Origin of the sequence: Pantoea sp. Ap-967 (genome assembly GCF_011752565.1) — a bacterium.
Lineage (GTDB): Bacteria > Pseudomonadota > Gammaproteobacteria > Pseudomonadales > Pseudomonadaceae > Aquipseudomonas.
Genome location: NZ_VWXK01000004.1, coordinates 1 through 57,671 on the forward strand (window position 1 = coordinate 1; position 57,671 = coordinate 57,671).

The 57,671-nt window shown below is 63.3% G+C and carries 38 protein-coding genes; 13 read left to right on the forward strand and 25 right to left on the reverse strand.

The window, feature by feature from the left end; translation table 11 throughout:
• Positions 1-773 precede the first annotated feature (773 nt).
• The gene (locus F3J45_RS05740; protein ID WP_167058704.1) at positions 774-983 is read right to left on the reverse strand and encodes a hypothetical protein; all 210 of its coding nucleotides are present in this window, start codon (positions 981-983) and stop codon (positions 774-776) included.
• A gap of 623 nt (positions 984-1,606) precedes the next feature.
• On the opposite strand from F3J45_RS05740, the gene F3J45_RS05745 reads away from it, so the two are divergent.
• From F3J45_RS05745 to F3J45_RS05755, 3 genes are read left to right on the forward strand one after another with little or no spacing between them, the layout of a single operon-like run.
• Positions 1,607-3,160 carry a recombinase family protein gene (locus F3J45_RS05745; RefSeq protein ID WP_167058707.1) on the forward strand — a complete coding sequence of 518 codons (1,554 nt, stop codon included), beginning with the start codon at positions 1,607-1,609 and terminating at the stop codon, positions 3,158-3,160.
• Entirely contained in the window at positions 3,160-4,056 is an 897-nt protein-coding gene (locus tag F3J45_RS05750; protein WP_167058710.1) for a ParB/RepB/Spo0J family partition protein, read from the forward strand. The genes F3J45_RS05745 and F3J45_RS05750 overlap by 1 nt, the downstream gene beginning before the upstream one ends.
• Positions 4,053-4,958 carry a plasmid partitioning protein RepB C-terminal domain-containing protein gene (locus F3J45_RS05755; RefSeq protein WP_167058713.1) on the forward strand — a complete coding sequence of 302 codons (906 nt, stop codon included), beginning with the start codon at positions 4,053-4,055 and terminating at the stop codon, positions 4,956-4,958. The genes F3J45_RS05750 and F3J45_RS05755 overlap by 4 nt, the downstream gene beginning before the upstream one ends.
• A gap of 417 nt (positions 4,959-5,375) precedes the next feature.
• On the opposite strand, the gene F3J45_RS05760 is transcribed toward F3J45_RS05755, so the two are convergent.
• From F3J45_RS05760 to F3J45_RS05775, 4 genes are all read right to left on the reverse strand, one after another.
• On the reverse strand, positions 5,376-7,805 hold the full coding sequence (locus F3J45_RS05760; protein ID WP_167058717.1) for a TonB-dependent siderophore receptor: 2,430 nt from the start codon (positions 7,803-7,805) through the stop codon (positions 5,376-5,378).
• A 117-nt stretch (positions 7,806-7,922) separates the two neighbouring features.
• Entirely contained in the window at positions 7,923-8,861 is a 939-nt protein-coding gene (locus tag F3J45_RS05765; protein WP_167058720.1) for a FecR domain-containing protein, read from the reverse strand.
• A gap of 3 nt (positions 8,862-8,864) precedes the next feature.
• Positions 8,865-9,374, reverse strand: coding sequence for a sigma-70 family RNA polymerase sigma factor (locus F3J45_RS05770; protein WP_167058723.1), 510 nt, complete (start codon positions 9,372-9,374; stop codon positions 8,865-8,867).
• A 507-nt stretch (positions 9,375-9,881) separates the two neighbouring features.
• Positions 9,882-11,216, reverse strand: a complete 1,335-nt coding sequence (locus tag F3J45_RS05775; protein WP_167058726.1) for a Fic family protein — start codon at positions 11,214-11,216, stop codon at positions 9,882-9,884.
• A 472-nt stretch (positions 11,217-11,688) separates the two neighbouring features.
• Between F3J45_RS05775 and F3J45_RS05780 the strand changes: the two genes are divergently transcribed.
• Positions 11,689-12,312, forward strand: a complete 624-nt coding sequence (locus F3J45_RS05780; RefSeq protein ID WP_205300418.1) for a trypsin-like peptidase domain-containing protein — start codon at positions 11,689-11,691, stop codon at positions 12,310-12,312.
• Between the two features lie 115 nt (positions 12,313-12,427).
• Positions 12,428-12,907, forward strand: a complete 480-nt coding sequence (locus F3J45_RS05785; protein ID WP_167058729.1) for a GNAT family N-acetyltransferase — start codon at positions 12,428-12,430, stop codon at positions 12,905-12,907.
• Here the strand turns inward: F3J45_RS05785 and F3J45_RS05790 are convergent.
• From F3J45_RS05790 to F3J45_RS05810, 5 genes are all read right to left on the reverse strand, one after another.
• Entirely contained in the window at positions 12,904-13,200 is a 297-nt protein-coding gene (locus tag F3J45_RS05790; RefSeq protein ID WP_167058733.1) for an addiction module antidote protein, read from the reverse strand. The two genes, F3J45_RS05785 and F3J45_RS05790, sit on opposite strands and share 4 nt — an antisense overlap.
• Positions 13,201-13,459: 259 nt before the next feature.
• A complete protein-coding gene (gene phnE, locus F3J45_RS05795) occupies positions 13,460-14,227 on the reverse strand; it encodes a phosphonate ABC transporter, permease protein PhnE (RefSeq protein WP_167058736.1) in 768 nt (255 codons plus the stop codon).
• Positions 14,224-15,051: an ABC transporter permease gene (locus F3J45_RS05800; RefSeq protein WP_167058740.1), complete on the reverse strand. Its 828-nt coding sequence runs from the start codon at positions 15,049-15,051 to the stop codon at positions 14,224-14,226. Before F3J45_RS05800 ends, phnE begins: the two co-directional genes overlap by 4 nt.
• Positions 15,045-15,842 (reverse strand): ATP-binding cassette domain-containing protein, encoded by a 798-nt coding sequence (locus tag F3J45_RS05805; protein WP_167058742.1) that lies wholly within the window; start codon positions 15,840-15,842, stop codon positions 15,045-15,047. Before F3J45_RS05805 ends, F3J45_RS05800 begins: the two co-directional genes overlap by 7 nt.
• Positions 15,839-16,693 (reverse strand): putative selenate ABC transporter substrate-binding protein, encoded by an 855-nt coding sequence (locus F3J45_RS05810; protein WP_167058745.1) that lies wholly within the window; start codon positions 16,691-16,693, stop codon positions 15,839-15,841. Before F3J45_RS05810 ends, F3J45_RS05805 begins: the two co-directional genes overlap by 4 nt.
• A gap of 127 nt (positions 16,694-16,820) precedes the next feature.
• Here F3J45_RS05810 and selD point away from each other — a divergent pair, with 127 nt between their 5' ends.
• Positions 16,821-17,855, forward strand: a complete 1,035-nt coding sequence (gene selD / locus F3J45_RS05815) for a selenide, water dikinase SelD (protein WP_167058748.1) — start codon at positions 16,821-16,823, stop codon at positions 17,853-17,855.
• 129 nt (positions 17,856-17,984) lie between these two features.
• Here the strand turns inward: selD and F3J45_RS05820 are convergent, their stop codons facing one another.
• The 6 genes from F3J45_RS05820 to F3J45_RS05845 all read right to left on the reverse strand — a co-directional run bounded on the left by F3J45_RS05820 (position 17,985) and on the right by F3J45_RS05845 (position 23,624).
• Positions 17,985-20,489, reverse strand: a complete 2,505-nt coding sequence (locus tag F3J45_RS05820; protein WP_167058751.1) for a TonB-dependent receptor — start codon at positions 20,487-20,489, stop codon at positions 17,985-17,987.
• Between the two features lie 82 nt (positions 20,490-20,571).
• On the reverse strand, positions 20,572-21,534 hold the full coding sequence (locus F3J45_RS05825; RefSeq protein WP_167058754.1) for a FecR domain-containing protein: 963 nt from the start codon (positions 21,532-21,534) through the stop codon (positions 20,572-20,574).
• Positions 21,531-22,052: a sigma-70 family RNA polymerase sigma factor gene (locus tag F3J45_RS05830; RefSeq protein ID WP_167058757.1), complete on the reverse strand. Its 522-nt coding sequence runs from the start codon at positions 22,050-22,052 to the stop codon at positions 21,531-21,533. The genes F3J45_RS05825 and F3J45_RS05830 overlap by 4 nt, the downstream gene beginning before the upstream one ends.
• Positions 22,053-22,117: 65 nt before the next feature.
• Positions 22,118-22,495, reverse strand: coding sequence for a lysozyme inhibitor LprI family protein (locus F3J45_RS05835; protein ID WP_167058760.1), 378 nt, complete (start codon positions 22,493-22,495; stop codon positions 22,118-22,120).
• An 11-nt stretch (positions 22,496-22,506) separates the two neighbouring features.
• A complete protein-coding gene (locus F3J45_RS05840) occupies positions 22,507-23,064 on the reverse strand; it encodes a hypothetical protein (RefSeq protein ID WP_167058763.1) in 558 nt (185 codons plus the stop codon).
• Positions 23,061-23,624, reverse strand: a complete 564-nt coding sequence (locus F3J45_RS05845; RefSeq protein ID WP_167058766.1) for a GNAT family N-acetyltransferase — start codon at positions 23,622-23,624, stop codon at positions 23,061-23,063. Before F3J45_RS05845 ends, F3J45_RS05840 begins: the two co-directional genes overlap by 4 nt.
• A gap of 379 nt (positions 23,625-24,003) precedes the next feature.
• Here F3J45_RS05845 and F3J45_RS05850 point away from each other — a divergent pair, with 379 nt between their 5' ends.
• Positions 24,004-24,459 carry a transposase gene (locus F3J45_RS05850; RefSeq protein WP_167058769.1) on the forward strand — a complete coding sequence of 152 codons (456 nt, stop codon included), beginning with the start codon at positions 24,004-24,006 and terminating at the stop codon, positions 24,457-24,459.
• 27 nt (positions 24,460-24,486) lie between these two features.
• Here the strand turns inward: F3J45_RS05850 and F3J45_RS05855 are convergent, their stop codons facing one another.
• The 9 genes from F3J45_RS05855 to hmpA form a co-directional block, all read right to left on the reverse strand.
• Entirely contained in the window at positions 24,487-24,870 is a 384-nt protein-coding gene (locus F3J45_RS05855) for a YkgJ family cysteine cluster protein (RefSeq protein WP_167058772.1), read from the reverse strand.
• A gap of 151 nt (positions 24,871-25,021) precedes the next feature.
• On the reverse strand, positions 25,022-26,230 hold the full coding sequence (gene alaC, locus F3J45_RS05860; protein WP_167058775.1) for an alanine transaminase: 1,209 nt from the start codon (positions 26,228-26,230) through the stop codon (positions 25,022-25,024).
• Between the two features lie 275 nt (positions 26,231-26,505).
• Entirely contained in the window at positions 26,506-27,393 is an 888-nt protein-coding gene (cyoE, locus tag F3J45_RS05865) for a heme o synthase (protein WP_167058778.1), read from the reverse strand.
• Positions 27,394-27,404: 11 nt separating this feature from the next.
• A complete protein-coding gene (gene cyoD, locus F3J45_RS05870; protein WP_167058781.1) occupies positions 27,405-27,737 on the reverse strand; it encodes a cytochrome o ubiquinol oxidase subunit IV in 333 nt (110 codons plus the stop codon).
• Positions 27,737-28,360: a cytochrome o ubiquinol oxidase subunit III gene (gene cyoC, locus F3J45_RS05875; protein WP_167058784.1), complete on the reverse strand. Its 624-nt coding sequence runs from the start codon at positions 28,358-28,360 to the stop codon at positions 27,737-27,739. Before cyoC ends, cyoD begins: the two co-directional genes overlap by 1 nt.
• A gap of 3 nt (positions 28,361-28,363) precedes the next feature.
• Complete coding sequence (gene cyoB / locus F3J45_RS05880) at positions 28,364-30,382, reverse strand: cytochrome o ubiquinol oxidase subunit I (RefSeq protein ID WP_167058787.1); 2,019 nt, start codon at positions 30,380-30,382, stop codon at positions 28,364-28,366.
• Positions 30,383-30,385: 3 nt separating this feature from the next.
• Complete coding sequence (gene cyoA / locus F3J45_RS05885; RefSeq protein WP_167058790.1) at positions 30,386-31,321, reverse strand: ubiquinol oxidase subunit II; 936 nt, start codon at positions 31,319-31,321, stop codon at positions 30,386-30,388.
• A gap of 559 nt (positions 31,322-31,880) precedes the next feature.
• A complete protein-coding gene (locus F3J45_RS05890; RefSeq protein WP_167058793.1) occupies positions 31,881-32,387 on the reverse strand; it encodes a disulfide bond formation protein B in 507 nt (168 codons plus the stop codon).
• Positions 32,388-32,808: 421 nt separating this feature from the next.
• Positions 32,809-33,987 carry an NO-inducible flavohemoprotein gene (hmpA, locus tag F3J45_RS05895; protein WP_167058796.1) on the reverse strand — a complete coding sequence of 393 codons (1,179 nt, stop codon included), beginning with the start codon at positions 33,985-33,987 and terminating at the stop codon, positions 32,809-32,811.
• Positions 33,988-34,141: 154 nt separating this feature from the next.
• Here hmpA and norR point away from each other — a divergent pair, with 154 nt between their 5' ends.
• The 6 genes from norR (at position 34,142) to F3J45_RS05925 (ending at position 57,652) form a co-directional block, all read left to right on the forward strand.
• Positions 34,142-35,695: a nitric oxide reductase transcriptional regulator NorR gene (norR, locus tag F3J45_RS05900; RefSeq protein WP_167058799.1), complete on the forward strand. Its 1,554-nt coding sequence runs from the start codon at positions 34,142-34,144 to the stop codon at positions 35,693-35,695.
• 195 nt (positions 35,696-35,890) lie between these two features.
• Complete coding sequence (locus tag F3J45_RS05905; protein WP_167058802.1) at positions 35,891-51,727, forward strand: BapA/Bap/LapF family large adhesin; 15,837 nt, start codon at positions 35,891-35,893, stop codon at positions 51,725-51,727.
• Positions 51,728-51,790: 63 nt separating this feature from the next.
• Complete coding sequence (locus F3J45_RS05910) at positions 51,791-53,224, forward strand: TolC family outer membrane protein (protein WP_167058805.1); 1,434 nt, start codon at positions 51,791-51,793, stop codon at positions 53,222-53,224.
• Positions 53,221-55,389, forward strand: a complete 2,169-nt coding sequence (locus F3J45_RS05915; protein ID WP_167058808.1) for a type I secretion system permease/ATPase — start codon at positions 53,221-53,223, stop codon at positions 55,387-55,389. The genes F3J45_RS05910 and F3J45_RS05915 overlap by 4 nt, the downstream gene beginning before the upstream one ends.
• Complete coding sequence (locus F3J45_RS05920; protein WP_167058811.1) at positions 55,386-56,570, forward strand: HlyD family type I secretion periplasmic adaptor subunit; 1,185 nt, start codon at positions 55,386-55,388, stop codon at positions 56,568-56,570. Before F3J45_RS05915 ends, F3J45_RS05920 begins: the two co-directional genes overlap by 4 nt.
• 182 nt (positions 56,571-56,752) lie before the next feature.
• Positions 56,753-57,652, forward strand: coding sequence for a chemotaxis protein (locus tag F3J45_RS05925; RefSeq protein WP_167058814.1), 900 nt, complete (start codon positions 56,753-56,755; stop codon positions 57,650-57,652).
• Positions 57,653-57,671: the final 19 nt, after the last annotated feature.

A 57,671-nucleotide genomic window follows, 5' to 3' on the forward strand; every position in this document is an offset into this window, starting at 1 on the left:
GAATGGGAGCCATTGGAAAGTCATCCGCATATTACTGTTCAGACTATGGTTTGGACGAGGCAGTGACCTCACCCCTAAAAGGGTTGCAGCTAGGCCATCGCAATGTGACTTCCCTGGACGCTTACGGTGGGTCGCTCTCACTGACGAATCGCCAACTGGATAGCCAAGCCCGCAAACAAATTAGCCTTGAGCTAGGGCATGGACGAATCGATGTGGTAGCGGCCTACATAGGAGGCGTACGTGGCTAAGTCATTTGACATGTCAATCTTCCTTGAAGGGGTTCTAAGCGGCGCTCCGGCCACTCGTAATAGGCATATCAGGCAGGCAATAGCTATCCAAGCAGCGATTTACGATCGATGGGGGAGAGAAAATCCGTGGAATTGGAAGCGAAAGCATGTCGTGTGGATCTTGGCTCATCACTTAACGCGTCACTCAGCGCCTACCCGCTATTACTACCTACTAACGATACGCTTGATTGAACAACGCATGGAGAGGACTTGGCTGACTTGAAATAGAAAGTGATGTGAAGCCCCCGCTCTTCGACGGCCTGCTCAATGCACAGGACCACCAGGTAGCCCAAAAGCTCGAAGCTGATAGTCTGTGACAGACTGGAACATTGACTCTGCGATCTGCCTCAATCGCTCCACCTCCACGACAGGTGCTCCAGCATCCTTGGCTTCCTGCCAGCGACGCATGGCTTCTACAGCGTCACTGTACGCGGGATGATCTGGATACAGGATTACAGGTGGATTAGGCATTTAGCATCATGCTCCTTAGTGGAACGGTTCCGACAGCCCGCCAGCTTTAAAAAGCTGGTAGTCCACGACTGTCTGAAAAAGCGAATCAGCCATAAGGCGCAATTTATCAACTTCATCCTCAGGAGCTCCACGCTCGACGGCTTTGCGATGAGCTCTGATTGCTCCTAACGCCTGCTGCAGAAGCGGTTCGCCAGCTAACGCCATGCCTTCTATGGTTCGTTTCATGTCCCGCACCCACCTTAATCGTCAAGATCCTAAGTACACACCAAGACCTTCCAACTATCAAAGGCGATATCAAGCCTCAGTGCAAGGCCACTAGGCGTCTTGGGATAGCTGCCCGTAACTGCTTGACGTACCTACCACCTACCATCTCAACCCTCATGACTTGATGGGTGCGAGCTAGGCCCAAGGCATGCATCAATCAGCTCAGCAGTGTCAAGCAAGCGCTGCCTCAAGGCAGGTAGCAGGACTCCCGCAACCATGGATTTCCTTTGCGCCAACTCAAGCACGGTATGAAGGACCCTATCAGAGTGCCTCATGATCTCTATCAAATGCAGCCCGCTAGGGCCATTGTTACCAGCCAGCCAATTTTTTGCAGTTCTCTCACTCGCACTAGTCCAGTTTCGCAGCGTTTTGATAGCACGATGCGATGCTCCGAGCTCATCCAAAAGCGCGGATGCTAAAGCGTGAGCATAGACATCTGTGCTAAGAGGAAATGAAATGCCCATTTTCGCGATCATTTTTCCACCTCCACTTCCTAAATTTGTTATTCGATGATTGCAGAAAGGCATACCGAAAGCCTGCCATTTCTGTACCGGTGCGGCAGAAACCACCAGATAGGTCCGCCAATGCGACAAGTCACATCGTTTAGCGCAGAAGCTAATAAAAAGGCGGCAGCTTATGTCCGGATGTCGACGGAGCATCAGCAATATTCTACAGAAAACCAATTGGACACCATCAAAATTTATGCGCAGACACATAATCTTAACATTGTGAAAATTTACACGGACTCCGGGAAAAGTGGACTTAGCCTTGAAGGACGCGAAGCGCTTCAGCACTTGCTATCGGACGTAGAATTTAACAATAATGATTTTTCGACTGTTCTCGTTTATGACGTAAGCCGATGGGGGCGTTTTCAAGACCCCGATGTCAGTGCAAGCTATGAAGTACGCTGCCGGCAGGCCGGAGTGCGAGTAGAGTACTGCGCGGAACAATTTGTCAATGATGGCTCTCCTGTATCCAGCATAATAAAAAGCGTTAAGCGAATGATGGCTGGAGAATACAGCCGAGAGCTGTCTGTAAAAGTATTTGCCGGACAGTCTCGTTTAATTCAACTAGGTTACCGGCAAGGTGGCACTGCAGGATATGGCTTGCGTCGGCAATTGATAGACCAAACAGGAAAACCCAAAGCAACTCTAAGTCACAAGGAGTACAAAAGCCTTCAAACTGACAGGGTAGTTCTTGCTCCCGGCCCGGCCCCTGAGCAAGAAATAATTCTAGAAATATACAACTCATTCATAAAAAAAGCGCTAACAGAAAAAGAAATTGCCGATAAACTAAACAAACGCGGCATACTTACCGACTTAAATAGGCCTTGGACACGCGGAGTAGTTCATCAAATACTAGTCAACGAAAAATACATAGGGAACAATGTATGGAACCATACATCAGCAAAGCTTAAAATGCCGCGTACGGCAAACCCTACGAATGAATGGATCAGGGCAGACGCCGCATTTCCAGCGATAGTTGATCACTCCCTGTTCATTGCTGCCCAAGCTATCATCCAAGCTCGCGCACGGCTTTGGTCCAATGAGGAAATGCTCTCAAGCTTAAAGGAGTTATTTCAACAAAGAGGTTGCCTATCAGGTCTTATTATAGATGAACAGGAAGACCTTCCCTCAAGTAGCTGCTATAGAAAACGCTTCGGAAGCCTTGTTGATAGTTACCGACTAATCGGGTACGAACCAGCAAGAGATTATGGATACATAGAGGCCAATCGACATCTACGCGAACGATTCCCTGCAATCCTTTCTGATACCCTACAACAAATTGAGGCTGTAGGTGGTCGAATTTCCGTAGATCCAAATACACAACTGATACTGGTGAACGAGGAGTTTACTGTTTCCGTTGTGCTCTGTCGCTGCCAACAGGTAGCTACCGGGCGCAGGCGATGGCAGGTGCGCTTTGACTTTAGTCTCTTCCCTGACATTACCGTTGCTGTCCGCATGCTACCCGGCGAAACAGAAATTCTAGATTACTACCTTTTCCCAATGATTGATTTGGTTGCCCCTAATCTTAGACTTGGCGACTCGAATCCGCGCGAACTGGAACTATATCGTTTTGAAAGTCTGGAAATCTTGTCCACGCTAAGCAAACGATTCAGCTTGTTGAGCGCGGCATAATGAACGCCCCTCAAGAGACGCCATTGACGCTGCACGTCGCACGAGCCTCAGCGATTGAAAAAATCCCCGTTGAGTCAATAAGAATTATAAACCCACGACAACGAAACAAGAAGGTTTTTGCAAGACTGGTAGAGAACATTGCGAATTTAGGCTTAAAAAGACCAATAACTGTAGTTCGAACCGAATCAGGCTATGACCTTGTGTGCGGCCAGGGGCGATTCGAGGCTTTCAAAGTGCTCGGAGAACGAAACATACCTTGCATCATCATAACAGCCAGCGAAGCTGACAGGTATTTGATCAGTCTAGTTGAGAATTTAGCCAGAAGAAAGCATTCAAATCGCGACCTCTTGGCCGCAATAAGCTCACTACATGAACGAGGTTACTCCACCAAGCAAATCTCACAAAAAACCTGTCTAGACCCTCACTACATCGGCGGAATTCTAATTCTATTACGACAGGGAGAAGAACGGCTAATTAGCGCGGTGGAAAAAGGCTGGCTACCAATCAAGATTGCTATAACAGTTGCACGCTCTGACGACACTGTAATTCAGGCCGCAATGCTTGAGGCCTACGAAAATGGCCTTTTAAAAGGCGAGCAACTAATGAAAGTCCGTCGTTTGATTGACAATCGACGCGCCACCGGAAAATGTTTCAACCATCAGAAAAGACCCGAAAAAATAACTACTTCCCGCCAACTCTTAAATGCTTATCAGTCGGAGGTTCGCCGGCAAAGACTCATGGTAAAAAAAGCTGACATCGGCGAGCAACGCCTGCTGTTTGTAGTCACTGCACTGAGAAAGCTCCTCTCAGACGAATATTTCTGCTCTTTACTGAAAAGTGAAGGGATTGAAGACATGCCACAAGTCTTAGCAGTACGAGTTAAGGGGGAAGCATGAGCGATGTAAAAAATGCGTTCGATAGCAGATTAATAACTGTTTCCATATCCCAGTTGCTACCATCTAGAATGGTGCAAGCAAACGCTCTTAGCACTTCCAAATACCTCTCAATCCTGGCATCCATTCGAGAACTTGGAATTATTGAACCGCTCGCTGTTCACCATGAGCCAGTAAGCTCAAACGGACAACCACCAAAATATTTAATTCTTGATGGCCACCTACGACTATCTGCATTAAAGCAACTTGGAGCAGAACACGCACTTTGCTTACTCTCAACAGACGATGAAGGTTTCACATACAATAGGCAGATAAATAGACTGACGCCAATCCAAGAAAGCAAGATGATCATCCAGGCAATCGAGAGAGGAGTGTCAGCCGAAAGAATTGCCGAAGTCCTCAATGTAAACATTGATCGTATTAGACTGCGTCAAAATCTTTTAAAAGGCATAGCACCCGAAGTAATAGATCTACTGAAAACGCGAATGGTTGGGCAACCCGTGTTCCAAATACTGCGAAAAATGAAGCCGATGCGCCAAATTGAGGTCGCCGAGATGATGATTTCGGCAAATTGCTATACGGGCCGTTATGCACAAATGGTGTTAACTGCTACTAGGCCTGAGGATTTAACGGATTCTAAAAACTCAACTGAAGGAGTATCCGCCGAAAATATTCTAAAAATGGAGAGGGAAATGGAGAGGCTGTATCACGACTACCGATTGGTTGAAGATACATTGGGCGAAACCATGCTAGTGCTGGTTGTAGCCAAAGGTTACTTGTCGAGACTCCTGCGCAACGAAGCAATATCTGCTTACCTACAGCGCTTCGAACCTGATTTAGAGCGTGAGCTGGTAGGCATAATGGATGTTGTAACGGCTGACGCTAGAAGCTTGGAACGTGAGTAATCAGAGCAAAATCTGAGAAACTCAAATCTCTTATAACAAACCGCTATTTTTTTCTGACTAATCAAATATAAGCCATGTCAACCATGGTTCCGTTTGTCGGAAGATCTGCCATACAGTGCCAAGAAAAATCATTAAACGCCAAAAAAATCAAAAAGCATGCCAAACGTTAAATTATCCGTACACATTTTTATATACCTCAAAAATATCTCAATTAATTCAAATAGATAATTTAAACCATGAGTTCCCCTCGGGGCACCATCTGCTGTACATAGACGTCCAACGACGGCTAAGCAACACCCCTAAAGCCCGCTAACTGCGGGCTTTTTGGTTTCTGGGATTCCGTCCCCGCCTCTTGCCCGTCAATCGCTCCGCGAGTACCTGCCGAGACGAGCGCTCGCCTCAGCAGGCCAGGAGGCTTTACCAGGAATATTTCACACTGGTCAGCAACGTACGCCGCATGCCCGGGTAGCACTCGTAGGAGTCGTCACAGGTGGCGACGTACTTTGTGTCCAGCAGGTTCTGCGCGTTCACCGAGAGGGTCACGTTGTTGTTCAGCGGGTAGCTGGCACCAGCATCGAACAGCGTGTAGTTGTCGATGTGGTAGGTGTTGGCGTTGTCGCCATACAGCACGCCGGTGTAACGCGCGCCGGCACCCAGGCTCAGGCCGTTGAGCGGGCTGTCGTGGAAGGTGTAGTTGAGCCAGGCCGAGGCCATGTGCTTGGGCACGTTGGCCGGACGCTTGCCCTCGTCGCCGTTGTTGCTCTTGGTGATTTCGGCGTGGGTGTAGGTGTACGAGGCCAGCAGGTCCCAGTTCTGGTCCAGGCGCGCCTTGATTTCCGCCTCGATACCCCGCGACTGCTGCTCGCCGGAGGCCACCGAGAAGCCCGTCGTCACGCCGTTCACGATCTCGTTCGTGGTGACGTTGGTCTTGGTCAGGTCGTAGGCCGCCAAGGTCATCAGGATCGCATCGCTTGGCTGGTACTTCACGCCGACTTCCCATTGATGGGCCTTGCTCGGCTCGAAGGCGCTGCCGCTTCGGTCGGTGCCGGTGTTGGGGTTGAACGACTCGGCGTAGCTGACGTAAGGCGCCAGGCCAAAGTCAGTCAGGTAGGTCAGGCCCAGTCGGCCGGTGAAGGCGTTGTCCTTTTGATTGGTCGACGCGCCGACGTGATTGTCGAGATCGTTGCGCACGTAGTCGTAACGGCCGCCCGCGGTGAGAATCCAGTGATCATCAAACTTGATCTGGTCCTGCAGATAACCGCCGACCTGCTGGATGGTCTGGTTGTAGTCGATCGAACTCAGGCTGTTGGCCGCCGAAGGGCGGGCGATGCTCATGCCGTACTGCGGGTTGTAGATGTTCAGCGTCGGCGCCCGGGTGCGCCAGCGGGTGACGTCGGCATCCTGCCAGGTGTAGTCCACGCCCATCAGCAGCTTGTGGGTCAGCGGCCCGGTGCTGAAGTCGGCCTGCAACTGGTTGTCCAGGTTGAAGGTGTCCATGTGCTGATCGAAGCGGTCGGCGATGCGGGTGACGTTGCCGGTGTCGAGGTTGACGGCGGCGGGCAAAAGGTTCTGGAAAATCAGGTCGACCTGGCCGTAGCGTGCGTTCTGGCGAAACTCCCACGTGTCGTTGAAGCGGTGGCGGAACTCGTAGCCCAGGGTGTACTGGTCCTGATCGAAATGGTTGAAGCTGTGGTCGCCCATCAGGATGTTGGTGGTGTGGCCGCTCGGCGTGCTGTAGGCAAACAGCGAGCCGCCGTTGTGGTCACGCAAGAAGTCCGTGAGGATCGTCAGGCTGGTGTCTTCGTCCGGCGACCAGGTCAGTGACGGCGCGATGTACAGGCGGTTGTCCTGCAGCTCGTGGCCGTCCGCATAGTCCACTTGGGTGTCGGCATCGCGAGCCAGGCCCACCACGCGATACAGCAGGCTCTGGTCGTCGCTCAACGCGCCGCCCACATCGAACTGCCCCTGCAGACGGTTGTGGTTCCCGCCACTCAATTGCACTTCATTGACGTGATCGGCCTCAGGCTTTTTGCTGACCCGGTTGACGATGCCACCCGCATCACCCTGGCCGAACAAGGTCGACGAAGGGCCACGCACCACGTCAATTCGATCGAACGCGTAAGGCTCGCTGCGGAAGAACGCGTAGCTGTTGTTCTGCTGACGCAGGCCGTTGAGGTAGTCGCTGCTGGCCTGGCCGTTGAAGCCGCGCAGGTACAGCCAGTCGAAGCCTTTGGGGTCCAGGCCGTAGGCTTCGACCTTCACGCCTGGCACGTAGCGCAGTGCATCGGTCACGGTCTGCGCGCCCTGGGCCTGCATCTGCTGGCGGGTAATCACGGAAATCGACTGGGGCGTCTCGATGATCGGCGTGTCGGTCTTGCTGCCCGAGCTGCTGCGGGTGGCGACGTAGCCCTCGGCAGGCCCCGCCGCCGACTCGACGGTTTTCCCCGACACACTGGTTGGGCTCAGCTGCACTGCAGCATCTGCCAGCGGCACCAGCGAGTAGCTACCGTTGCCCAGCAATACCGCTTGCAGCTTGCTGCCGGCCAGCAACTGACGCAGGCCTGCGTCTACCGCATAACGGCCATGCAGCCCTGGCGAGCGCTGGCCTTGTGCAGCCTGTGGGTCGTAGGAAATGTTCACCCCCGACACCGCAGAAAACTGCTCCAACGCTGCACCCACCGAACCTGCAGGAATGTCGAAGCGCATGTCGGCAGCAGCCTGGGCCCAGGCAGATGGTGCGAGGGTCAGCACCACCACGGGCGCGCCCAGCGCGATGCTCATGACCCCATGGCGCACTGCGCGCCTCAAGCTGTCAGGTCTGTTGATGGTTGGCTTGCGTGCAGACATACGTTTTCCCTTCGCCCCTTGGCAGTCAGTGATGGCGTCAAATCGCGCCTCTGTTACCAAGTCGCACGAGAATTCAAATCGACAACACCCACGCCAAAAATATTTTGCGATGCCCCCTCACACGGGCTCCACGCGGGTCCAGTACGGGGTGAAATGGCGAATGCGTACCGGCAAGGTCGAAGACAGGTTGTCCAGCAAGGCATCGATATCGGCCAAGTGGAAAGCGCCGGAAATGCGCAGGTTCGCCACCGCCTGCGCACAGCCGAGATAGCCTGGCCGGTAGCGCTGCAACTCGCCGATCATGTCTTGAAGGCGCCAGTCGTCGACCACCAGCATGCCGCGGGTCCACGCATCGACCTGCTGATTGGCCGGTTGCAGCGCACCCACTTCGCGCTGGCCAAACAGCACCTGCTGCCCCGCTTCCACCCGCACCGCCGAGAGCTGGTTCGCCGGGCGCACTTCGACCGCATGTTGCAGCACGCAGACCCTCGTCTGGTCATCGCCACTGCACACCACAAAGCGCGTGCCCAGCGCCCGAATGCTGCCCTGCGGCGTGTGCACGACAAAGGGCCGCGCCTGCGCATCGCGCGCGGTTTCCACAAGGATTTCCCCACGCAGCAACTGCAGTTCGCGAAGCGTTGGGCTGTAGCGAATGTTCACCGCCGTGGCCGTGTTCAAGTGCAACTGGCTGCCATCGTCCAGCTGCAAGCGCCGGTGTTCGCCCTTGGCGGTGTGCGCATCGGCCATCAGCGATGGCAGTGGCGTCATGCGCCACGACACCGCGCCGGTTCCACCTGCCGCCACCAGCACCGAGAGCACCTTCAGCACCTCGCGCCGCTTGACCCGCGCGCTGCGCAACATCGGTCGCGCAAGGCCAGGGTCGACCCGCTCGAAGCGCTCCTGCAAACGCGCAAGCCGGTCCCATGCCTGACGATGGCAAGGGTCGGCATTGAGCCAATGCCGGTGGGCCTCGTGAGTGGACTCGTCCGACTCATCGCAGCGCAACTCCACGTACCAGCGCGCCGCCGCCTCAAGGGTCGCGTGATCCAGCGCCATGCCCTACGCCTCGGCCGCCAGCAGGCAATGGGTCAGCGCCCGCACCGCGTGTTTCTTGACCGTATTGACCGAGACATTCAACTGCTTACCGATCTCCACGTAACTCAAGCCATCGAGCTGCGCCAACAGAAAAATCTCTCGCGTGCGCGCCCCGAGCCCGTCGAGCATACGGTCGATTTCCAGCAGCGTTTCGATGATCATAAGACGCGCTTCCGGCGAAACGTCCAGCGCCTCGGGCCGCGCTGCCAACGTCTCCAGATAGGCCTGTTCCAAGGCCCGACGCCGAAACCTGTCGATCATCAGGCTGCGCGCCACACTGCTCAGATACGCCCGCGGCTCCCGCAATTCCGGTGCCTTGCGCTGCAGCAACACGCGAATGAACGTGTCCTGCGCCAGATCCTGCGCATGATCAAAACACCCCAACCGCTTGCGCAGCCAGGCGCACAACCAGGGGTGGTGTTCGGCGTACAGGGACTGAACGGCCTGATGCTGCAAGGGGTCAACGGAGGGCATTGCTCAATACCTGAGACGGTGGCATATGAAAATGAATCTCACTTTCATAACAATACGGAAATTTGTTAAGCCAGGGAAGAATGCTGGCCTTGTAACCTGCCCTCATTTCGTCGCCAAAGGGGCTGCGGAGGTTCACCGTGACATCGTCTGCGCCTATCAGATCGAGCGCCGCCCGCGCGGCGCATCGCGAGCTGCGCTCGCTCCTACGTCTATTTCGGGCCAGTTATTCCTGTGAGGCTTGCGCGCGACGGCTTTGGCGCATGACGCGATATTGCGTCGCACCAACAAGACGGTCGCGCGACTGGCACAGGCGTTACTGGCCCGAAACAAACGTAGGAGCGAGCGCAGCTCGCGAAGCGCCGCGCGGGCGGCGCTCGATCTCATAGGCGCTGAAAAATTCACGGCGAACACTTCCGAACACCGCGCTAAACCCCAGGTATGGATCCTCCACAATGGGTCGACTGCAGCCTAATTGTGCCTGTTATTAATCCGCCCAAACCCCAGGCATCAACGGTCGCCAGGCCGACCTGCATCAATCCACGCCTTCACCTGCTTCATGCTCAACCGATAGCGAGCGCAGTTATGCAACGCCAGGAGCTTCAGTTCACTGCGCAACAACGGCTCAAACTGCTCCTTTTCTTCTGCTGACAGATCCAGCCCGCCCACCACCTGCCGCACCGTCAGACGCTCGCGCACCACCGCATTGATCGCCTCGTTCAACCACTCCCGATAGTGAAGACGAACAGGGTCAGGCACCCCCATGGCTTCGATCATCACGCCATACTTACTGATGGAGCGGCGATAAACCCAAACGAACAGATCAGCCGCCATGGCCATGTCCCGCTGCTCGTAAACACCCATCATGGCCAGGGCGTAGTCCTGCGGGTCGACATCCAGGAACGACAGCGGCGAGCAGTTGTAGAGCATCAGCGGGATGTTTGCTGCCAACCGGCTCGTGCGCTTGTTACCGTCTTCGAACGGTTGCAGGTATGCCAGGTTTATCCACAGGAAGAAGGCCGCTTCGATCGGATTCTTGATCTGCCTCGCCTTATCCAGCACCCGCTCGAACATTTCTTCCAGCAACGAAGGTAGCTGGGTTGGAAAATAGGTTGTACCGCTGATGTTGACGACAGTCTGGCGAATGCTGCCAAGCGCAGCCCCATCTGCCAGCAAGTCCTGCATCAGCAAGGCGTGCAGATTGCTGATCACTGCCGAGTTGAGGCCATATTCAGGTACCGCATCGACCATGAATTCGATTGCAGCCTTGTGATTGAGCAGCATGACCGCGTCCAGATCGCCGTCCGTGACACCACTTTTGAAGAGCCTTTCTGTATCGAGCAGGGAGTAACGGTTACCCTCCAAGCGCGACGATGACCAGGACAGGTCGATCAGCAGGGGTTTCAGCACCTTGCGGGCATAAGTGCCTGCTGGCTGCTGGCCGCGCATCTGCCCCTCGACTTCGAGTGCGGCAGCCTGGTTACGGGGCAGCCATGCGCTGTGATTCGGTTGGTAGTTATCTACCAATTCCCGCTGGTAGGTCACCACCTCGCGCATTGCCAAAGGCTGAAGCAGCGAGGCGCGCAGAGAGCGGCTTTGCGGTGACCAGGGGATCTCGGCGAAGCCATTTGATTGCGTAGTGGTGCCAGCAGACGGCGGAACAGCGACCTGTCGATAGCGTGTGGTACGGCCATCTTTCTCGCGCTCGACCTTGCCCGAATCCAGCAAGAGTTCCAGATGGCGCTTGACTGTCGACCAGCTCGCGTCGAGGCGTTCGGCCAATTCGCGAGAACTGAGGGCCTGACCACGGCGCAACTCGGTCAGAATCTTGTTGGGTAAAGTCATGGTATCTCCGGATCCAGCTCAATATAGCTCAATGCAGCTCAATGCAGCTCAATGCAGCTCAATGCAGCTCAATGCAGCTCAATAGAGCTCAACCCAGCCCAGTCATCCCAACAAGCGTTGGCGGAAAGCAGGCGATGAAGTGGATGGCACGGGCTTCGCCCGTGTTCGCGGGCAAGCTCGCTCCCACAGTTCAATTGCGCGAGCAGGACAGTTGCTCCCACATAGGAATCGCAACCTGCCATTTTTGACGCCAACTCCCCCGCCACCGCCCTCTGCTCCCATCCACGCATTCAATTGGCCTGCCCACCAATAGTGGCAATAAGCTGTCGCTCGTCAGGTATATACATAAAGTATTGCCAGAATGATGGCTCTTCGCCATATTTGCGCTCCCTTTCACACCACCGCTGCGTGAACCATGACTAAAACCGCGCCCTGGATGGCAGCAATGATGCTGCTCAGCGGGTGCAATGGAATGCCCACCGCAACTGAATCAAACCCTGCCTACGACCAGGCTTTCGTGGTCACCTCCGGTGCCCCCCTGCCGATGCTGCTGATGGCCAGCGCCATTCAGTGGAACGAAGACTACGCCGTCACCGCCAAGCACACCCCATTCCTGCGCAACGTGGTGCATGAAGGGCTGGGTGACGTGGTGTTCTTCAAGCACAAAGCCAGCAAGGTGCCACAGTGGCGCCAGTTCGTTCCGGGTGAGGCGGTGACGGCGGTGGGCTTCAACAGCTTCATGATGCCGATGCAGGGCAAGGGCCATACCCTGGCGTCCCTGGTGCGCCTCGATGGCACGCCGGGCAGCGTGTTCTATTCGGTGCACGATGGCCCGATCGTCAAGGGCATGTCCGGTGGGCCGTTGTTCGGCGAAGACGGCAAGGTGCTGGGCATCAACGTCGCCTACATCGCCAAGGACAGCATCGACGCCCGCAGCCGCCCGGACCTGGCCGGCACCCAGCGGGTCAGCGTGTTCATGTCGTACAGCGAAATCGACAAGGAATGGCGCCGCTTCCAGTACCTGGCGCACAAGGGCAAGGCCCATGGCAAGCCAGCTGCAATCAAGGGCTACGTGGCGGTGGCGAGCAAACCCTGACGGAAACGACAGGCTACGGCGCGGCGGGCGGGGCGGTGTGCTATCAATTAATCCACGCCATCACACCTGCCGGTTGCGCGGGTGCCGCCAACCCCCAATGGAAGAAGGATCTGCCATGCACCTCACCCACCGCCCCGTTCAGCCCGGCGACATTCCCGTGATCTGCTGCTTCCCCCAGGGCCCGGACGAGCTGTTCTACATGTTCCCCAAGGCCACCTACCCGCTCACCCCCTTGCAACTGAGCGACGCCATCGCCCAGCGCAGCGCCTCCATCGTAGTCGAAGGCCAGGGCCTGGTGCTGGGCTTTGCCAACTTCTACAAGGCCGAACACGGCGGTGTGTGCGCCCTTGGCAACCTGGTGGTGGCCCCTGCCGCACGCGGGCATGGCGTCGCCCGCTACCTGGTGCAGTGCATGATCAACCTGGCCCGCGAGCAGTTCGCCGCACGGGAGTTGTGGGTGTCGTGCTTCAACCACAACACCGCAGGGTTGCTGCTTTATCCACAGCTGGGGTTCGTGCCGTTTGGCGTTGAAGAACGCCAGACATGGGATGGCACCCGCGTGGCGCTGGTGCAAATGAAGCAGGTATTGGGCTAGCGGGAGGTGGCATGAGGCTGTACGAGAAGGTCTACACCCAAGGCACGAATGACTTTCAGAACGGTGTCGAACCGAGGCTTTGCGCCCGGGCTCAAGGCTTTGTACAGGCTTTCCCTGCCCAGGCCGCTGTCGCTGGCGATCTGGGTCATCCCTCGCGCACGTGCGATATGGCCCAATGCCCGGATGATTTCTTCGGTATCCCCGTCCGATAGCACTTGGCTAAGGTACTCGCTGATTGCCTCATCGCTGTTCAGCAAGGCTGCCATATCGAACGGAATTAGCTTTTCACTCATTTCATATCCTCCAACAGCTTTCTGGCTTCAGGTTCCAGCCTGGCTCGCCTCAAAGGAAATGGGAATTCAGAGCGATCTTTAAACGTGGTCAGAATTGTCTCTGTGCTTCCGCTATAAAATCCTTTGCAACATTCCCCCTCGAAGCTTCAATCCCCTCCGACCTCAGAGTGTTCACGCCCTGGGTTTCGAGGTTTCCCGTGTGAAAGACGCCATCGCACGCAAATACTCGTGTGGAGGGGATGTGGTGAGGTCGCGCAGGTCAGACGCGCACATAGCGCTGGCGCAGTACATCACTCAGCGCATCCACCAGCAATACCAGCACCAGCATGGCCAGGATCACCGTGCTGGCCTGGGCCTCCTGGAACAGGCTGAGGGTGGTGTAGAGCATCTGCCCCAGCCCACCAGCACCCACAAGGCCCAGCACGCTGGCCATGCGGATGTTGTTCTCCCAGCGGTACAAGCTATAGGCCAGCCATTGCGGCCACAGGTTCGGCAAGGTGCCATAGCAGAACGCCGCCAACTGCCCGCCACCTTGCAGGCGAATCGCCGCCACGGGTTCCACCGGCGCATTCTCCAGCGCCTCGGCGAACAAGCGCCCCAGCACCCCCGAGGTATGCAGGGCCAACGCCAGCGTACCGGCGTTCGGCCCCAGCCCCGCCGCCAGCACGGTCAACGCCGCCCACACCAGCTCCGGAATGGCCCGCAGGGCATTGAGCAGCAGCCGCGACAGCGCTTGCAGCAGCCCGCCGAAACGCCCCGCAGCCGGCAACGCCAGCAGCGTCCCCAGCAGCATGGCCAACAATGTGCCCAGCCCCGACATGGCCAGCGTTTCCAACGTACCCCCGGCCACCGCCTGCAAGTGCTCGGCAGAAAAGTCCGGGTGCAGGAAGCGCGCGGCATATTCGCCCATCTGCCCCAGGCCGCCGTCCCCCACCAGCGAGTGCAGGTCCAGTTGCAAGTAGCCGAACGCGCCCACCACCGCCGCCACAATGGCCGCGATCACCAGCAGGTTGAGCACCCGGTTCATGCCAGCCGCCCGCGCAACAAGCGGCTCAGCCCATCAGCCAGCAGCACCAGCCCCAGAAACGCCAGCAGCATGCTTGCCACCTCGCCACCGGCGAACATGCGCATGGACAGGTCGATCTGCTGGCCCAGGCCACCGGCCCCGACGAAGCCCATCACCACCGAAGCGCGCACCGCGCACTCCCAGCGGTACACGGTGTAGGACACCACCTCTGCCGAAGCACTGGGCAGAATGCCGTAGCAGAACGCGGCCAGCCGCCCGCTGCCGGCTTGCAACAAGGCATGCGCCGGGCGCTGGTCGACCGACTCGAAAATCTCGGCGTAAACCTTGCCGAGCATGCCGCTGTAGGTGATGGCGATGGCCAGCACCCCAGCGGTTGGCCCCAGGCCAACGGCACGCACGAACAGCAATGCCCAGACGATCTCCGGCACGCTGCGCAGGAAGATCAGCACGCCACGCACCGGCAGGCGCAGCAGCCGCGACCACACCCCGGCATGGCCACCCCGGGAGGCCGCACGCAGCGACAACGCCCGGCTGGCCAGCAGGCTGGCCGGAACCGCCAGCAACAGCGCCAGGGCCATGCCAGCGGTGGCGACCGCCAGGGTTTGCAAGGTGGCTTCGTACAGCAGCTTGAGGAATTCATCGCCATGGGCCGGTGGCCAGAACGCGCCGGTGAAGCTGGCGATCTGCTGACGGTTGTGCGCCTGCAGCAGCACCCACGGGTTCAGTTCGCTCAAGCGCAGCCCAGGCCACAACACCGCCAGCGCCAGCAGGGCCAACAGCAGGCGCGGCCAGGCGGCAGGGTCGCGGGCACCGGCCTTCAGCATCGCGGAATCTGCACTGTCACCGCAGCCCTCTGGCTTGCGGTTGGCGAGGCCAGCTGCTCGTTGGCGTACAAGCCCGCGAGCAACGCCTCGGTCACCGCCTGGGCCGGGCAGTCGAACACCACATCGCCTTCACGGATGCCGATGATTCGGGGGAAATGCGCCAAGGCCAGTTCAACAGCATGCAGGCTGGCCACCAGAGTGACGCCATTGGCTTGGGCATGGCGGTTGAGCAACGCCAGGCTGTGCTCGGCCAGCACCGGGTCCATCGCCGACACCGGCTCATCGGCCAACAGCAAGTCCGGGCGCTGGTACAGCACCCGGGCAATACCCACGCGCTGCAACTGCCCGCCCGACAGTTGCCCGCACTGCACGAACAGCTTTTCGGCCAACCCCAACTCGGCCAACACCTGACGCGCACCAGGCACATCGGTCGGGTGCAGCAGGTTGAACAACCCGCGCAATAGGCCCCACTGCCCCAAGCGCCCTGCCAGTACCGCCGTTACCACGCGCTGGCGTGGCGGCAGCGGCGGCGCCTGGTGCACCAGGCCAATTCGCGCACGCAGGCGCTGGCGTGCCCGGGCCGACAGCGCCCAAGGCTGCTCGCCCAACACCTCCAACTGGCCGCTGCTCGGTTGCAACGCCGTGGCCATCAACTGCAGCAGGCTGGACTTGCCCGCCCCGGAGGGGCCGATGATCGCCACCCGCTCACCCTTGCCGATGCGCAGGCTCACCGCGCCGAGCGCACGCACCTGGCCATGGCGCAGGCCCGCGCCCTGCACATGCAGTGTCACTTGAGCAGGCCGGCCTCACGCGCGGCTTGTTCGGTGCCCACATAGTTTTCCGGCCGCGTCTCGATGAAGCGGCTGGCCGCCTGCAGGTCGAGGATGGCCCTCTGCTCCGGGTTGGCCGGGTCCAGGTCGAGGAAGGCTTGCTTGATCTTGGCCTTGAGCGCCGGGTCCATGTTGCCGCGCACCGTCCAGTTGTAGTCGTAGTAGGCCGGCGTGGTGGCGAACACTTTCACCTTGCTGGTATCGACCTTGCCAGCATCGACCAGCTTCTGCCACACGCTGGCATTGAGCACCCCACCGTCGACCTTGCCCGCCTGCACCCAGGCCACGGTGGCATCGTGGGCGCCGGAATAGGCCACACGGCTGAAGTAGCTCTCAGGCTTGATGTTGTCTTCCTTGAGCATGAAGTAGCGCGGCATCAGGCTGCCGGAGGTGGAGGAGATGGAGCCGAAGGCGAACGACTTGCCCTTGAGGTCGGCCAGGCTCTTCACCTCGGGGTTGGCGGTGATGAACTTGGAGGTGAACTGGGCGTCCTGCTCGCGCTGCACCAGTGGCGTGGCGCTGGGGTCTTTGAGGTGCACCTGAACGAAGGTGAAGCCACCCAGCCAGGCCAGGTCCAGGCGGTTGCTGGCCAGCGCCTCGACCACCGCCGGGTAGTCGGCCACCGGCACGAACTTCACCTCCATGCCCAGCTGCTGCGACAGGTACTTGCCCAGTGGCTCGAACTTGCGCAGCAGTTCGGTCGGCGCCTCATCGGGAATGGCACTGACCCGCAAGGTTTCTGCAGCCTGGGCAACAACGGCGCAGCACGACAGCACAAGGCCGGCGGCCAGCGCCAGGGAGCGATTGAGCATGGCAATTCTCCGGGGCGGTTGCAGACGAAGCCGGCGGTGGTGCCGACGCAGGGAAGTATAAGAGGCCCGGGCGCGATGGCCAGTTTTGCTAAACTCGCGCAACGACTCACCCCTTCGCGAGGTGCTTATGAGCGAGCCGATCCGCCTGACCCAGTACAGCCACGGTGCCGGATGTGGCTGCAAGATCTCTCCCAAGGTGCTGGACGTGATCCTCGCCGAGAGCGGCGCCCAGGCCCTGGACCCGAAGCTATGGGTGGGCAATGCCTCACGTGACGATGCGGCGGTGTACGCACTGGACGACGAGCGCGGGGTGGTGTCGACCACCGACTTCTTCATGCCCATCGTCGATGACCCTTACGACTTCGGCCGCATCGCCGCCACCAACGCCATCAGCGATATCTACGCCATGGGCGGCGACCCATTGATGGCCATTGCCATCCTCGGCTGGCCGATCAATGTGCTGGCCCCGGAAGTGGCCCGTGAAGTGATTCGCGGTGGCCGCGCCGCGTGCGCCGAAGCGGGCATCCCCCTGGCCGGCGGCCATTCCATCGACGCCCCGGAACCGATCTTCGGCCTGGCCGTCACCGGTGTGGTCAGCAAGCGCCACCTCAAGCGCAACGACACTGCAACCGCCGGTTGCCGCCTGTACCTGACCAAGCCGCTGGGCATCGGCATTCTCACCACGGCCGAGAAGAAGGCCAGGCTGCGTGAGCAGGACCAGGGGGTAGCGCGGGACTGGATGTGTAGGCTGAACACACCGGGTAGCCGTTTCGGCAAGCTCGACGGGGTCAAGGCGATGACCGACGTCACCGGCTTCGGCCTGCTTGGCCACTTGGTGGAGCTGGCCGAGGGCAGCGGCCTGACCGCGCACTTGGATTATGCCGCCGTGCCGCGTCTGCCGAGCGTGGAGCATTACCTGGCCGAAGGCTGCATTCCCGGCGGCACCCTGCGCAACTACGACAGTTACGGGCACAAGCTCGGCGCGCTGAGCGAGGCGCAGAAACATCTGCTGTGCGACCCGCAGACCAGCGGCGGGCTGCTGGTGGCCGTGGCCCCGGAGGGGGAAGCGGAGTTCTTGGCTGTGGCGGTTGAACTGGGCCTGAAGCTGGCGCCGATTGGCCGGTTGGTGGGGCGACAGGCGCACGCGGTGGAGGTTGCCTGAAGCGCGCCGCCTGGGCGGCGCATCGCGAGCTTTGCTCGCTCCTACGGGGGGCCAGGCCGACCCTGCGCAGATCTCGTAGGAGCGAGCGCAGCTCGCGATGCGCCGCGCAGCGGCGCTTGTCCCCTGCCCTCAATAAGTCCCGCGCAAGGTCACCATGAAGTTACGCGGCTCGCCATAATAGTTGCCATAGGTCGAAGTCCCGACCGTCTCGTAATACTTCTTGTCGAACAGGTTGTTGCCGTTGAGCGTCACGTTCCAGTGATCGTCCACCCGGTAGTCAAGCAACGCATTCCAGATCGCATAGCCGCTCTGTTGGTAGTCGAACGCCACCGTCTGCCCGCCAGTGACCGCCGTACCACTGGTGTAGGTCGCGCTCTGCACCTGCACGCCGCCGCCCACCTTGAAATCGCTGAGCACGCCAGGCAGGCGGTAGGTGGTGTAGAGCTTGAACAGGTGCTTGGGCGTCACCGTGCTCAGGGGCGAGTCGGCCGTGCGGTTGCGGTTGAGGTTGAAGGTGTAGCCCCCCACCAGCATCCAGTCCGGCAGCAGCTCGCCGGACATCTCCACATCCACACCCTTGCTCACCACCTTGCCAGTGGAGACGTAGCAGCAACTGCCCGAGAAGCCAGCACTGGTGAAGGCGTAGGCCGGGTCCTGCACCGCCTCGTTTTCGCGGGTGGTGTAGTACAGCGCCACACTGGTGTTCACCGCCCCATTGAACAGCTCACCCTTCAGGCCCGTCTCGTAGGTTTTGCCGGTCATCGGCTCCAGCGCGGTGCTCGAACCTTCCGGGCCGGCCAGGCGGCTCGATTGCGGCTTGAAGATTTCCGCATAGCTGGCGTAGGCCGACCATTGATCGTCCAGGTCGTAGACCAACCCGGCGAACGGCGTGACCTTGGTGCCGATGCGCTGCTCGGGGCTGGAAACGCTCGCTGGCGTGGTCAGCGCATTGGTGTAGGTTTGCCAGAAGTGGAAACGCTGGGCGCGCGCGCCGAGAATTACGTGCAGCGGCTCGGCCAGTTGCAGGCGCAGGCTGCCGTACAGGCCATATTGGCGCTGCGAGTTGGGGCTGTAGTCGCGCAGGTACGGCTGCGCATTGCCCGGGTTTTCGAACGCTGTGCTGCCTGGGTCGAACAGGTTGGCCGGCGCGCCCGAAGCGGCAAACGGCGCCGTGCCCTGCCAACGGCTGTCGATACGCTGGTAGTCGGCACCGAACACCACTTCATGATCCAGGCCAAATGCCTGGAAGTGGCCGGAAACGTTACCGTCGTACAACTGCTGTTCGTTTTCCTGGCGAACCCGGGTGCCGTACCAGGTCGCCCCGGTGCCGGTGGCGGCATTGACCGCGTTCAGGGTGGTGGCGCTCTTGAACAGGCCCAGGTCCCAGGTGTTGGTGTAGCTCAGGTTGAGCTTCCAGTCGTCGTTGAAGCGGTGGTCGACCTTGGCGAAGTATTCGCGCGCCGTGGCGTCGAGGTAAGCCCATTTCTGCGTCAGGCCCGTGTGCCGTGGCAAGTTCAGGTCGGCACCGTTGCTGTAGCGCGGCAGCGAGTTGTTGGTGCCGGTTTCGTGGGCCTTGTTGTAACGCGCGCCAAAGGTAAGCAGGGTGTCGTCGGTAACATCTGCTTCGAGCACACCGTAGGCCAGGGGCCGTTCGGTGGCGCGGTTGTCATAGAAGTACTGGCGGTCGGTATTGGCCAGCACCAACCGCCCACGCAGGCGGCCATCCCAACCCAGCGGCCCGGACAAGTCGATTTCCTGGCGATAGTTGTCCCAGGTGCCGGCCGAGAGGGTCAGCTTGAGCTGGTTGAAGGCGGTGGGCCGCTTGCGCACCAGGTTGATGATGCCACCTGGGTCGCCGGTGCCACCGTACAAGGCCGAGGTGCCGCGCAGCACCTCGACGTGGTCGAATTCGGCCATGTCGAAGATGTTCGACGAGTAGAACGAGCCCATGGCAGTACCGAGCGACTGGGGGGCGGCGCCGTCGATCTGCAGGTTCTGGATGCTGAACCCGCGCGAGAAGAAGTCCTGGGTACGGAAAGTGGTGCTCTGGGTGACGATGCCTGGGGTCACCTTCATCACCTGGTTGATGTCGGTCAGTTGCTGGTCTTCCATCAACTGGCGGGTCACCGTCGACACCGACTGCGGCGTCTGGCGCAGGCTGGTGGGGCTCTTGGAGCCCACGCTGATCAGCCCCGGGGCGTAGGAGCCTGTGTTCTCGGTACTTTCGCCCATGCCCTGCCCCGCCACGGTGGTGGCGCTCAGCTCCACGACTTCGCCACCGGCTGCAGCCTGCGGCTCGGCCACCAGGCGGTAGCCATTGCCGCTGCGCTCGCTGCGGTAGCCACTGCCGGCCAGCAGCACGGCAAAGCCGCTGTCGACCGAATACAGCCCTTGCAGGCCCGCGCTGTGCTGGCCGGCCAAGGCTTCGGACGGAAATGCCAGCGGCACGCCGGCCTGCTGGGCGAACTGGCCGAGCACCTGGGCCAGGTTGCCCGCCGGTACATCGAAGTTGCGGCGGGCAGCTTCCTCGGCCACGGCGGGCAGGGCCAGGGCTGGCAGCACCAGGCCGGCGCAGGCCAGGCGCAGGCACAGCGCCAGCGGGCTGAGGGAGGGTTGGCCTGTGAATCGGCGCATGATCGAACGGCTCCTTTGCTTGTCTTTTAGGGTGTTGGCCTCTTGTTTGACGGGCCATGCCAAAAAAGCGGAACCGTGAATTTCACTGCACTTGGGGCAGGCGCTCGACCGTGGTCCACCAACGCCCCACGCCGCCAATGCGAATTGGCAACGCTTCGGCCAACAAGCGCAGGGCGCGCTCGCTGTCATCCAACGGCAGTACCGCCGACACCTTCAGCCCCTGCATCGCCTGGCGGTCGAAGCGCAACACGCCTCGACGTTGCGCGGCCAGTGCATCGAGCACTTGGTCCAGCGGCACGCCGTCGGCCACCAGCTGGTGGTGTTGCCAGGCCTGCTCGACCCGTTGCGGGTCAACCGCCGGTAACGGCCCGAGGCCATCGCGGGCAACCCAGGCCCGCTCACCGCGCCCGGCCACCAACTGGTCGCCAGACACCGCACTACGGGCCTCGACCCGCGATTCGAGCATGGTCAGCTCACTGCGCCCAGTGCTACGGCTGACCACAAAGCGAGTGCCCAGGGCGCGGAAACTGCCCTCTTCTGTCAGCACCAACAATGGCCGCGCCGCGTCATGGGCCACTTCGATCAGAATTTGCCCCTGGCGCAAGCGGATACGCCGCTCGCTGGCGGTGAACTGCACATCGACCACGGCGTTGCCGGCCAGGGTAAGGTGCGAGCCATCGGCCAGCACTTCGCTGCGCCACTCGCCAGGTTCCGTGTGCAAGTCGGCGAACCAGGTGGGCGGGGTGACACCGGTGAACGGCAGCGCGCCCAGTACCGACGCCGCCAGCACCAGGCCGATGACAGCGCGGCGGCTGAGCGATGGCGGGCGGGCGCCCTGCGCCGCCACCTTGAGCGCTGCCGCCACCGGCTGGCGCTGCGGGCGCAGGGCCTGCAACTGGCTGACCACGCCCTGCATGCGCTGCAGGGTGGCCTGATGGCGGGGGTCGGCATTCAGCCAAGCCTGGAATTCAACCTGCTCCTCGGCATCCAGGTCACCCTCGCCCAGGCGCAGCACCCACTCGGCTGCTTGTTCCTCGATGCTCACGGTTCGGCGTAATCCATCGAGCGATGGCAGTGCACCAGGGCCTGTGCCAGGTATTTGCGCACCATGCGTGTGGATATCTGCAGGCGTTCGGCGATCTGCGGTTGGCTCAACTCGTCCAGGTAATAACTGACGAAGGCCTCGCGGGCCTTGGGCTGCAGGCCCTCCAGCAGAAAGGCGATCTGCTCCAGGGCCTGCAGGGTGATATGAACCTGCTCGGGCGACTGGTGCCCTTCCAGGGCCTCGGCGGCCAGCGCCAGTTCAGCCAGGTAAGCCTGTTCGATCTGCTGGCGCCGCGCCCGGTCGATCAACAACCGCCGCGCCGTGGTGCTCAGGAAGGCACGCGGTTCACGCATGCTCAGCAGCGCATCGCGCGAGGCGAGGATACGCACGAAGGTGTCCTGTGCCAGGTCGGCGGCATTGTGCGGGCAACGCAACTTTCGCCGCAGCCAGCCGAACAGCCAGCCGTGGTGCTCGCTGTACAACTGGTCAAGCGGGTACGGGGTGTCGGCAGAAGGCATGGTGCACCGCGGCGTAAGTGAGAATTGTTACCGGATAGTAGCTATTCGCCGTCTCACTATGCAACCTACTGCCCGGGGCTGAGTACTCGCTCCAGCTCCGCCGCCCGCTCGCGGGTCTGGTCCAGCACGCACATGCCACCTTCCAATTGCGCCAGGGTCCCGCCGCTGGCCTGCACATGGAACTTGCAATTGGCATCGCGATACGCGATCCATTGGCGCTGCACATCGCGCAGACTCTTTTGCGGTGCCGCGCCCAGCTTCGCCATCAGTTGTTTGTAAACCCGGTTCAGGCGGTCGTCCTGCAGCTTGGTTTCGGCCTGGATGCACGCGCTCATGGCCACTGTACTGGAGGCCTTGTCCATGCACTGGGCATACGCCGGCGAGTTGTCGTCGGCCAACGCGAGCGGCGCGCAAAAGGCCAGGGCCATCAGGTAATGTTTCATCGCTCATCCCTCTAAAGCGTTTGTACAGGCTCAGGCGGCATCAGCACCCTGCCCGGTTCGAATTGCAATGCTGGCATTTGGGTCGCCGCATAGGCGGTAACCGCCAGCCCCGCAACCAGCGCGACATCCAGCCAGTTCCACGCCGGTACATCGGCACTGCTGCGGGCGCGCCAGCACTGCCAGGCCTGGCCTGCGCAGAACACCACAATCGCCGCCAGCCACAGGTAGAAGCCTGCGCCGAAGCCGATGCGGTGGGTGAATTCGTAGCTGATATTGTCCGGCAGCCGCTCGATACCGAAGCTGCTGGCGGCCAGGTACAAGGCGGCCAGGCCAAGCAGCAGGGCCAACCTGCGCAGGCGCCGATGGCAGAGGATGGCCACCGCCAACAGCGGGTTGGCAAACCACTGGAACATGCCGAAGGGGATGCCCCACGGGCCGTATAGGAACATCTGCAGCGCTGGCATATGGCGCCCAGCAGTCATCACGGCGCCGTCGAAGGCCAGGCTGAGCAGGTACAGCGCCAGGCTGAGCGTGAGGTAGAAGGCCGGTAAACGGGCGCCCAGGCTCATGCGACAGGGGGCTCCAGCAGCAGGCCATACAGGCCCGAGTCGGACAACTCGCCGGCCACGCACCAGCGTGCGCGCAGCGTGCCTTCAAGCACGAAGCCCTGGCGTTCGAGGGTACGGGCCGAGCCTTGGTTGCGTGGGTCGATCTCGCCTTCCAGGCGGCGCATGTGCAAGGTGTGGGCGAGGTAGTCGATGAAGCAGGTCAGCGCTTCGTCCATGTAGCCACGGCCTTGCACGGCGCTGGCCAGGCAGTAGCCGATCTCCCCGCGGCGGGAGATGTCATCGATATTGAACAGCTGGACCATGCCGATGAGTTCGCCGTTGTCGCGGCGATACATGCCCAGCTTGAGCTGGTCGCCATTGGCGTAGGCTTCGCGGTCGGCGGCCAGGGCGCTTTCGGCTTCGGCCAGGTTTTGCCAGGGTGCGTGGTGCCAGTAACGCATGACCTCGGGGTCGGCCATGATCGCCAGCCATTGCGCGGCGTCGGCATGGCGCATGGGGCGCAATTGCAGGCGCGGGCTGTCGAGGCAGAGGTCAGTGGGGAAACTGCGGGGTGGGGTCACGCCGGATCTCCTGTCCATTGCTGGGGAGATGACAGTTTAACGTCATGTGGAGACCGTGGGGGTATGTCTTGAGGGGTGTGTTGATGCGCACATCGAGCGCCGCCCACGCGGCGCATCGCAGGCAAGCCTGCTCCTACAAAGGGCCGCGCGCGGTGGCCACATGAGCACTGGCCCGAAACAGATGTAGGAGCAGGCTTGCCTGCGATGCGCCGCGCGGGCGGCGCTCGATCTCTCAGGCGCTGAAGATATTGTGGCAGGCACCTGGTGGCCCTGACGCAATCTCCCTGCCCACCGCCCGAAACACCACGAACCAAATCCCCCAAACCACCCTACTCCAACCGCTATAGCCTAAAGAACAAACCATCACGAGGAAGGGAACATGGATCGTCCCCACGCAAGGCACCTGCGATTAGGCCGTTTTTCAGAAACCAGCCGACTGTACCTGCTCACCAGCATCACTCAGTCGAGAAGACGAATTTTCCGGGATTTACGGTCGGCCCGACTGTTGGTGGGCGCATTGCGCCAAGCGCAAGAAGAAGGCGCGGTCAGATCACTTGCCTGGGTAGTGATGCCCGATCATTTCCACTGGCTGATCGAGCTCGGCCCAATCAGCCTGATGCGGCTTATGCGCAGAGTGAAATCACGCAGCACCATGATGATAAACCACCACAACCATCAATCTGGACAGCTCTGGCAAAGGGGCTTCCATGACCACGCCTTGCGCAAAGACGAGGATGTGCAAGCGGTAGCGCGGTACATCATCATGAACCCCGTGCGAGCCGGGCTGGTTACAAGTGTCAGGCATTATTCACATTGGGACGCACTATGGCTGTGATGCCGCCGCGAACACGTAACCGCCAGATCAGGCCACCTCTGCCCCATCATCCGGCCAATGCGGCTCATTGGCCTCCGGCGGGGTCAGCGGTGGCAGCCCGTAGGCCGCTCGTGCATCGTCGCAGCTGGGGTTGTGCACCCCACCCTCCCACGACGCGTCGAACTCGCGGCAGGGGCTGGAGCGGTTGGCGTAGATGGTGCACGCCACCTCCTGGCCAATCTCACCCTGCAGGCTGACGCAGCGGCAAGGCTTGGCATCGGTGCCGATCATCGCGACCCGCGTCGGGTTGATCTGCACCACCAGGTCATCCGGCACCACACCGCCGGCAGACTGGCATTCACCCCAAAAGAAGGACACACGGAAAAACCCGCAGCAGGCGCCGCAGTCAAGGCAAGGGTTATATTCGGACATGATGGCACGGAGGGAAGGTTGTTGTTATCGGGGCTGGGCCCGCGCGCCATTTGTAATCGAAGCCAGCTCGGCTGAGAAGAGGGGTACAGCAAAAATAGTTGGCCGCTGATCGGCATTAGCCGGGCCCACCGCAGCAGGCCCGGGTAATGCATTACTTGCGGCTCAGGCCATCGGCCCGGAACATCTGGCGGATGCCGCGAATCGCCTGGCGAATGCGGTCTGGGTTTTCGATCAGGGCGAAGCGCACATGGTCGTCGCCATAGTCGCCGAAGCCGATGCCCGGCGACACACACACCTTGGCCTCGGCCAGCAGCTTCTTGGCGAACTCCAGCGAACCCAGGTGGGCGTACTGCTCAGGAATCTTCGCCCAGACGTACATCGACGCCTTGGGGTTCTCGACCATCCAGCCCAGCTCGTGCAGGCCCTTGACCAGCAGGTTACGGCGCTGGCGGTACTGCTCGGCGATATCGCGCACACACTGCTGGTCGCCCTCCAGCGCAGCGATGGCCGCCACCTGCAGCGGGGTGAAGGTGCCGTAGTCGTGGTAGCTCTTGATCCGCGCCAGGGCGCTGACCAGCTCAGGGTTGCCGACCATGAAGCCAATCCGCCAGCCGGCCATGTTGTAGCTCTTGGACAAGGTGAAGAACTCCACCGCAATGTCCTTGGCGCCCGGCACCTGCATGATCGACGGGGCCTTCCAGCCGTCGTAGACGATGTCGGCATAGGCCAGGTCGTGTACCACCAGCACATCGTACTGCTTGGCCAGGGCCACCACGCGCTCGAAGAAGTCCAGCTCCACGCACTGGGCGGTGGGGTTGGACGGGAAGCCGAGGATCATCATCTTGGGCTTTGGAATCGACTCGCGAATCGCCCGCTCAAGCTCGTTGAAGAAGTCCACGCCCGGCACCAACGGCACGGAACGCACCTGGGCACCGGCAATCACCGCGCCATAGATATGGATGGGGTAACTGGGGTTGGGCACCAGCACCGTGTCGCCCTGGTCGAGGGTGGCCAGCATCAGGTGGGCCAGGCCCTCTTTCGAGCCGATGGTGACGATGGCTTCGCTTTCCGGGTCGATATCGACCGCGTAGCGTTCCTGGTACCAGTTGGAGATGGCCCGGCGCAGGCGCGGGATGCCGCGGGACGTGGAGTAGCCATGGGTGTCTTCGCGCTGGGCAACCTGCACCAGCTTCTCGACGATGTGCGGCGGGGTGGCGCCATCGGGGTTGCCCATGCTCAGGTCGATGATGTCTTCGCCACGGCGGCGGGCGGCCATCTTGAGCTCGGCGGTGATGTTGAAGACGTAGGGGGGAAGACGATCGATGCGCGCAAAACGGCGCGGCGAACCTGGATTGGCCATGGTTTCCTCTGGAGACGTAAGCGCCCGGAACCGTCCGAGCGACGCTGGCTGCTGTGTGGCGGCCTAAGTCAGAAGATAGTGCCGAAAGAGGATGTGTGTAAAGGGCAATTTCCTGTTTTGTTATGATTTTTTAGTCTTATTTTTTGAAAATCAGAGGTTTACGTTTTCAGGGCCGGCCTCTTCGCGGGCAAGCCCGCTCCCACAGGGGCTGCACAGGATAACGCCCATAAAAAAACCCGGTACATGGCCGGGTTTTCGTGAAGCAGGCACCTCGATCAGCGCGCGTAGGTCATCAGCACGTCGGCTGCGGTCTGGCTGTCCACCGACATCATCACGCTCAGGGCGGTGACGGTGAGGATGGAGAAGCCGAACACCTTGCGCGCCCACTTGCTGTCGTCCTCGGCCTTGTAGCCACCCCAGGCCATGTACAGCCAGTACAGGCCCATGGCAGCTGCCACGGCCAGGTAGCCGAGGCCGGCGTAACCGCCGAGGGTGAGCATCAGGGTGGCGAGCACGAAGGCCAGCACGTACAGCACGATCTGCTTCTTCGCAGCCAGCACGCCACGTGCCACCGGCAGAACCGGGATGTTGGCAGCGCTGTAGTCCTTGAAGCGGAAGATCGCGATGGCGAAGCTGTGCGGCATCTGCCACAGGCTGAACATCACCAGCAGGGTCACCGCAGCCAGGTCGAAGCTGTTGCTCACGGCGCAGTAGCCGATCACCGGAGGCATGGCACCGGACAGGCTGCCAACCAAGGTGCCGTGCACCGATTTGCGCTTCAGCCACAGGCTGTAGAAACCGACGTAGACGATGAAGCCTACCGCCGCGCAGAACGCCGACAGCGGGTTGGCCTGGACATACAGCAGGCTGAAGCCCGCCACCCCAAGCAGGGTGGCGTAGGCCAGCGCGAGGGTCAGCGACATGCCGCCCTGCACCATGACGCGGTTCTTGGTGCGCTCCATCTTGTGGTCGATGTCACGGTCGATGCAGTTGTTGAACACGCATCCGGACGCCACCACCAGCGAAGTACCGATCACCACCGCCAGGAACAGGGCGAAGTCCACATGGCCCTTCGAGGCAAGGAAGAAGCCGCCTGCCACGGAAAGCACGTTACCGAAAATGATCCCCGGTTTGGTGATTTGGATAAAGTGCTTAACGGACATGCAGTCTTACCTCACTTGGCCATCATTTCGAAGTGGATGCTGAACATGATCCACAGCGACAGGCCGACCAGCAGAGCGATTACCATCGCGGTGAACAGGAACGTCGACACGTTGGAACGTTGCTCTTTCGAGCGGTCCATGTGCAGGAAGTACACCAGGTGTACCACTACCTGAATCACAGCCATGGCCACGATGATCAGAACGGTCAGGTTCTTCGGCAGGCTGCCAGTCATGGCCAGGCCAAACGGGATCGCAGTCAGGATGATCGACAGGATGAAACCGATCATGTACGACTTGACGCTGCCGTGGTTACCTTCGTGATGAGTGTCGTGTGCGTTAGCCATTACAGAACTCCCAGCAGGTAGACGACGGTGAATACGCAGATCCAGACCACGTCCAGGAAGTGCCAGAACAGGCTCAGGCAGCTCATGCGGGTCTTGGCGGTCGGCGTGATGCCGTGCTTGTTGATCTGGTACATCATGATTGCCATCCAGATCAGGCCGGCGGTCACGTGCAGACCGTGGGTGCCTACCAGGGCGAAGAAGCCCGACAGGAAGCCACTGCGGGTTGGGCCGAAGCCCTCGCCGATCAGGTGATGGAATTCATAGATTTCCATCCCGATGAAGCCTGCACCGAACAGGAAGGTCACGGCCAACCAGCCCAGTACGCCTGCTTTCTTGCCAGCGAACATCTTCAGCATGGCGAAGCCGAAGGTGATCGAGGACAGCAGCAGGAACAGCGTTTCCACAGCTACGAAGTCGAGCTGGAAGATGTCGTGACCCGACGGGCCGCCGGCAAAACTGCCGGACAGCACCGCGTAGGTGGCGAAGAGCGACGCAAACAGGATGCAGTCGGTCATCAGGTACAGCCAGAAACCGAGGACGGTCATCTGGCCCGAGTCGTGGTGGTGGTCATCGTGAGCATGGTCATGACCATGCGCGCCACCGTGGATTACTTGACTGGACATTGATTACACCCGTTCAAACGATTCGACACGTGCGCCGGCAGGCAGAGCACCTGCTTGGGCCAGCGCCTTCAGACGCTCGCCTTCGATGCGCGCCACTTCTTCGGCCGGAACCATGTAGCCCTGGTCGTCACGTGCAGCGTGGCGAACGAAGACTGCGATGGTTGCCAACAGGCTCGCGCCCACCAGCCACCAGATGTGCCAGATGAAGGCGAAGCCGAACACGGTCAGGAACATACCCATGAACAGACCGGTAGCGGTGTTGTTCGGCATGTGGATCGCTTCGTACTTGCCCGGCACCTTGTAGGCAACACCGGCTTCCTTGGCTTCGTTCCAGCAGTCCAGGCCAACTTTTTCTGGCATGTGGGCGAAGTTGTAGAACGGAGGTGGCGAGGAAGTCGACCATTCCAGGGTACGGCCGCCCCATGGGTCGCCAGTCACGTCCAGGTTCTGCTCGCGGTCGCGGATCGAAACGAAGATCTGGATCAGCTGGCAGGCGATACCGAACAGGATCAGCACGGCGCCGACAACGGCTACGTACAGGTAGGGTTCCCACAGTGGGTTGTCGGAGTGGTTCAGACGACGGGTCATGCCCATGAAGCCCAGGGCGTACAGCGGCATGAACGCAACGTAGAAGCCGGAGATCCAGAACCAGAAGGCAGCTTTGCCCCACTTCTCGTTCAGCTTGAAGCCGAACGCTTTTGGCCACCAGTAGGCGAAGCCGGCGATGTAGCCGAATACCGCACCACCAATGATCACGTTGTGGAAGTGAGCGATCACGAACAGGCTGTTGTGCAGCACGAAGTCAGCACCTGGAACAGCCAGCAGAACGCCGGTCATGCCACCGATCGAGAAGGTGATCATGAAGCCCAGGGTCCACAGCATCGGTGCGGTGAAGCGCACACGGCCCTGGTACATGGTGAACAGCCAGTTGAACAGCTTCACACCGGTCGGAATGGAGATCAGCATCGTCGCCAGGCCGAAGAAGGTGTTGACGCTGGCGCCGGCACCCATGGTGAAGAAGTGGTGCAGCCATACAGCGAAGCCCAGCACGGCGATGGCGCCCGATGCGTAGATCATCGAGTGGTGGCCGAACAGACGCTTGCCGGAGAAGGTCGAAGTCACTTCCGAGAACACGCCGAAGGCCGGCAGGATCAGGATGTAAACCTCAGGGTGACCCCACGCCCAGAACAGGTTGACGTACATCATCGGGTTCCCACCAAGCTCGTTGGTGAAAATGTGGAAGTCCAGATAACGGTCAACAGTCAGCAGCGCGAGTGCAGCGGTCAGGATCGGGAACGAAGCCACGATCAGCACGTTGGCCCAGGTGCAGGTCCAGGTGAAGATCGGCATGTCCATCAGCTTCATGCCAGGTGCGCGCATCTTCATCACGGTGACGAGGAAGTTCACGCCGGTCAGTGTCGTACCCAAGCCTGAGAGCTGTAGCGCCCAGATGTAGTAGTCGACACCCACCCCAGGGCTGTACTGAATGCCCGCGAGCGGCGGGTAGGCCACCCAGCCGGTCTTGGCGAATTCACCAACACCCAGCGAGATGTTCACCAGCAGCACGCCTGCCAGCAGCAGGTAGAAGCTCAGGGAGTTCAGGAACGGGAAGGCAACGTCACGTGCACCGATCTGCAGAGGAACCGCCAGGTTCATCAGGCCGGTGAAGAACGGCATCGCCATGAAGATGATCATGATCACACCGTGGGCGGTGAAGATCTGGTCATAGTGTTCAGGCGGCAGGTAGCCTTCCGAGCCACCGGTAGCGGCGGCCAACTGGGTACGCATCATGATGGCGTCGGCAAAGCCGCGCAGCAGCATGACCATCGCGACGACGATGTACATCACCCCGATTTTCTTGTGGTCGACGGTGGTCAACCACTCGGTCCACAAGTAGGTCCACTTGCGGAAATAGGTGATAAGACCGACGACAGCGAGACCCCCGAGCGCGATCATGGCAATGGTCACCATGACTATCGGCTCGTGGAAGGGTATCGCCTCCAGGGTTAATTTACCGAACATCTCTTACTCCTCTGCACCGGCAGCTGGTTGCGCACTCGACTCGGTGGTGGCCAGATCTTTGCTGCCTGCTTCTTCGTGGCTCGGACGACCGCGGTTCATGCCTTCGTACTTGTCGACGATCAGCTGGAACTGGTCAGGCGAGGCCTCGCCATACAGCGCGACTGGGTTGTTTTCGCTTGGTTTGGCCAAGGCGTCGTAGGTGGCCTTGTCCAGTTTCAACGGCGACTGCTTGACCTCGGCGACCCACTTGTCGAAGTCTTCCTGAGAGGTCGCATTGGCCTTGAATTTCATGCCGGTGAAGCCAGCGCCGCTGTAGTTGGCGCTGATACCGTCGAACACGCCATTTTCGTTGGCGATCAGATGCAGCTTGGTGGTCATGCCCGCCATCGCGTAGATCTGGCCACCCAGGCCCGGGATGAAGAACGAGTTCATCACGGCGTCGGAGGTGACGCGGAAGTTCACCGGGACGTTAGCCGGGAAGTTGATCTGGTTGACGGTGGCAATGCCCTGCTCTGGGTAGATGAACAGCCATTTCCAGTCCAGCGCGACCACGTCGATCTGGATCGGCTTCACGTCGGAATCCAGTGGACGGTACGGGTCCAGCTTGTGGGTCGACTTGTAGGTGACGTAACCCAGGGCGATGATGATGATGATCGGGATGATCCACACCGCGGCTTCGATCTTGGTCGAGTGCGACCAGTCTGGGGTGTAGGTGGCAGCCTTGTTGGAAGCACGGTACTTCCAGGCGAATGCCACAGTCATGATGATGACCGGAATAACCACCAGCAGCATCAGGCCGGTAGCGATCAGGATCAGGTTCTTTTGCTCAATGCCCACCTGGCCCTTCGGGTCGAGCAGGGTCCAGTTGCACCCACTGAGTAAAAGCATGCCTAAAAAGGGCAATATGCCAAACAGTCTGGGGTAACGCTTTTTACTCATCTCACGACCTCTAGATCAGCTTGCTTCAATGCAATTTGTGTTTTGGTAGCCAACACTTCGTCCTGCCAAGTGAGGCATTTCGCGCCCGTACTCGCTCCTGCCGGGGGTCCGACTGCAGGACCTTGGCGCAAAGCGTGTTAGCGGTGCTTATGGTTTCGTAGGCAACAGGCCTGTACTTCAGACCAAGTCCATTTGGTGCGGGAAAACGCGGAGGGGGGTCCGCCCGGTATCGCCGTTGGGCGAAACTTGACGAAGTCAGCAAAAAGGAGCGCTGGGGCTTCCTTCAATCCTGCGACTCGCAAGCAGTGCCGAACGGAAATTGGGGGCGATTGTAGATAGGTCGCCAACCCTTGACTATGACTTATTGAGCAACAGTCTTTTACAGATTGCGCAACAATAGCACCCGGCGAATCAACTTCGCGACAGTTTGTCGCACCCCGCTTGCTAGTCCCGAAACCCGCATCCTGCAAGGCTTAGAGCTTGATCCAGGTCAAGCGGGGGAGGCTTTTTCGCTGTTCACATCCGCTGTAAAAGACCCCACCGAATTTGGGACTTATGTCTAAGGGCGGCGCCGATTGCGGTAAATGCCCAGCGGAACCAGGATCGCCGTCATCACGAACGCGACCAATGCCCACTGCGCCAGCGACAGGCCGAGAACCGGCGGGTACGGCGTGCTGCAGAAGCCGTCGACCTGGAACACCAGCGGCCAGAGCTTGGCCAGGGGCAGGTCATCGACGATCGGTTGCAGGGTATCGATGCCGCAACTGACCATGGGGTTGGCGAGTATATACACATGGTTGCCCGCCGCAATGATTCCGCCAATCGCACTGAGCACCACCAGGCCTTCGAAGAACGTCAGGCTGCGGCGCCCGGGCATGGCGGCGGCAATGAACGCGAAGAGGGCGATAAAGAGCAAGGCATAGCGTTGCAGGATGCACAGCGGGCATGGCGCCTCGCCCAGTACCACCTGCATGTACAACGCACCGCCGATCAGCGCCAGGCAGATCAGCCCCAGCAGCACCAGAAAGCGCCGTTCCCGATTCAGGCGCGAGGATTGTTCGTTCATTGCCGATTCCTTCGATGGATAGGGGGCAGCGTGTTCCGCCTGCCTGGGCGCAAGTCTACACGCAGGTATGACCAATTAGCGTGTCGGGGAAGCGGCGAGACAGCACTGCGCAGGGCTATCCGGAGAAGCTGAGACAGGCATTGCCGGGATCGGTTCAACACCGGCCGGTGAAAAAACGGCTGCCCGGATGCCGCGCAGGGCCAGGCCCCTCGACACCCGGGAGTGAAGGATACAGTGATTAAAGGAGGATTAAAGGTGAAAGGTCGCCAGGCGCCTTTCATCTTTCCTTATATATAGGCAGGAAGTGGTAGCGCTCCCTTGAGGGCCCTATCGCGAGCTGCGCTCGCTCCTACCAGGGGTGGGTGCTCCCCTCCCCCGTAGGAGCGAGCAAAGCTCGCGAAGCGTTCTCACGATAAACCCATCACTCCAAGGCCGCCGCCGGCCCGAAGAACTCGTACCGGCTCTGCTGCTCCGGCACCCCCAGCGCTTTGAGCTGGCGCTTGACCGCCGCCATGAACCCCTTAGGCCCAAGGAAATAGGCATCCACATCCCGCGCCTGCGGCAGCCACTCTGCGAGCAAGTCCTGGCTCAGCAGGCCCACAGCGGCATCTCCCTGCGCGCCCTGCCCTTCGGCATAGCAATAAAAGCGCTTGAGCTGCGGGTACCGCGCGGCCAGGCCATCAACCCAGTCGCGGAACGCATGCACCGCGCCGTTGCGCGCGCAATGAATGAAATGCACCGGCCGCTCGCCCTGCAGCGCCGCTTCCAGCATCGCCAGGGTCGGGGTAATGCCCACGCCCCCGCTGATCAGCACCAGTGGCTTGTCACTGGCGGCCAAGGTGAAATCACCCGCCGGCGGGAACAGCTGCACGGTATCGCCCACCATCAGCGCATCGTGCAGGTAGCCCGACACCTTGCCGCCCACCTCGCGCTTGACACTGATGCGGTACTGCACGCCGTCGCACAGTGCCGACAGCGAATAGTTGCGACGGTGCTCGGCACCGTCGATGAACAGCTGCAGGCCGATGTACTGCCCGGGTTCGGCCTTGAGCACTGGCTGCCCATCGACCGGGGCCAGGTAGAACGAAACGATCTCGCCACTTTCCTGCTCGCGGCGCACCAGGCGGAACTCGCGGGTGCCGCGCCAGCCTCCGGTGGCGGCTTCCTTCTGCTGGTACAGGCTTTCCTCGGCGCCAATCAGAATGTCGGCCAGCTGACCATAGGCCGCCGCCCAGGCTGCGATCACTTCAGGGGTGGCGATGTCCGTGCCCAACACTTCCTCGATGGCCCGCAGCAGGCAGCTGCCAACGATCGGGTAGTGCTCGGGCAGAATCTGCAAGGCCACATGCTTGTTGATGATCTGCCCCACCAGCCCGCCCAACTGCTCCAGTTGGTCGATATGGCGGGCGTACATCAGCACCCCGTTGGCCAGGGCTCGCGGCTGGTCGCCGCTGGCCTGGTGGGCCTGGTTGAACAGCGGGCGTACCTCGGGGTACTCGCTGAGCATCATCTTGTAGAAGTGGGTGGTCAGGGCTTCGCCGCCGGTTTCCAGCAGCGGGACGGTGGCCTTGATGATTGCACGTTGTTCGGCATTGAGCATTGCAACGACTCCTGAGCCTGAGGCTTCACATGGTTGCCGTTGATATTTCAGCAATCGTGCCAACTTTAATAACCCGTGAAATCAGGGCTTTGCCGCGATTCATGTCAAAAAGACCCACACCGGGGTATAGTCATTAAGACCAATAGGAGTCCTTATGACCGCAAAACCGCTGCTCACCGCCCTCCTCCCCCTGGTCAGCGATCTGTCCCGCGACCTGCCCGACCAGGAGCGCTACCGCCGCCTGCTGCAAGCCATGCGTGGGCTGCTGCCGTGCGACGCCGCCGCGCTGCTGCGCCTGGATGGCGAATGGCTGGTGCCGCTGGCGGTCGACGGGCTGTCGGCCGATACCCTGGGCCGGCGCTTCAAGGTGAGCGAGCACCCACGCTTCCAGGCCCTGCTCAGCCGCCCGGAACCCACTCGTTTCGCCAGCGATTCCGAGTTGCCGGACCCCTACGACGGCCTGGTCAACGCCCCCGGCGCCAACCTTGAAGTGCACGATTGCATGGGCTGCCCGCTGATGGTCGATGAGCGCCCCTGGGGCCTGGTGACCCTCGACGCGCTTACCCCCGGGCAATTCCAAAGCCTGGAGCTCGACGCCCTGCAGGCCTTCGCCAGCCTGGCCGCCGCCACCGTTACCGTGGCCGAGCGCATCGAACACCTGGCCCTGCGCGCCGAGGACGAGCACCAGCGCGCCGAGGTGTACCGCCAGGCCAGCGGCCAGGACAAGGAACTGATCGGCCAGAGCCCGGCGCACAAGCACCTGCTGGAGGAAGTGCGGCTGGTGGGCGGCAGCGACCTGACCGTGCTGATTACCGGTGAAACCGGGGTGGGCAAGGAACTGGTGGCCATGGCCCTGCACCAGGCCAGCCACCGCGCCGACAAGCCGCTGGTGAGCCTGAACTGCGCCGCCCTGCCCGACACCCTGGTGGAAAGCGAACTCTTTGGCCACGTGCGCGGCGCGTTCACCGGCGCCCACGGCGAACGCCGCGGCAAGTTCGAACTGGCCAACGGTGGCACGCTGTTCCTCGATGAAGTCGGCGAGCTGCCGCTGAGCGTGCAGGCCAAGCTGCTGCGGGTGTTGCAGAGCGGCCAACTGCAGCGCCTGGGCTCGGACCGCGAGCACCGCGTGGACGTGCGCCTGATCGCCGCCACCAACCGCGACCTGGCCGCCGAGGTGCGCAGCGGCAACTACCGCGCCGACTTCTACCACCGCCTCAGCGTGTACCCGTTGCACGTGCCGCCCTTGCGCGAACGTGGGCGTGACGTGCTGCTATTGGCAGGCTACTTCCTCGAGCAGAACCGATCGCGCCTGGGCCTGAACAGCCTGCGCCTGAGCCCTGAAGCCCAGGCCGCACTGCTGGCCTACGACTGGCCAGGCAACGTGCGCGAACTGGAACACCTGATCGGCCGCTCGGCCCTCAAGGCGCTGGGCCAGCACCCCGAGCGCCCGCGCATTCTTACCCTCACCGCCACCGACCTGGACCTGCGCCCAGCCAACCCGACCAACGGCGCCCCCTCTTCCCCGGTCAATGTGCCACTGCCATCACTGCCCGAGGGCGACCTGCGCCAGGCGACGGACGGCTACCAGCGCCAACTCATCGAGGCCTGCCTGCTCCGCCATGGCGGAAACTGGGCCGCGGCGGCACGGGAACTGGGCCTGGACCGCGCCAACCTGAGCCGTCTGGCACGCCGATTAGGGCTACGCTGAGCCCCTGAGGACTAAAGCATTACTCTTAAAGCAATCTGTTCGCATGCTGTCGTACTGCTATATCTGTTTTAAAGCCTGTCAAAGTGCCGTCATTCAGCCAGGCAAGTTACCCAAGGCTCCGATTGTCGGCCAGGTTGCACTTAAAAAAGTCTGCGACCTTCAGTGCTGTAAACCGACATCCCGCACGGAGCATACATGGATAGTATCGTTGTCGCTGATAAGCAGTCTGCCGTCGCCACCCAGAATACCTGGGGCAATTTCTCACTGAAAAACCCCAGCGTCGTGCAGATGCCGGTAGCCCCCGACCAGGTGGCCACCGTGACCCGGCGCGGCCAGGACCTGATCGTGACCCTCAAGTCGGGCGAGAAGGTCACCATCGGCAATTTCTTCGCCGCCGACCAGGCAGGCGTTGCCAGCGACATGGTGTTCGTTGGCGAAGACGGCACCCTGTGGCACGCCAACTATGATGCACAGGCCTTCACCGGCTTCACCTTCGACCAGGTGCAATCGCTGGACGAAGTGGTGGCCGGCATCGGTGCGGCCGGCAGTGCCACGCAGACCTTCGCCATTGCCGGCCTCAGCCTGCTCGGCGCTGGTGGCGTGGCTGCTGCGGCCAGCAGCAATAACAACAGCAGTAACTCCAGTGATAACGACACCACGGCCCCGGCAACCCCCATCGACCTGCTGGTTTCGCCCGACGGCCTGCGCCTGAGCGGGCGCGGTGAAGCGGGCGCCACGGTCAAGGTGTTCGATGCCGCAGGCAACCTGATCGGCACCGGCACGGTGGGTGCCGATGGCGCCTTCAACGTCAACCTGACAACGCCCCAGCTCAACGGCGGCAACCTCGGCGTAACCCTCACCGACGCCGCAGGCAACACCTCCGACGGCGGCCAGGTCACTGCCCCGGTCGCCCCGACACCGGCGCCGCCCACCGACCTTGCAACCAACGCCCAAGGCACCTTGATCACCGGCCGCGGCGAACCCGGCCTCACGGTGCAGGTGCGCGACACCGACGGCAACCTGCTCGGCACCGGCACAGTCAGCCCCGACGGCACCTTCGAGGTGCCGCTTGACCCGCCCGTGATCGACGGCCGTACCCTGCACGTGCGCATTCTCCATAGCTCCGGCGCCGCCTCCGACCCAGGCTCAGTGGATGCCGTTGACCTAGTCGCCCCCGACGCGCCCACCGCACTGACCCTGGCCGATGGCGTGTTGCTCAAAGGCCACGGCGAGCCCGGCACCAACGTGGAAGTGCGCGATGCCGACGGCAACCTGCTCGCCACGGGCACAGTCGATGCTGATGGCAACTTCAGCATCACCCTCGACCCACCCATTGCCAGCGGCATCACCCTGCAAGTGACCCTGATCGACGCCGCGGGCAATGTGTCCGACCCAGGCGCCGTCACCTCCCCTGGGGAGCAAGCCCCGGATCAGCCGGTGGACCTGGCCCTGGCCAATGGCGTCACCCTGACCGGCCGCGGCGAAGCCGGCACTACCGTGCAAGTGCGCGACGCCGCCGGTAACCTGATCGGCAGTGGCGTGGTCAATGCCGATGGCACGTTCAGCATCACCCTGGACCCAGCCCAGGCCAATGGCGAAGTGCTCGACGTACGCCTCATCGACGAGGCCGGCAACGAATCCGCGCCACTGGCCTTCACCGCACCCGACATCACCCCGCCCGACACGCCCAGCCAACTGCTGATCAGCCCGGACGGCACCCTGGTCTATGGCCGCGCCGAACCGGGCAGCACGGTGCGCGTCCTGGCCGCCGATGGCACCACGGTGCTGGGAACGGGGGTGGTCGGTGCGAACGGCCTGTTCGCCATCTCCCTGGACCCGCCTCAAACTGATGGCTCCACGCTGCAGGTAACCGCGACCGATGCCGCCGGCAACGTGTCGCAGCCCGGTACCGTGACATCCAATGACGCGCAACCACCGGCGCAGCCCACCGACCTGACGCTGGCCGATGGCATCACCTTCAGCGGTAAGGGCGAACCCAACAGCACCGTGCAAGTGCGCGACGGTGACGGCAACGTGATTGGCACCGGCGTGGTCGATGCCGATGGCAATTTCAGCATCACCCTTTCCCCGGCCCAGGCCAACGGCGAAGCCCTCGATGTGCGCCTGGTCGACGCCGCCGGCAATACCTCAGTCCCCCTGCAGTTCGACGCCCCGGACATCACCGCCCCCAACCCGGTCAGCGGCATCGCCGTGGGCCCCGGCGGCCTGGAACTGGCCGGCAGCGGTGAGGCCGGTGCGACCGTGCAGGTACGCGATGCCGATGGCAACCTGCTGGGCGAAGGCCTGGTCAGTGCCAATGGCACCTTCATCGTTGTGCTTTCCCCTGCTGCCCAGCCGGGCGAGCAACTGAGCGTGGTGCAGACCGACGCCGCTGGCAACGCCTCCACCGCTGTCGACTATGAGGTGCCTGCCACCAGCATACCCACCAGCCCAACCGACCTCGTCGTCGCGGCCGATGGCAGCAGCGTCAGCGGCAACGCCCAGGCCGGCACCCGGGTGAACGTGCGCGATGCCGACGGCACCCTGCTCGGCAGTGTGGTGGTCGGCGGCGACGGCACCTTCACCGTCGGCCTCTCCCCGTCGCAAGCCAATGGTCAATTGCTGGATGTCACCGCCGTCGATGCCGACGGAACCTCGTCGCTGCCTGCACAGGTGAGTGCGCCGGACATCACAGCGCCTGGCGTACCGGCAGATCTGGCCGTGAGCGCCAACGGTGCCATCGTCACTGGCCGTGCCGAAGTCGGCAGCACCGTGCGGGTACTGGCCGCCGATGGCACCACCGTGCTCGGCACGGCGGTGGTCGGTAGTACCGGTGTGTTCGCCATCACCCTCGTTCCCCCGCAGGTCGATGGTGAGCAACTGCAAGTTACCGCCACCGACGTTGCCGGTAATACCTCCACCGCTGGCAGCGTCACCGCCCCGGATATCGGCGGCACCGACATCACGCCACCGGATGCACCCACCGGACTGGTGATCGGCCTGGCCGGCCAACAGCTGATTGGCCGTGGCGAAGCGGGCGCCAGCGTGCAGGTGCGCGATGCCCAGGGCAACCTGATCGCCAGCGGCACGGTGGCAGGCGATGGCAATTTCCTGATTACCCTGAACCCACCGGTGAACGATGGCAGCAGCGTGCAGGTGACCCTCACCGACGCGGCTGGCAACGTCTCCCAACCGACCTCAGTCACCTCCCCCGACCTGCTGCCACCGGCACAACCCACCGACCTGGCCCTGGTCGATGGCATAACTTTCAGCGGTAAAGGCGAGCCCAACAGCATCGTGCAAGTGCGCGATGCTGGCGGCAACCTGCTCGGCAGTGGCACGGTTGGCGGCGATGGCAACTTCAGCATCACCCTCTCCCCGGCCCAGGCCAATGGCGAAGCCCTCGAAGTGCGCCTGGTCGACGCCGCCGGCAATGCCTCGATCCCCCTGCAGTTCGACGCCCCGGACATCACCGCCCCCAACCCGGTCAGCGGCATCGCCGTGGGCCCCGGCGGCCTGGAGCTGGCAGGCAGCGGTGAGGCCGGAGCGACCGTGCAGGTGCGTGATGCCGATGGCAACCTGCTGGGCGAAGGCCTGGTCAGTGCCAATGGCACCTTCATCGTTGTGCTTTCCCCAGCCGCCCAGCCGGGCGAGCAATTGAGCGTGGTGCAGACCGACGCCGCTGGCAACGCCTCCACCGCTGTCAGCTATGAGGTGCCTGCCACCAGCATACCCACCAGCCCGACCGACCTCGTCGTCGCGGCTGATGGCACCAGCGTCAGCGGTAGCGCCCAGGCCGGCACCCGTATAGACGTGCGCGGCGCCGACGGCACCTTGCTGGGCAACGTGGTGGTCGGTGGTGACGGCACCTTCACCGTGGGCCTCTCCCCAGCGCAAGCCAACGGCCAACTGCTGAACATTACCGCCGTCGATGCCGACGGCACTTCGTCGCTGCCTGCACAGGTCAATGCACCCGACATCACCGCGCCCAACGTGCCGGCCGATCTTGCCGTCAGTGCCGATGGCGCCATCGTCACTGGCCGTGCCGAAGTCGGCAGCACCGTGCGGGTACTGGCCGCCGATGGTACTACCGTGCTCGGCACGGCGGTGGTCGGCAGCACCGGCGTATTCGCCATCACCCTCGTTCCCCCGCAGGTCGATGGTGAACAGCTGCAAGTGACTGCCACCGACCTTGCCGGCAATACGTCCACCGCGGGCAATGTCACCGCCCCGGATATCGACGGCACCGACATCACGCCACCGGATGCGCCCACAGGCCTGGTGATCGGCCTGGCCGGCCAGCAACTGATTGGCCGTGGCGAAGTCGGCGCCAGCGTGCAGGTGCGCGATGCCCAGGGCAACCTGATCGCCAGCGGCACGGTGGCGGGCGATGGTAATTTCCTGATTACCCTGAACCCACCGGTGAACGATGGCAGCAGCGTGCAGGTAACCCTCACCGACGCGGCCGGCAACGTCTCCCAACCGACCTCGGTCACCTCCCCCGACTTGCTGCCACCGGCACAACCCACCGACCTGGCGCTGGTCGACGGCGTCACCTTCAGCGGTAAAGGCGAGCCCAACAGCTTCGTGCAAGTGCGCGACAGCCTGGGCAACCTGATCGGCAGCGGCCAAATCGACGCGGACGGCAACTTCAGCATCACCCTCTCCCCGGCCCAGGCCAATGGCGAAACGCTGGATGTACGCCTGGCCGACGCGGCGGGCAACACCTCCGTGCCACTGGAATACACGGCGCCCGATATCACCCCGCCCGCCGAGGTCAGCAATATCGTGGTCGCCACCGGTGGCCTGGCCTTGAGCGGGCGCGGCGAAGTGGGCGCCAGCGTGCAAGTGCGCGACGCCAATGGCAACCTGCTGGGTAGCGGCACGGTGACAGCCAACGGCAGCTTCCTGATCGTGCTCGACCCCGCCGCCCAGCCTGGCGAGCGCTTGACCCTGGTGCAAACCGATGCCGCCGGCAATGCTTCCCCGGCGCTGCAGTATGACGTGCCGCTGACCCAGGTGCCTGAGAGCCCCAGCGGGCTCAGTGTCGCCGCCGACGGCAGCAGCCTGAGCGGCACCGCGCCTGCGGGCACCCGGGTGGATGTGCGCGACCCCAATGGCACCCTGGTGGGCAGCGTGGTGGTTGGCGCCGAAGGTACCTTCAACCTGCCGCTCAGCCCGCCCCAGGCCAACGGCGAACTGCTGGACGTCACCGCCGTCGACAGCGCCGGCGGCACCTCCCTGCCCACGCAAGTCAGCGCACCCGACATCACCGCCCCAAGTACCCCCGCCGACCTTGCCGTAAGCGCCGATGGCAGCACGGTCACTGGCCGCGCGGAGCCTGGCAGCAGCGTGCGCGTGCTGGCCGCTGACGGCATCACCGTGCTGGGCAGCGCCGTGGCCGGCGTTACCGGCACGTTCAGCGTAAGCCTGTCGCCCGCCCAGATAGATGGCGAGCAACTGCAGGTCACCGCCACCGACACGGCGGGCAACACCTCCACGGCGGGCACTGTCACCGCACCGGATGTCGACGGCGGCGGTGACACCACCCCACCGCAACCGGCCACCGACCTGCTTATCAGTATCGACGGGCGCACGGTGTCTGGCCGCGGTGAAATCGGTGCCACGGTCAAGGTGCTGAACGACCAGGGCCAGGTGATCGGCACAGGCACGGTACAGCCTGACGGCGCCTTCACCTTGCAACTGGGGGTAGCGGTAACCGATGGCTCGTCGCTGCAAGTTACCCTCACCGACGCTGCGGGCAACGTGTCCACGCCCAGCCCGCTGGTCTCGCCAGACTTGCTGGCCCCGGCACAACCCATCGGGCTTAGCCTCATCGATGGCGTAACCCTGGCCGGCACCGCCGAGCCAGGCGCACGGGTGGATGTGCGTGATGCCAATGGCAACCTGATCGGCACCGGCATCGTCAGCCAGGACGGCAGCTTCAGCCTGATCCTCGACCCGGCCCAGGCCAATGGCGAGCAGTTGTCCATCACCGCCACCGACGCGGCAGGCAACACCTCTACCCCGCTGAGCTATACCGCACCGGATATCACCCCGCCGGCGATCATCAGCGATGTGGTGGTCGGTGACGGCAGCCTCACGGTATCTGGCCGCGGCGAACCCGGCGCGACCGTGGAAATCCGCGATATCAATGGCAATCTGCTTGGCAGCGGTGTGGTCGCGGCCAATGGCACGTTCCTGGTCGGCCTCGGCAACCCGGTCACGGCAGGCGAAGCCTTGGTGTTGGTGCAGACCGACGTGGCAGGCAACCCGTCGCTCGGCCTGGTGGTCATCGTACCGGCCACTGAATTGCCGGACAGCCCCAGCGGCCTGGTGGTTGCCGCCGATGGCACGTCCATTACCGGCAACGCGCCGATTGGCAGCCTGGTCGAGGTGCGTGATGCCAACGGCAACGTGATCGGCAGCGTGCAAGTTGGCAACGGCGGCACTTTCACCGTCAGCCTCACCCCAGCCCAGGCCAATGGCGAACTGCTCGACGTGGTGGCCATCGACGCCGACGGCAACAGCTCGTTGCCAACCCAGGTCAGCGCCCCGGACATCACCCCGCCGAACGAGGCCAGCGACCTGCTGGTGAGCGCTGACGGCCTGCTGCTCACCGGCCGCGGCGAACCCGGTGCCACCGTGCAAGTCAGCAATGCCCAGGGCACCCTGCTGGGCAGCGCCGTGGTGGGCGCCAATGGCCAATTCAGCGTCACCCTGGTGCCCGCGCAAACCGACGGCCAGGAACTGGACGTGGTGCTGCGCGACGCCGCCGGCAACAGCTCCATCGCCAATATCACCGCCCCGGACACCGATGGCCCGCTGCAACCTTCGGCCCTGAGCGTCGACATCACCGGCCTGCACCTTACAGGCCTGGGCCAGGTTGGCTCGACGGTCACCGTGCGCGCGGCCAATGGCAGCGTGCTGGGCGTAAGCGTGGTCGGCGCCGACGGGCACTTCGACGTCACCCTGATTGCCGCCCAGCGCAACGGTGAAAGCCTGACCGTGGAAGCCACCGACAGCCTGGGCAACAGCGCTGGGCCCGTGGCCTTCACCGCACCAGACCATACCCCGCCACAAGCGGTGGTCAGCCCGTCCATCGACGGCCTGGGGGCAACCGTTACCGGCACCGGCGAAGTGGGCGCCACGGTGACCGTGCGCGGGCCGGACGGCAGCGTTCTGGGCAGCGCGCTGGTGGCCGTCAATGGCAGCTTCACCGTTACCCTGGTTCCACCGCAAACCAACGGCCAGGTCCTGAGCGTCACCCAGACCGACGCTGCAGGCAACGTGTCTGGCGCCACCCCCCTACCGGCGCCAGATACCCAGGCACCGAATGCGCCCACCGGCCTGCTGCTGTCGGCTGACGGCGCCGTGGTCACCGGCAGCGGCGAGCCCGGCACACGGGTGCAGGTGACCGGCGTTGCCGGCGTGGTCCTGGGCACTGCCGTGGTTCAGGCCGATGGCAGTTTCAGCGTGGCCCTCATCCCCGCCCAGCTCAATGGCCAAACCCTGTCGGTTACCCTGACCGATGGCGGCGGCAATACCTCCGGCGCGGGCACCCTGCTCGCCAGTGACCTGCAAGCGCCAAGCCCGGCGCTGATCCTTGGGCTGGTCAATGGCGGCACCGTGCTCAACGGGGTGGGCGAAATCGGCACCGCCGTACAAGTGCGCAACAGCGCCGGGCAACTGCTCGGCAACGGCGTGGTCGATGCCGATGGCAACTTCAGCGTCACCCTCAGCCCAGCACAAACCAACGGCCAGGTGCTGTCGGTGGTGCTCATCGACGGTGCTGGCAACACCTCGCCGTCGGCCTCGTTCACCGCGCCTGACACCACCGCCCCGGCCCTGCCGGTTGGCCTGCAGGTAAGTGCCGACGGCACCAGCGTGCACGGCAGCGGTGAGGTCGGTGCACGGGTGGAGGTGCGCAACGCCGAAGGCGACCTCTTGGGCACCCTGGTGATACCGGTGGGCGGCAGCTTCAGCGTGCCGCTGCTGCCGGCGCAACTGGATGGCCAGACGCTTCAGGTGACCTTGATCGACGCCGCTGGCAATGCCTCCACCAGCGCCGCGGTCAACGCACCCGATATCACCCCGCCCGCATTGCCCACCGCCCTGGCGGTAAGCCTCGACGGCAGCACTGTCACCGGTAATGCGCCGGGTGCCAGTTCGGCGACCGTGACCGACCCCAATGGCAATGTGTACACGGTGTCGGTCAACAGCGATGGCAGCTTCAGCGTGCCATTGACGCCCCCGCTCACCAATGGCGAAGTCCTCAGCGTGGTGGTCAGCGACGCCGCTGGCAACCAGACCGCCCCGTCCATCGTCATTGCCCCCGACACCACCCCGCCCCTGCCCGCTGGCGACGTCACGGTCAGCCTCGACGGCGCCGTCATCAGCGGCACCGCCGAGCCCGGCACCACGGTCATCGTGCGCGATGGCAGCACACAACTGGGCATCGGCACCGTGGGGCCGGATGGCACCTTCGTGATAACGGTCATTCCGGCCCTGGTCACCGGCGACACGGTGCAGTTGGTGGTGCGCGATGGCGGTGGCAACGAAACCTCCATCAATGTCGACGGCCCGGATGGCAACGAAGCAGCCACGCCCACGGCACTGGCGCTGAGCGTCGACGGCTTCGTGCTGACCGGTGAAGGTACGGTGGGCTCGCTGATCACCGTCACCTCCGGGGGCGCCACCTTGGGCACCGGCACGGTGGGCAGCGATGGGGTGTTCCACATCTTCTTCGCCAGCGCCCTGCTCAATGCGCAAACCCTGCAAGTCAGCGCGCGCCTGGCGGTGGGTGGCAAACCGTCGGTACCGGCGATTATCGTTGCCGCCGACGCCACCGCGCCGGATGCACCGAACTTGCTGGCCCTCGACCGCACCGGCACCACCCTGACCGGCCATGGCGAAGTGGGCGCCACGGTGCGCGTAGTGGATGCCCAGGGCACCTTGCTGGGCACCGCGACGGTCGCCAGCAACGGGCTGTTCAGCGTCGTGCTGGTGCCACCCCAAGCCAACGGCCAGAACCTCACCATCACCCAGGCCGACGCCGCCGGCAACGTTTCCCTCGCGGCCACGCTGCAAGCGGCCGACATACAGGCGCCAAACGCCGCCACCGGGCTGAGCCTGAACAGCGCCGCCACCGTGGTCAGCGGCCAAGGCGAAGCCGGCGCTACGGTGACCGTGCGTGACGCCCTCGGCGTGATACTGGCCACCGGCACGGTGAACCTGAGCGGGCAGTTCCAGATTACCCTGCCCACCGCGCAGACCACCGGCAGCCCCCTGCAGGTGACCCTGACCGACGCCGCCGGCAACGTGTCCGGCACAGCGCTGCTGGCCACCCCAGACCGCACGCCACCGCTCGCCGTCAGCAACCCGGTACTCAGCGCCGACGGCAAGCAGTTGTCCGGCAGTGGTGAAGCCGGTGCCACCGTGCAGGTGCGCAACGCCGCCGGCACCGTGCTGGGAACCGCCGTGGTCGGTGCCGATGGGCGCTTCACGGTGACCTTCGACACGCCACAAATCACCGGCGCCGCGATTGGCGTCACCCAGGTGGATGCTGCGGGCAACGTGTCGCCCGCCATCAACCTGGCAACCCCGGACCTGACCGCGCCAACGCCACTGACCAACGTGGTGCTCAACAACAACGGACTCACCCTCACCGGCCTGGGCGAAGCCGGCGCCAGCGTCACCGTGCGCGGTGCCGATGGCACCATCATCGGCACCGGCCTGGTGGCAGCCAATGGCAGCTTCACCCTGGTTCTGCTGACCGCCCAGCTCAATGCCCAGCATTTGAGCGTGACCCAGACCGACGCCAGCAACAACACCTCCACCGCCGTCACCGTCATTGCCCCGGACCACACCCCGCCAGCGGCGCCGAGCGCCCTGGCCCTGTCGCTCGGCGGCCTGCAACTGAGCGGCAACGCCGAAGCCGGCAGCACGGTGACCGTGCGCGATGCCGCAGGCAACGTGCTGGGCACCGCAGTGGCCACCAGCAACGGCACCTTCCAGCTCACCCTGAACAGCGCGCAAACCAACGGCCAGGCGCTGCAGGTGACCGCCACCGATGCGGCGGGCAATGTGTCGGCTGCAGCCCCCTTCCTCGCCGCCGACATCACCCCGCCCGCCGTGGTCGCCAACCTGGCGGTATCGCCCAATGGCGCGACCCTGGCCGGTACTGGCGAGGCTGGCGCCACGGTCACCGTGCGCGCGCCGGACGGCACTGTACTGGGCACCGCGCTGGTCGGCGCCGATGGCCAGTTCAGCGTCAACTTGAGCCCTGCCGCCAGTACCGGCGAAATCCTCAGCGTCACCCAGGCCGACGCCGCGCTGAACGTTTCGCCGATCCTGACCGTGGTCGCCCCCGGCGTCACCGCCCCGGATGTGCCCGGCAACCTGGTGTTGTCGGCCAATGGCCTGGCCGTGACCGGTACCGGCACCGCGGGCGCCACGATCAAGGTCTATGGCCCCACCGGCGCCCTGCTTGGCAGCGCCGCGGTGGCCAATGACGGCACCTTTACCGTCAACCTCGGCAGTGCCCAGGCCAACGGCGAACTGCTGCATGTGAACGCCGTGGGCACCGATGGCAGTGTTTCGCTGCCGGCCACCCTGCAAGCGCCCGACACCACCGCACCACTACCGCTGAGCAACCTCGCGCTGTCCCTCGATGGCCTGGTACTGACCGGCCGCGGCGAGGCCGGCGCCACCGTTACCATCACTGGCCTCGGCGGGCTGGCCCTCGGCACTGCCGTGGTCGATGCCAGCGGCAACTTCAGCGTCAACCTGGGCGCCGCGCAGCTCAACGGCCAGTTGCTGAGCGCTGCGCAAACCGACGCCGCCGGCAACGAGTCCAACAGCGTCAACCTCACCGCACCCGACCGGATTGCACCCAACGCCCCGGCCAACCTGGCCTTCGCCGGCGGTGGCAGCCTGCTCAACGGCACCGGTGAAGCCGGCGCGCTGGTGAAGGTGGTGGCGCTCAACGGCACCGTGCTGAGCACCGGTGTGGTACTGGCCAACGGCACCTTCCAGGTGGTGTTGCTCACGCCCCAGGCCAACGGCCAGCAAGTGCAGGTGGTACTCACCGACGCCGCGGGCAACCAGTCCGCCGCCGGCGCCATCACCGCGCCAGACACCACACCACCGAACGCCCCCAGCGAACTGGCGATTTCCAGTGACGGGGTAACCATTACCGGGCGCGGTGAAGCCGGGGCCTCGGTCACGGTCACCAACCCGCTCGGCCAGCCCATCGGCACCACTATCGTCGATGCCAGCGGGCACTTCACCATCACCCTCAACCCGGCCCTGGGCAATGCCGAACTGCTCAGCTTCACCCAAACCGACGGCGCCGGTAACGTCTCTGCCGTCGCCACCCTGCTGACCCCGGACTTCACCCCACCAGACCTGCTCACCAATGTGGTCATCAGCGCCGACGGCAGCGTGATCAGCGGCTCGGGCGAACCCGGCGCAACGGTGACGGTCACCAACGCCGCCGGCGTACTGCTGGGCACTACCCTGGTACTGGCCGATGGCAGCTTCCGCGTGGTGTTGACGCCAGCGCAGATCAACCAGCAAGTGCTGGCGGTGCAGCAGGCTGACCCACCCGGCAACATCAGCGACCCCGTCACGGTCAACGCACCGGACCTGACGCCCCCGGCTGCCGCCGCCGCACTGCACCTCAATGCCGCCGGCGACCAGCTCAGCGGTACCGGTGAGGCTGGCACCACGGTGCGGGTCTACGTCGGTGTCGTCGAAATCGGCACTGCCACCGTGGCCGCCAATGGCACCTTCGTGGTCAACCTCAACGCAGCGCAACTCAATGGCCAGGTCTTGCAGGTCACCCTGCAGGATGCCAGCAACAACGTGTCGGCAATCAGCACCCTTACCGCCGTCGACATCACGCCACCGGCCACGGTGGTGGCCACGCTCAACGCCAGTGGCACCCAGGTCAGCGGTACCGGCGAGGCCGGCGCGCACGTCACGGTGATGAACAACCTGGGTAACCTGATCGGCCAGGGCACCATCGCCGCCGACGGCAGCTTCGTGGTCACGCTCACCACGGCGCAGGTCAACGGCCAGGTCCTGAGCGTCATCGCCCAGGACGCCACCGGCAACCCGTCCGTGCCACTGCAACTGACCGCACCCGACCTGACCCCACCCGTACAACCCGGCAACCTGCTGCTCACCGGTGGCCTGGTGCTCACGGGCACGGGCGAAGTCGGTAGCACCATTACCGTTCGCGCCCCGGACAACACCGTACTGGGCACCACCACGGTGCCGGCGGGCGGCGTGTTCACCATCACCTTCACAGCGTCGCAAAGCACCGGCCAGCTGCTGACCGTGGTGTCCACCGATGGCGCGGGCAACGCCTCGCTGCCGGCCACCTACCAGACCCTCGACACCGTGGCACCGACCGCAGTCACCAACCTGGCCATCAACAACACCTACAACATCCTCACCGGGCACGGCGAGGCCGGCGCCACGGTGACGGTCAGCTTCGGCGGCGTGGTCATCGGCACCGGCGTGGTCAACAGCGGCGGCAACTTCTCCATCACCCTGCAACCGGCCCCAGGCTCGGCGGCGTCGCTGGCGGTCACCCAAACCGATGCGGCCAACAACACTTCGGCGGTGGCGACCTACATCACGCCGCTGGTGCCGGCACCGGAGCCACCGGTGAACGTCGCGCTGGCCGCCAACGGCCTCACGCTCACCGGTACCGCCGCCACGGGTGCCTCGATTCGCGTGTACGACGCCGCCGGCAACTTGATCGGCAGCGGCTCGGCCAACATTGGTAACGGTGGCTTCAGCATCACCTTGAGCAGCGCCCAGCTAAACGGGCAGCATTTGTCTGTTACCGCCGTGTCGCTGCTGGGCGGTGAGTCGCAACCGGTGTTCGTGATCGCAGCCGACATCACCCCACCGGCCAACCCGGTGGTCAGCGCGCTGTCGGCCAACGGCCTGGTACTGACCGGCACCGGTGAGGCCGGCGCCACGGTGACCGTGCGCGATGCCAGCGGCAACGTGCTGGGCACAGGCCTGGTCAACGGCGGTGGCGTATTCAGCGTCAACCTGGCCAGCGCCCAGCTCAACGGCCAGGTGCTGAGCCTGACCCAAGCCGACGCGGCATCGAACGTTTCCGGCGCCACCAGCTACACCGCGCCGGATACCCAGGCCCCGCTGGCACCGAGCAACCTGGCGATCAATGGCACCGGGACCGTGCTCACTGGCGTGGGTGAAGTGGGCGCCACCGTTACCGTGACCAACCAGGGAGGAACGACACTTGGCACCGCCGTGGTTCAGGCTAACGGCACCTTCAGCGTCACCCTGCTGACCCCGCAGACCAATGGCCAGGCACTGGTGGTGCGCCAGGCCGATGCTGCCCATAACGTTTCTACCAGCACCGGCATCACAGCCCCAGACACCACGCCACCAGCCGCCCCGGTGGCCAGCGTCAACAGCAACGGCACCTCGGTCAGCGGCTCGGGCGAGGTTGGCAGCACGGTGACCGTGCGCAACAGCTCCGGGACCGTGCTTGGCACCGCCACGGTGGGCAGCAATGGCCTGTACGTGGTCAGCCTGAGCACCGCGCAGATCAACTTCCAGGCGCTGAGCGTCACCCTCACCGATGTCGCCGGTAACGTGTCGACTGCCACCGCGGTCAACGCACCGGACCTGACCCCACCGGCCAACGCCGGCAACCTGGTAATCAACGCCACCGGCACCACCCTCACCGGCACCGGCGAGGTCGGCGCCACGGTCACCGTGCGCAGCGCCAGCGGTACCGTGCTGCAAACCGGCACCGTGCAGGCCAACGGCACCTTCAGCATTACCCTGAGCCCTGCCCAGGACAACGGCCAGGTGTTGTCGGTAACCCTCACCGACCCACGCAGCAACGTCTCCGGCGCCGTTACCATCACCGCCCCGGACATCGACGCCAACCTGCCGCTGATCGCCACCAACAACCTGGCGACCGCCAACGTGGTGCTGGCGCCGGTCACGGCCACGCAAACCTACACGGACAGCTTCACCACCCTGCTGTCGGGCTTCAGCAAGACCTACACCTGGACCGTCGCCCCCGGCACCACGGTCGACCCGGTGTTGATGCTGACCACCAACAGCGTGCTGGCGCTGCTCAACAACTCAACCTTCGTGCTGCAGGTCAAAGACGCCACCGGTGCCTGGGTAACCATCGCCAACGGCAACACCCAAGGCCTGCTCGACCTGATCGTGCTGCCGCTGGGGCTGCAGGTGGACATCGGCGTGCTGCAAGCAGGCGACTATCGACTGACCGTGGCCAGCGGCGGCATCGGCCTGATTACCCAGGTCACCACCACCCTGGACATCGTCGCCAGTAGCCTGACCCAGTTCACCGGCACCGCCACCGCCGTCTCCGGCAACGTCATCACCGACCCCGGCACCAGTGGCGCCGTCGACTCCCTGGGCCCAGACAGCCTCGCCGTACTGCAAGTGCTGAAAAACGGCAGCTACGTGGCCGCTGCCAGCGGCGCCGGCACCACCGTGCAGGGCCAGTATGGCACCTTGGTGATCCACGCCGACGGCAGCTACACCTATACGCCCAACGGCAGCCCGTCGAGCGTCGGCAAGGTGGATGTGTTCAGCTACCAGCTGGTACACCCCAACGGCCTCACCGCGTCGGCCAACCTCTACGTGCGCATCGACAGCCCACAGGCTACGGAGGTTTGGAGCGACAGCAACCTCAGCGCCCCGGCCACGGTGGTGGATGCGGTCAACGATGTGGGCGCCAGCCATATCACCCTGGCCAACCGGGTCGACACCAGCACCGCCACGCTCGGCTCGCTGACCCTGCCGCTGATCGGCTCGCGCTCGGCCACCTACACCACCACGGTGGCCGCCAGTACCACGGCCGACCTGCAAGTGGTGGTCAACTCCACCAACCTGCTGGGCCTGCTCAACGGCACCACCATCCAGCTGCTCAAGCTCAACACGGCCACCGGCCAGTACGTGGTGGTGCAGACGGTGGGGGGCAGTTCGCTGATCAGCCTGCTTGGTGGTGGCGCCGGCTACACCTTCACCGGCCAGGGTGCGGGCACCTACCACATCGTGGTGACCGCCGGCGGCATCGGCCTGGCAAGCTCGATCACCACCAGCCTCAACACCACCACCACGCACCTGACCGACTACGTGGTCAGCAGCGCGACGGTGGCCAGTGGCAACCTGATCACCAACCCGGCCGGCACCGATGTCCTGGGGTCGCCATTGACCGTGCTGAGCGTGCTCACGGCCGTGAACACCTTCACCATCCCCGGCTACAACGGGGTCAGCGTGGCCGGCCAGTACGGCACCCTGCTGGTGCACGCCGATGGCAGCTACACCTACACCCTCAACAGCGGGCTGACCTCGGCGGTGATCGGCCAGCACGACACCTTCACCTACGAGCTGACCCACCCCAACGGCACCACCGACACCGCCACCCTCACCATCAACCTGGACAACGCCGCCGGCCTCACCACCTTCTCCGCGCTGGTAGCCGACAGCGTCGATGACACCAGCGCCGTCGCCAGCGTCGCCGCTGCAGCAACCAGCGAGGTGATCGCTGGCACCGACGGCAACGACCACCTGGTCGGCAGCCAGGGCGGCCACATCACCCTGGAAGGCGGCGCGGGCAACGATATTCTCGAAGTGGTCGACCAGAACTTTGCCAGCGTCGACGGTGGCACCGGCACCGACACCCTGCTGTGGGGCGGCGGCGATGCCAGCATCGACCTGGCCAACCTGGCCGACCGTATCCACAACATCGAGATCATCGACCTCAACGACACCAGCGCAGTGGCGCTGACCCTCAACCTGGCCGACGTGGTGGCGATCACCGAACCCGGCAACAACACCTTGATCATCAAGGGCGATGACAAGGACTCAGTGCACATGACCGACACCTGGAACCTGGTTGGCAACCAGGTTTCCGACGGCATCGACTATAACCAATACACGGCCCAGGACGATCCAAGCCACCAGCTGTGGGTGCAGAACAGCGTTCACGTCGTCTGAGGCCGCTGCATTCCGCCGGGCACACCGCCCGGCGGCAAGGACGATCAGCAGTAAGGGAATTTCGTGAAGCGAAGCAGTCCGCTGTCACCGCTGTGGCTGGGCGCCCTCGGGCTCCTGGCGTTGACTCTCCACCCGGTTGCCCTGGCAGCCGATGATATCGACCCCAGGCTGCGCAGCATCGGGCCGTCACTGCTACGTGACGCGCCCGACGCCATCCCCGCCCGGCCACCTGCCGTGCAGGCCGCCAGTGGCGGCGATCGGCTGGGTCTTTCCGAAGCGGTGTTGACCGCCGCGCAATGGCACCCGAGCATCGCCGAAGCCATCGGCAACCTGTACAAGCAAGGCGAGGGCATCAACGTGGCCCGCGCCGGTTACTACCCGCAGATCTCCGGTGGCATTCGCACCGGTTATGACACAGGCTACGGCGGCGACCGCAACAGCCAGGCGCTGAACCTGTCGCTCAAGCAGATGCTGTACGACTTCGGCAAGGTCGACAGTGCCGTCAATGCCGCCAAGGCCGCCGCCAACCGGGCCCAGGCCAATATCCTGCTGGTGGTCGACGACCTGGCCCGCGATACCGCCTACGCCTGGATCGAAACCCGCCGCTACGAGCAGTTGATGGTCATTGCCCGCGACCAGATCCGCGGCGTTGGCGACATCGCCGGCATGGCCCGCCAGCGCAGCGACATGGGCGCCAGCACGCGCTCCGACGTGGTGCAGGCCGAATCGCGTGTGGAAGGCGCCCGCGCCACCCTGGAGGAGTACCAGTCGCAATACGAACGCTGGCGTTCCACCCTGGCCGAACTGCTTGGCCGCGCGTCGCCCCCGGCACTGGCCGAAGCGCCGCCGCCGGAGCTGAACCAGGCCTGCAAACGGCCGGCCAATGGCGCCGACCGCTTGCCCGCGGTGCTGATGGCCCTGGCCCTGCGTGCCCAGTCCCAGGCCGAACTGGCCCAGGCCAAGGCCGAAGCCTATCCCACCGTGTCGCTGCAGCCGCAGGTCAACCACTACCTGGACAACGACTACAACCGCGATAACTCGCGGCTGGACCGTACCCAGGCCGGCATCTACCTGAACGTCGAGGTGCCGATCTACCAGGGCGGCGCCATCAGCGCGCGCAGCCGCGCCGCCGGTTACGCCCTGAGCTCCGCCGATTCCGCCGAAGATGCAGCGCGCCTGCAGGCGCGCCGCGGCTTGGCCGAGGCGGTGGCGCAAACGTCGGGCCTGGGGCGGCGCCTGAGTTCACTGGAAGCGCGCCAGACCAGCATCCAGGAAGCCCGGGAGCTGTATGGCCGGCAATACCTGGACCTGGGCACCCGGCCGCTGCTCGACCTGCTCAACGCCGAGCAGGAAATCTACCAGTCGCGCTTCGAGCTGGCCGGCACCCGTTCCGACCTGCTGCGCCTGGATGTCGACTGCCTGTACAACACCGGTGCCCTGCGTACCGCCTTCGGGCTGGAAGGGCGCAACCTGCAAGGGGTGGAGATCGAGCCATGAACGATACCGTCAACCTGCCCCAGGGCGGTCAGGCGCAGCAACCTGAACAAACAGTGGCCCACCGCCCGGACCTTGGCCCGTGGCTGGAAGTGATGCTGCAGGTCGCCCACCACTACCGCCTGGATGTCTCGCCCCAGCGCATTCGCCTGGCGGCAGCGGAAGACGCCCGGCCCCTGGATGAAATCCTCCGCCACATGGCCCGCCAGGCCGGGCTGACCCTGCGCTTCGTGCGCTTCGATGCCAAGGCGCTGCGCCAGTGGCGCACGCCGCTGGTGCTGGAGCTCGACGATGGCCAGCTGGCCGTGGTGGAGGCGGTGACCGAGGAAAACGAACTGGCCGTGGTGTTCGCCGGCGACCAGGGGCTGACCTCGCGCCTGCCGCGCAGCGAGCTCGAAGGGCGCATCAACCGCGTGGCGCTGATGCGCCCTGCCCGCCCCCTGCGCGACGTGCGCACCGACGACTACACCGCGCCCTACGACCGCCACTGGTTCACCCGTATCGTGCTGCGCGACCTGCGCCCGTATGGCCAGGTGATGGTGGCCTCGCTGGTGGCCAACGTGCTGGCCCTGGCCGGGGTGCTGTTCTCGATGCAGGTGTACGACCGGGTGATTCCGGCTGAGTCGCTGCCCACCCTGTACGTGCTGTTCGGCGGGGTGGTGCTGGCGCTGGTGTTTGATTTCAGCATGCGCCTGTTGCGCCTGAAGGTCACCGACCTGCTCGGCAAGCGCGCCGACCTGCGGGTGTCCGACCTGGTTTACGGCCACGCCCTGCGCCTGCGCAATTCGGCGCGGCCAAAGTCCACCGGCTCGTTCATCTCGCAGTTGCGCGAGCTGGAATCGATACGCGACCTGATTACCTCCAGCACCGCCACGGCGCTGGCGGACCTGCCGTTCTTCCTGTTGTTCCTGTTCGTGTTCTGGCTGATCGGCGGCGTGCTGGTGTTCATTCCGCTGGTGGCGCTGCTGGCCATGGTGCTTCCAGGGCTGCTCGCCCAGCGGCGCCTGGCGGTGCTGGCCAATGCCTCGATGCGCGAGTCGTCGCTGCGCAACGCCATGCTGGTGGAGAGCATCCAGGGCCTGGACGAGATCAAGGCACTGCAGGCCGAGGCCCGTTTCGAGCGCCAGTGGAACCAATACAACGCCGCCTGCGCCCACACCAACCTGCGCCTGCGCACCCTCACCAACGGCCTGGTGACCTGGACCCAGAACGTGCAGGGCGCGGTGTTCGCCGTGGTGATCGTGATTGGCGCGCCGATGGTGATTGCCGGCGACCTCACCACCGGTAGCCTGGTGGCCGCCTCGATGCTGTCGTCGCGCATGATGGCGCCGCTGGCGCAGCTGACCCATGTGCTGACCCGCTGGCAGCAGGCCAAGGTGGCGCTGCAGGGCCTGGACAAGCTGATGCAGGCGCCCGTCGACCACCCCGAGGGCGAGGCCCGTGTGCACCTGCCAGCCATCCGCGGCGAATACCTGCTGCGCCAGGCGCACTTTCGCTACAGCCCCGAGGCCCCACCGGTGCTGAGCATCGGCCAGTTGGCCATCCAGCCGGGCGAGCGGATTGCCGTGCTCGGGCGCAACGGCGCCGGCAAGTCGACCCTGCTGCAGGCCCTGGGCGGGGCCATGGACCTGGCCCAGGGCGAGGTCAGCCTGGACGGTATCGCCATGGACCACCTCGACCCCGCCGACCTGCGCCGCGACGTCGGTTTGCTGGCGCAGTACGCACGGCTGTTCCACGGCACCCTGCGGGAAAACCTCACCCTCGGTGCCGGCCAGGCCAGCGACCAGGAACTGGTGGCGGCCCTGGCCGCCACCGGCGCGCTGGAATTCGTCCGCCGCCTGCCCAAGGGCCTCGACCACCTGATTCTCGAAGGTGGCCAGGGCCTTTCCGGCGGCCAGCGCCAGGCCCTGGTGCTGTCGCGCCTGCTGGTGCGCCAGCCGCAGGTGCTGTTGCTCGACGAACCCACCGCCTCGTTGGACGACACCACCGAGCGCAAGCTGCTGGATAACCTCGACCGCTTCTGCCAGGGCCGTACCCTGGTGATCGCCACCCACCGCCTCAGCGTGCTGCAGCGGGTACAGCGCATCATCGTGCTGGACGGCGGGCGTATCGTCATCGACGACCAGCGCGACGCCGCCCTGGCCAAGCTGCAAGGAGTGCAGGCATGAGCCAACACGAACTCCCCGCGTCCTACCTGGACGGCCAGGATGAGCAGGCCGTGCTGCGCGCCGGGCGCATCATCACGATCTGCGCGGCGATGCTCGCCGCGTTCCTGGCCTGGGCTGCCTGGTTCGAGGTCACCGAGGTGTCCACTGGCACCGGCAAGGTGATCCCCAGTTCACGGGAGCAGGTGATCCAGTCGTTCGAGGGCGGCATCGTTGCTGAAATGAACGTGGCCGAAGGCGACCTGGTCGAGCGCGGCCAGGTGCTGGCCCAGCTCGACCCAACCAAAACTGCCTCCAGCGTGGGCGAAAGCGAGGCCAAGTACCGTGCAGCCAAGGCCAGCGTGGCCCGCCTGCGCGCCGAGGTCACCGGCAAGCCGCTGAGTTTCCCCGAAAGCCTGAAGGACTCCCCCGAGCTGATCGACGCCGAAACGGCCCTGTACGAAACCCGCCGTCGCGGCCTGGAGCAGACCTTGGCCGGCATCGAGGATTCGCTGCGCCTGGTGCGTGCGGAGCTGAAGATCACCGAGAACCTGGCCAAGATGGGTGCGTCCAGCCGGGTGGAGGTGATTCGCCTGAACCGCCAGCGTTCGGAGCTGGAACTCAAGGCCAACGAGGCCCGCTCCGAGTACCTGGTGCGGGCGCGCGAGGAGCTGGCCAAGGCCAGCGCCGAGGCCGACAGTTTGTCGGAAGTGATTCGCGGGCGCAGCGATTCGCTGACGCGCCTGACCCTGCGCTCGCCGGTACGCGGCATCGTCAAGGACATCGAGGTCAACACCTTGGGCGGCGTGGTACAGCCCGGCGGCCAGGTGATGAAGATCGTGCCGCTGGACGAACGGTTGCTGGTGGAAACCCGCATCGCACCACGGGACATCGCCTTCATCCACCCCGACCAGGCGGCCAAGGTGAAGATCAGTGCCTATGACTATTCGGTGTACGGCGGGCTCGAAGGCAAGGTAGTGGGCATTTCGCCAGACACCCTGCAGGACGAGGTGAAGCCGGAGATCTATTACTATCGGGTGTTCATTCGCACCGAGCAGGACAGCCTGCAGAACAAGGCTGGCAAGCACTTTGCGATCGTGCCAGGGATGGTGGCGACGGTGGATATCCGCACCGGCGAGAAGACCATTCTCGATTACCTGATCAAGCCCCTGAACCGCGCCCGCGAGGCCTTGCGCGAGCGTTGACCCCTGAGCGCCGCTTAGGCGCCGCATCGCGAGCTACGCTCGCTCCTACCTGAGCTGCATCCATCCTGTAGGAGCGAGCAAAGCTCGCGATGCACCGCGCTAGCGGTGCCAACACAATCAAGCTAAAGCGCAGGCGATCCAGGCCGATAACCCGTTATCCCCTGTTTCCCACGAAGGTCACCATGGCCACGCAAAATGCCCGCGCGGACTCGTTGTCCCTGCTGCTGTTCACCCTGCGCAGCGGCAAGCTGATGGCAATCAACCTGCTCAAGGTCAGCGAAATCATCCCCTGCCCGCCGCTGACCAAACTGCCTGAATCGCACCCGCACGTAAAAGGCGTAGCTACCCTGCGCGGTAATTCGCTGTCGGTGATCGACCTGTCCCGGGCCATCGGCGAACGCCCACTGGAAGACCCACAGGGCGGCTGCCTGATCGTCACCGAGATCAGCCGCTCGCGCCAGGGCCTGCACGTGCAGGCCGTGAGCCGCATCGTCCATTGCCTGAGCACCGACATCAAACCGCCGCCGTTCGGCTCCGGCAACCGCTCGTTCATCACCGGTGTCACCCGGGTGGACAACACCCTGGTGCAGGTGCTGGACATCGAAAAAGTCATCCACGGCATCGCCACGCCCGAACCCGAGCCGAACCCCGGTGAACTCAGCGAGGAAGACGCAAGCCTGCTCGCTGCTGCCAACATCCTGGTGGTCGACGACAGCCAGGTGGCGCTGCAACAGTCGGTGCACACCCTGCGCAACCTCGGCATCGACTGCCACACAGCGCGCAGCGCCAAGGATGCGATCAACGTGTTGCTGGAGCTGCAGGGCAGCCCCCAGGAGATCAATATCATCGTCTCCGACATCGAGATGTCCGAGATGGACGGCTACGCCTTCACCCGCACCCTGCGCGAAACCCCCGACTTCCAGCACCTCTACGTGCTGCTGCACACCTCGCTGGACAGCGCCATGAGCAGCGAAAAAGCCAAGCTCGCCGGGGCCAACGCCATCCTTACCAAATTCTCCTCACCCGACCTCACCGACTGCCTGGTGACTGCCGCCCGCACCGTGGTGTTTGCCGAGCGCTGAAGAGCGTGTTGTTATATTC

What these genes read in the sequence shown, in the direction of transcription:
- hmpA (WP_167058796.1), bottom strand. Translation starts at nt 33,987, where the DNA reads ATGCTCAATGCCGAACAACGTGCAATCATCAAGGCCACCGTCCCGCTG.
- F3J45_RS05755 (WP_167058713.1), top strand. Translation starts at nt 4,053, where the DNA reads ATGAGCGATGTAAAAAATGCGTTCGATAGCAGATTAATAACTGTTTCC.
- F3J45_RS05740 (WP_167058704.1), bottom strand. Translation starts at nt 983, where the DNA reads ATGAAACGAACCATAGAAGGCATGGCGTTAGCTGGCGAACCGCTTCTG.
- F3J45_RS05785 (WP_167058729.1), top strand. Translation starts at nt 12,428, where the DNA reads ATGCACCTCACCCACCGCCCCGTTCAGCCCGGCGACATTCCCGTGATC.
- F3J45_RS05745 (WP_167058707.1), top strand. Translation starts at nt 1,607, where the DNA reads ATGCGACAAGTCACATCGTTTAGCGCAGAAGCTAATAAAAAGGCGGCA.
- F3J45_RS05840 (WP_167058763.1), bottom strand. Translation starts at nt 23,064, where the DNA reads ATGAGCCTGGGCGCCCGTTTACCGGCCTTCTACCTCACGCTCAGCCTG.
- cyoD (WP_167058781.1), bottom strand. Translation starts at nt 27,737, where the DNA reads ATGGCTAACGCACACGACACTCATCACGAAGGTAACCACGGCAGCGTC.
- F3J45_RS05760 (WP_167058717.1), bottom strand. Translation starts at nt 7,805, where the DNA reads ATGTCTGCACGCAAGCCAACCATCAACAGACCTGACAGCTTGAGGCGC.
- cyoE (WP_167058778.1), bottom strand. Translation starts at nt 27,393, where the DNA reads ATGTCCGTTAAGCACTTTATCCAAATCACCAAACCGGGGATCATTTTC.
- F3J45_RS05775 (WP_167058726.1), bottom strand. Translation starts at nt 11,216, where the DNA reads ATGACTTTACCCAACAAGATTCTGACCGAGTTGCGCCGTGGTCAGGCC.
- phnE (WP_167058736.1), bottom strand. Translation starts at nt 14,227, where the DNA reads ATGAACCGGGTGCTCAACCTGCTGGTGATCGCGGCCATTGTGGCGGCG.
- F3J45_RS05920 (WP_167058811.1), top strand. Translation starts at nt 55,386, where the DNA reads ATGAGCCAACACGAACTCCCCGCGTCCTACCTGGACGGCCAGGATGAG.
- F3J45_RS05925 (WP_167058814.1), top strand. Translation starts at nt 56,753, where the DNA reads ATGGCCACGCAAAATGCCCGCGCGGACTCGTTGTCCCTGCTGCTGTTC.
- F3J45_RS05830 (WP_167058757.1), bottom strand. Translation starts at nt 22,052, where the DNA reads ATGCCTTCTGCCGACACCCCGTACCCGCTTGACCAGTTGTACAGCGAG.
- F3J45_RS05770 (WP_167058723.1), bottom strand. Translation starts at nt 9,374, where the DNA reads ATGCCCTCCGTTGACCCCTTGCAGCATCAGGCCGTTCAGTCCCTGTAC.
- cyoB (WP_167058787.1), bottom strand. Translation starts at nt 30,382, where the DNA reads ATGTTCGGTAAATTAACCCTGGAGGCGATACCCTTCCACGAGCCGATA.
- F3J45_RS05855 (WP_167058772.1), bottom strand. Translation starts at nt 24,870, where the DNA reads ATGTCCGAATATAACCCTTGCCTTGACTGCGGCGCCTGCTGCGGGTTT.
- F3J45_RS05810 (WP_167058745.1), bottom strand. Translation starts at nt 16,693, where the DNA reads ATGCTCAATCGCTCCCTGGCGCTGGCCGCCGGCCTTGTGCTGTCGTGC.
- F3J45_RS05790 (WP_167058733.1), bottom strand. Translation starts at nt 13,200, where the DNA reads ATGAGTGAAAAGCTAATTCCGTTCGATATGGCAGCCTTGCTGAACAGC.
- F3J45_RS05765 (WP_167058720.1), bottom strand. Translation starts at nt 8,861, where the DNA reads ATGGCGCTGGATCACGCGACCCTTGAGGCGGCGGCGCGCTGGTACGTG.
- selD (WP_167058748.1), top strand. Translation starts at nt 16,821, where the DNA reads ATGAGCGAGCCGATCCGCCTGACCCAGTACAGCCACGGTGCCGGATGT.
- F3J45_RS05780 (WP_205300418.1), top strand. Translation starts at nt 11,689, where the DNA reads ATGCCCACCGCAACTGAATCAAACCCTGCCTACGACCAGGCTTTCGTG.
- F3J45_RS05835 (WP_167058760.1), bottom strand. Translation starts at nt 22,495, where the DNA reads ATGAAACATTACCTGATGGCCCTGGCCTTTTGCGCGCCGCTCGCGTTG.
- norR (WP_167058799.1), top strand. Translation starts at nt 34,142, where the DNA reads ATGACCGCAAAACCGCTGCTCACCGCCCTCCTCCCCCTGGTCAGCGAT.
- cyoC (WP_167058784.1), bottom strand. Translation starts at nt 28,360, where the DNA reads ATGTCCAGTCAAGTAATCCACGGTGGCGCGCATGGTCATGACCATGCT.
- F3J45_RS05820 (WP_167058751.1), bottom strand. Translation starts at nt 20,489, where the DNA reads ATGCGCCGATTCACAGGCCAACCCTCCCTCAGCCCGCTGGCGCTGTGC.
- F3J45_RS05800 (WP_167058740.1), bottom strand. Translation starts at nt 15,051, where the DNA reads ATGCTGAAGGCCGGTGCCCGCGACCCTGCCGCCTGGCCGCGCCTGCTG.
- F3J45_RS05905 (WP_167058802.1), top strand. Translation starts at nt 35,891, where the DNA reads ATGGATAGTATCGTTGTCGCTGATAAGCAGTCTGCCGTCGCCACCCAG.
- F3J45_RS05850 (WP_167058769.1), top strand. Translation starts at nt 24,004, where the DNA reads ATGGATCGTCCCCACGCAAGGCACCTGCGATTAGGCCGTTTTTCAGAA.
- F3J45_RS05750 (WP_167058710.1), top strand. Translation starts at nt 3,160, where the DNA reads ATGAACGCCCCTCAAGAGACGCCATTGACGCTGCACGTCGCACGAGCC.
- F3J45_RS05915 (WP_167058808.1), top strand. Translation starts at nt 53,221, where the DNA reads ATGAACGATACCGTCAACCTGCCCCAGGGCGGTCAGGCGCAGCAACCT.
- F3J45_RS05890 (WP_167058793.1), bottom strand. Translation starts at nt 32,387, where the DNA reads ATGAACGAACAATCCTCGCGCCTGAATCGGGAACGGCGCTTTCTGGTG.
- cyoA (WP_167058790.1), bottom strand. Translation starts at nt 31,321, where the DNA reads ATGAGTAAAAAGCGTTACCCCAGACTGTTTGGCATATTGCCCTTTTTA.
- alaC (WP_167058775.1), bottom strand. Translation starts at nt 26,230, where the DNA reads ATGGCCAATCCAGGTTCGCCGCGCCGTTTTGCGCGCATCGATCGTCTT.